The organism is Pseudoroseomonas cervicalis ATCC 49957 (assembly GCF_000164635.1).
Lineage (GTDB): Bacteria > Pseudomonadota > Alphaproteobacteria > Acetobacterales > Acetobacteraceae > Pseudoroseomonas > Pseudoroseomonas cervicalis.
The window spans coordinates 599,130-653,379 of the sequence record NZ_GG770777.1 but is presented as its reverse complement, the minus strand read 5'-3'; the positions used below and the strand labels follow the sequence as shown (position 1 = coordinate 653,379).

Genomic DNA, 54,250 nt, shown 5'->3' with positions numbered 1-54,250 from the left:
GTGGCTCCGTTCAGCCGGGCCGTCGCAGAGGCGGTCGGTAAGGCAGCGGGCGGGGAGCGGGTCCGGGTGGCCAGCACAGGCACGGTGCACGGTTTCGCCCAGTTCTGCCGCAGCAACGGCCTCGGCAGCCCGGACGTGCAGGACGCCTCGCGCCGCATCACCTCGGGCGAGTTCACGCTGTGCCTGAGGAACGGTATCAACGAGATCATGGAGATCCCCATCGGCTTCGACGGCATCGTCGTCGCTCACCGGAAGGGTCTCGCCTCGCCGAACTTCACGCTGGCCCAGCTCTGGCTCGGAGTGGCCAAGGAGGTGCCGAGGGACGGGCGCCTCGTGCCGAACCCGTACACCTCCTGGCGCCAGATCTCCCCGGACCTGCCGGACTGGCCCATCCGCGTCATCGGCCCGCCACCGACCTCGGGCACGCGCGACAGCTTCACCGAGCTCGCGATGATGGCGGGGTGCCAAGCGGCGCCGGAGGTGCAAGCCATTGCCGACGCCGCCGAGCGGAGTCGGGTATGCACGAGCGTGCGCGAGGACGGTCGCTGGACCGATGCCGGGGAGGACGATCAGGCCATCGTCGCCAAGATCGCGGACGGCGCCGACGGCACGTTAGGCATCTTTGGCTTCAGCTTCCTGGAAGCCGCCCGAGATCGTATCGAGGGCTCCATGGTCGGCGGGATCGACGACACCGCCGAGACCATCTCCTCCGGCCGCTACCCCCTCTCCCGCCCGCTCTTCCTCTACGTGAAGCGGCCGAACATCGACCGAGTGCCCGGCCTCAAGGAGTTCCTGGCCGAGTACGTGTCCGACCGGGCCCTGGGTCAGGACGGCTACCTGGCCCGCATCGGGCTGGTGCCGCCACCAGCGGACCGGCTTCGCGCGATCCAAGATGCGGTGCGCGAGCGTGCCGTCATGACCCGTCGGCCGAACGGTTGAATTTCTTCGATGACAGGAGACTGGCCTATGATCAGCAGACGCACGTCGCTTCTGGCTCTGGCAAGCCTCGCCGCCTCGCCGGTGGCCGCGCAGCAGGCACCCGCGGCGACCTCCCTGGACGGCCGGTACACGGACCGCGGCGGTGACATGGTCGCAGACACGCCGCAGGACACCAGACAGCAGGTGGACCCGTCCACGTTGATCTTCGCCTACACGCCGGTGGAGGACCCTGCTGTCTACCGCAAGGTCTGGGACGGCTTCCTGGTGCACCTGGCCAAGGAAACGGGCAAGCGGGTCCAGTTCTTCGCCGTGCAGAACAACGCCGCTCAGATCGAGGCGATGCGCGCCGGGCGCCTGCACGTCGCCGGGTTCAACACCGGATCCACTCCCCTGGCGGTCAACTGCTCCGGCTTCGTGCCCTTCGCCATGATGGCCTCCAAGTCCGGCGAGTTCGGTTACGAGATGGAGGTCATCGTGCCCTCCGACAGCCCCATCCAGAAGCTTGAGGATCTGCGCGGCCGCACCCTGACCTTCTCTCAGCAGACGTCGAACTCCGGCTACAAGGCGCCGGTCGCCCTGTTGCAGGGCCAGTTCAACCTGCGTGAGGGTACCGACTACCGCTCCAACTTCTCGGGCCGCCACGACAACTCGGTCATCGGGGTGGCGAACCGGGACTACGAGGCCGCGGCCGTTGCCAACAGCGTCATGCGCCGGATGATCGCCCGCGGCACGGTCGATGGTGCCCGCATCCGCACCATCTACAAGAGCGACAGCTTCCCGACCACGGCCTATGGCATCGCCCACAACCTGAAGCCCGAGCTGGCCGAGAAGATCCGGGCGGCCTTCTTCTCCTTCAACTGGGAAGGCTCCGCGCTGCTTGAGGAGTTTGGCAAGTCCGAGCCGCCGCAGGAGAAGTTCATCCCGATCACCTACAGCGAGCAATGGAGTGTTATCCGGCAGATCGACCAGGCCACCAACGTTTCCTACGCCTGCCGCTGAGTGTCGGAAATGAGTGAGTCGGGAATCCTGCCCTCGGCCGTCCTGGAGGTGGCGCGCCTGGTCAAGCGCTACCCCACGGGCGACCTCGCCCTTCGGAACGTGGATCTCCGGATCGGCCGCGGAGAGGTGGTGGCCCTCATCGGCCCCTCGGGGGCCGGGAAGTCCACCCTGATCCGCTGCGTCAACCGGCTCGTGCAGCCGACATCCGGCTCGGTCCGCCTGGATGGTGCCGAAGTGACGGGCCTCGGCAGCACGGCGCTGCGCCGGGAGCGCAGGCGCATGGGCATGATCTTCCAGGAATACGCGCTCATCGAGCGGCTGACCGTGATGGAGAACGCGCTCTCCGGCCGCCTTGGCTACACCGGCTTCTGGCGTTCCTGGTTTCGCCGCTTTCCCCAGGCCGACGTTGCGGAAGCCTTCGCGCTGCTCGACCGGGTCGGCCTCAAGGAGATGGCGAACAAGCGGGCGGACGCACTGTCCGGCGGCCAGCGCCAGCGCGTGGGCATCGTGCGCGCCCTGATGCAGCGCCCGGAACTCCTGCTGGTGGACGAACCCACCGCCAGCCTGGACCCCAAGACCAGCCGCCAGATCATGCGGCTTATCCTCGAGCTCTGCACCGAACGGGGTCTGGCGGCCATCATCAACATCCACGACGTGGCCCTGGCGCGGCAGTTCGCGCAGCGCATCGTCGGCCTGCGCGCGGGCGCCATTGTCTTCGACGGCCCGCCCGACAGCCTGGACGCCGCCGCCCTGACCGCGATCTACGGCGACGAGGACTGGTCGGCCACGCTGGGCCAGGGCAAGGCCACGGACGAGGAGGAGGAGCGCCGCTCCGCGGTCCCGGACGTCGAGCGTCTCGCGGGGCTTGCATGACCGTCGCCCGGCCCTTGGCGAGCCCCTACTCGGCGCAGGCCGCCGCCTGGCGCCCGCCGCCTCTCATCGGCAGCTGGGCGCTGCGCTGGGCCCTGCTGCTGGGCAGCCTGGCCTGGCTCGTGGCCGCCTTGATGACCATGGAGATCAACTGGGCCCGGGCGGCCGAGGGATGGCAGCGCGGGGCGCGCTTCCTGGCGGCCTTCGTGCCCCCTGATTTCGTCTCGAAATGGGATGACATCGCCGAGGGGCTGCTGGAGAGCGTGACGATGACCGTCGTCTCCACGGTGCTCGGCCTTGTGCTGTCGGTGCCGGTGGCCGTGGGAGCCGCGCGCAATCTGGCACCGCGCCCGGTTTACCTTCTCTGCAGGGCGGTCCTTGTGGTTAGCCGCACCTTTCAGGAGGTGCTCATCGCCATCCTGTTCGTCGCGATGTTCGGCTTCGGCCCGCTGGCGGGCACGCTGACGCTCGCCTTCGCCACCATCGGCTTCGTGGGCAAGCTCATGGCCGAAGACATCGAGGCCACGGATCCGGCACAGCTTGAGGCGGTGCGGGCGACCGGAGGCTCATGGCTGCAAGGATTGACTTGGGGCATTCTGCCACAGGTCAAGCCACGGCTCCTGGGCCTCTCGCTGTACCGCGTCGACATCAACTTCAGGGAGTCGGCCGTCCTCGGCATCGTCGGCGCAGGCGGGATCGGGGCGACCCTGAACACGTCGCTGGATCGCTACGAGTTCGACACGGCGGCCGCCATCCTTCTGCTCATCATCCTCATCGTCATGGCGTGCGAGTATGCCAGCGGTGTCATCCGCAGGGCCGCCCTCTGATGAGTGCCAACACCGAAGCCCGGACGCAGGATGTGGTGTGGCGTCGGCGGACACCGATGGGTGATCTGCTGGCTTGGGGCGCATGGCTCACCATCGTGCTGGCGACGGTCCTCTCGTTCCGGCAGATCTCGGACGCGACCATCTGGAATTTCGTCTGGGACGCGCCCCAGCAGGGCGCCGACCTGCTCTCTCGCGCCGTGCCGCCCCGCTGGAGTTACTCCAGCGTGCTGTGGAAGCCGCTCTGGGACACCGTCAACATGGCCACGCTGGGGACCCTGCTGGCCGTCATCCTCGGCATCCCCGTGGCCGTGCTTGCGGCACGCAACACTACCCCCAGTGTCCTGCTCGTCCGGCCGTTGGCCTTGTTCGTCATCGTCGCCAGTCGGTCAATCAACAGCCTGATCTGGGCGCTGGTCCTGGTGGTCATCATCGGCCCTGGGCCGCTGGCGGGCACCCTGGCCATCGCGCTGCGCTCCGTCGGCTTCATCGGCAAGCTGCTCTACGAAGCCATCGAGGAAATCGACCCGGTCCAGGTCGAGGCCGCGGAAGCCACAGGCGCCACCCGCGCCCAGGTCCTGAGCTGGGGAATCCTGCCCCAGGTGGCACCCGCCATCGCGGGCATCGGGGTCTTCCGCTGGGACATCAACATCCGTGAGGCCACCGTGCTCGGTCTGGTCGGAGCTGGTGGCATCGGCCTTCAACTGGAAGCTTCGGTGGCGACCCTCGCCTGGCCGCAAGTCAGCGTCATCCTTCTGCTCATCCTGGCGACCGTGGTGGTCAGCGAGTGGGTCAGTGCTCGAGTTCGGAAAGCCATCACCTAAGCGCGGCGCCAGACGACACAGGCAAATATTTCGATTAAGATGGAAGCATGGAACAGAACGATGCTGCTGCCGTCTTCGCCGCCCTGGGCCAGGCGTCCCGCCTGGACCTTCTCCGAACTCTTCTGGAGGCGGGGCCGACCGGCATGTCGGCGGGCGCCATCGGGGTGGCCCTCGGTATCGTCCCGTCGACCCTGTCCTTCCACCTGCGCGCCCTGGAGCAGGTCGGGCTCGTCCGCCCCACCCGGCAGGGCCGCAGCCTGATCTACGCCGCGCAGATCGAGCGCCTGCGCCATCTGGTCACCTTCCTGTCGCAGGACTGCTGCGGCGGACGCCCTGAACTTTGCGGAGACCTGATGCGGGCCTGGCCCGCCAGCCCTTCGGAGAACGGACCTATGACCCCGGCCTTCAACGTCCTCTTCCTGTGCACGCGCAACTCCGCCCGCTCGCTGATGGCCGAGGCCATCCTGAACAAGCTCGGCGGCGATCGCTTCCGGGCCTATTCGGCAGGCTCGGACCCGGCGCCGAGGCCGATGCCCGAGGTGCTGGAGAAGCTGGAAAGCCTCGGGCACGACGTCTCAAGCGTCCGGAGCAAGTCGTACCGGGAGTTCCAGAAGCCCGATGCGCCCCGGATGGACTTCGTCATTACGCTCTGCGACGAGCTGGAAGGCCAGCGCTGCCCGGATTTCGGTGGCCAGGCCATTACGGCCTCGTGGCCGCTCCCGGGGCCCGGGAAGTTCGAGGCAGGCTCCCATGAGCGCGCCCTGATGCTGAACGAACTCTACGCCAGCCTGTTCCGCCGCCTTGGCATCTTCACCAGCCTCAAGATGGAGGCTCTTGATCGCATGTCGCTCCGGCACCGGCTGGACGACCTCCGCGGGGCCCCTCTGACCGTAGCCAGGGAGCACTGACATGCGCGTCGGGATCAACGGCATGGGCCGCATCGGCCGCCTGGCCTTCCGCGCCGCCCTGGGCGGCGTCCACCGCGAGGCAGACGACCCGCGCGCAGGCAACCGGCTGGACATCGTCCACGTCAACGAGCTTAAGGGTGGAGTCGAGGCCACGGCGCACCTGCTGGAGTTCGACACCATCCACGGCCGGTGGCGCGAGCGGATTGCGGCGGAGGGCGGCGAGGCGCTGCGCCTGGGCGACCGGCGCGTCGGCTTCAGCGCCGCCGCAGCACCGGGTGACGTCCCCTGGGGCGACCTCGGCTGCGACGTCGTCCTGGAATGCACGGGCAAGTTCCTGAAGCAGGAGCAGTTCCAGGCTTACTTCGACCGCGGCGTGAAACGCGTCATCGTGGCGGCGCCGGTGAAGGACTCTGCGGCGGCGGCCCTGAACATCGTGGTGGGCGTCAACGACCACGAGTACGACCCGGCGCGGCACCGCCTGCTGACGGCGGCGTCCTGCACGACGAACTGCCTGGCGCCGGTGGTGAAGGTGGTCCACGAGGCCATCGGCATCCGCCACGGCCAGATCACCACGATCCACGACCCGACGAACACCAACGTCGTGGTGGACGCGCCGCACAAGGATCTGCGGCGGGCGCGGTCGGCCATGCTGTCCCTCCAGCCGACCACGACCGGCAGTGCCACCGCCATCGCGCTCATCTACCCGGAACTGAGGGGGCGGCTGAACGGCCACGCCGTGCGGGCGCCGGTGCTGAACGCCTCGCTCACGGACGCCGTCCTCGAGCTGCGGCGCGAGACCACGGCCGAGGAGGTGAACGCCCTGTTCCGCGACGCCGCCGCGGGGTCTCTCGCCGGGATTCTCGGCTACGAGGAGCGTCCGCTGGTCTCGGCCGACTACGCCAACGACACCCGCAGCGCCATCGTCGATGCGCCCAGCACCCTGGTGACCGACGGCACCATGCTGAAGGTCTATGCCTGGTACGACAACGAGATGGGCTATGCCTGCCGGATGGTGGACCTCGCCTGCATCGTGCGGGAGCGAGGCGCCTGATGTCCGCTGTCCGCAACTATCTCATCGTGACCGGCGCCTACTGGGGCTTCACGCTCACCGATGGCGCGTTGCGGATGCTGGTGCTGCTGCACTTCTACCAGCTCGGCTACACCCCGTTCACCCTGGCCTTCCTGTTCCTGCTCTACGAGGCGGCGGGCATCTTCGCCAACCTCGGCGGCGGGTGGCTGGCCGCAAAATTCGGCATCCCGCGCATGCTGGCGATCGGGCTGACGCTGCAGATCGGCGGCCTGCTCATGCTGTCGGCGCTCGACCCGGCCTGGAGCGCCGCCGCCTCGGTCGCCTGGGTGGTCTGCGCCCAGGGCATCTCGGGCGTGGCCAAGGACCTGACCAAGACGGCCTCGAAGTCGGCGATCAAGGCTTCGTCGCAGCAGGGCGCCGGGCAGCTCTTCCGGTGGGTCGCCTGGTTCACCGGCTCCAAGAACGCCATGAAAGGCTTCGGCTTTTTCCTCGGGGGCTTCCTGCTCCAGGCCGTCGGCTTCCGTCTGGCTCTCTGGGCGCTGGTGGCGTTGCTGGCGGTGGCACTGGGGGGCGTGCTGCTGTCGCTTCCCCGCGAGCTGGGCAAGGCCAAGTCATCCAAGAGCTTCAAGGAACTCTTCGCCAAGAACCGGGGCGTCAACTTGCTGGCGGGCGCCCGGGTGTTCATGTTCGGCTCGCGCGACGTCTGGTTCGTCGTCGGCCTGCCCGTCTTCCTGTACAGCCAGGGCTGGAATTACGTCGGCGTCTCGACCTTCCTGGCCGCCTGGACGATCGGCTACGGCGCGGTGCAGGCCCTGGCGCCGCAGGTGGTGCGCCGCAGCCCCGACGGCCTGTCGCGCGAGGTGCCGGAGGCGCGGCTCTGGGGGATGGTGCTTGCGGCTATCCCCGTCCTGCTCGGCATCGCACTGGCGATGGGCTCGATTGGCCGCCCCGACCTGCTGGTGGTCGCCGGGCTGGCCGTCTTCGGCTTCGCCTTCGCCGTCAACTCCTCCCTGCACTCCTACCTCATTCTGGCCTACGCCGGGTCCGAGAAGGCGGCAGAGGACGTCGGCTTCTACTACGCCGCCAATGCGGCCGGGCGACTGGGCGGCATCCTGCTCTCGGGCATCCTGACCCAGTACGCCGGGCTAGAAGGGTGCCTGTGGGGCTCTGCCGCCATGCTCGTCGCCTGCGTCCTCCTGACGTTCATACTGCCGACGGGAAGGCAGCCGCAGCCAGCTGCGGTGTGAAGGTTCCGAGCATTTGTCGTGACAAAGGCGGAATGGGAGAGCCGAATACGACCCTAGTTGAAGACCCTCAAGAACGGGGTCCGGGAGGGCGTGCGAATGGTGTCACACCGCCTGCTGGGCCGCAGGGCCGTCCTGGCGGCCGCAGCCATCGGCGCCGGGGGTGCGGCCCGCGCTGCCGGAAGGGCGCCGGTCCGCTTCGGCCTTACCCCTGTGTTCCTTGAATCAGACCTCGCCCTTCTGCGGGCGTTGTCCGACCACATGCAGGCGGCGCTTGGCACCCCGGTGGAGCTTGTGAAGCGGCGAACCTATCAGGAGGTCGTCGGCCTCCTGCTTGCCGGGCAACTCGACGCCGCCTGGATCTGCGGCTTTCCCTATGTCCGGCACGCCGACCGCCTGTCGGTGCTTGCCGTGCCTGTCCATCGCGGGCGCCCGCTCTACCAGTCGTACCTCATCGCCGACGCCAGCCTGCGGGTGCGGTCGCTTGCTGACCTGCGGGGAGGTACCCATGCCTTCTCCGACCCCGACAGCAACTCCGGCTGCCTGACGACCCGCTGGCTGCTCGCGGGCCAGCACCAGTCCCCGGGGGCGTTCTTCCGCGCCACCTTCTTCACCTACGGCCACCGGAACGTGGTCCGGGCCGTAAGCAGCGGCTTGGCGGAAAGCGGGTCCGTCGACGGCTATGTCTGGGAGACCATGGCCGAGACGGAGCCTATGCTCACCTCAACGACCGACGTCGTCGCCCGCTCAGAATGGCAAGGCTTCCCGCCGGTCTGCTGCCTCACCGGGGCACGGCAGAGCACAGCGGTGCGCGGCATTGAGGCGACCCTGCTGAACATGGCGGACTCGGCCACTGGCTCGGAGATACTCCGCGCACTTCGCCTCGACGGCTTCGTCCCCGGTAATCCCGGCCTCTACGAAGGCATCCGCGCGATGTCCGACGACCTCGAGAGGCGGGCATGAGCAGGCAGGGATCATGGCGCCTTGGGCGGCGGCTGGACCCGAGGCGTTGGCCGTTGCTGCTCACCGTGCCTCTGACGGTCGCCGCGTTGGTGGCTGGTGTGGCCACCTTGACCGGGCAGGCGGTGCTGGCGCGCCTGAAGGCGGACCAGGAGCGCCACCTGGCGGCCCTGGGGTCGGCTTTTCTGGATGGGCTGGCCACGGCCGTCCAGCCAGCGGCCGTCCGGGCGGACATCTGGGAGGCGTTCGACGCACTGGACCGCGCCAGCAGGCAGTATGAGGCGCTCCGGCCCACCATCTCGGTGCTGGTGCTGCCTGACGGTTCGGTCTTGGCGTCGTCGAGCCCTCGGGTGCTGCGGACCGGGGCCGCGCTGCCGGAGCCGCTCTCGCGCCTGGCGGATCAGGCGGCCGCCATTGGCTCGCCCGCCATAGAGGAGGAATTCGGGCGGGCGGTCGTAGCGCGCGTGCTTCTCGAGGGCGGTGTGCCCGTCGGGCGCCTGGTGGCGGAGGCGGATATTGGTGCGCTCCTGGCAGAGCGTAACGCAGTGGTCAGAACGCTGATCCTGGCTAACCTCGGCATCGCGGCATTCTTCGCAGCCGCAGGCGCACTTTTAGTCCGGCGTATCCTTCTACCGACCGAGCGGCTCCGCCAACGGCTCCTCGAGGCCGCCATGGGGCGTCGCCCTGAGCCACTGGATGCGCAGGCGGGATCCGGCTCTGAGCATCTGGCCTTGGTGAACGCATGGAATGGCGCCGTGGCCGCCATAGCGGAGCGGGACCTCATGGCCGCGCGACTGGCCCGGGAGGAGGGCCGCGCCCAGCTTGGGCGCCTGACGGCGGCAATGGCCCACGAGGTGAACAACCCGCTCGGTGGCCTGATGACGGCCGTGGACACCATCTCCGAGTACGGCGACCGGCGGGAGATCCGGGAGGAGGCCGTCGGCCTGCTCAGGCGGGGCTTGGACGACATCCGCAAGGTCGTCCGCGCAGGGCTGTCATCCTGGAAGACCGGGCCCGGCGAGGCACCGCTCGCGGCCCAGGACTTTGAGGACCTGCGGCTGCTCATCCGCCACGAGGTGTCGCGCCGTGGCCTGACCCTGGACTGGCGCAACGACCTGCCGGGCGGCGTGCGTGTTGACCGGACGCTGGCTCGGCAGATCGCGCTGAACCTGCTCCTCAACGCGGCCGCCGCCTCGCCCCCGAAAAGCGTCCTCAGCTTCCGGGCGCAAGGGCTCAGTCAGGGCGGCGCGGTCATCGAGGTGAGCGATGTCGGCACGGGCCTCCCCGCCGACGCCGAAAGCCTCCTCACGGACCCGGAGGGTCTACCGCCCTCCGGCGGCGGGCTCGGACTCTGGACCGCCGCCAGGCTGGCGCGCAGCCAGGGCGGCCGTATCACGCGTGAGCCGACACCGCGGGGGACGCGGCTGGTCGCGGAGCTGCCGGTCCCCTCCCATGGCAAGGAGGTTGCCCATGCCAGCTGAACGTGGCCGGATCCTCCTCGTGGAGGACGACCCGACGACGGCGGGTACCATGGCCCAGCGCCTGCGCATCGAAGGGTATGGCGTCGAGGTCGCGACGGGCGCCATAGACGCCGCGGCCTCGCTTGAGCGTAGGGTGCCCGATCTGCTGCTGTCCGATCTGCACCTGCCGGACGGCTCGGGCGAGGAGCTCTTCCTGTCGCAGCGCAGCCGCCTCGCCGGGACGCCCGTACTGGTGATGACGGCCTACGCTGGCGTGGACCAGGCCATCCGGCTGATGAAGGCGGGCGCCGACGATTTCCTGGTAAAGCCCGTTGAGATCCAGGACCTCCTCGGCCGCGTCGGTGCCCTGATGGCCCGGCGCGTGGTGCCCGCGGCAGACGCCACCCTGGGCGTCTCGGCCGCCATCCGCCGAGTCGAGGCGACGGTGCGCCGGGCGGCGCCCAGCGACTGCGCGGTCCTCCTGCTGGGCGAGACGGGAACCGGCAAGGAGGTGGCAGCCAGGCTCTTGCACGGACTGTCGCCGCGAGCGGCGGCCCCCTTCGTCGCCGTGAACTGCGCCGCCGTCCCGGCCGACCTGGCAGAAAGCGAGTTCTTCGGCCATGAGCGCGGCGCCTTCACCGGTGCCGCGACCCGGCGCCACGGCTATGCCGAGCGGGCAGGGGCGGGAACCCTGTTCCTGGATGAGGTGGCTGAACTGGCACCCGTGCTTCAGGCGAAGCTACTTCGGCTCCTCGAGGCGGGGGAGTATACGCGCGTGGGCGGCTCCGGAACGCTGCCGTTCCACGCGCGTGTCGTGGCGGCGACCAACGCCGACCTGGACCAGCGGGTGCGCGAGGGCCGCTTCCGGGAGGACCTGCTCTACCGGCTCGACGTCATCCGGGTTGAGATCCCACCGCTCCGCATGCGCCGAGAGGATATCGTGCCCCTGGCGCGCCAGTTCCTCGCCAGGGCATCCCTGGCGGCGGCCCGTGGCATCCGTGGCTTCGACAGCCGGGCGGAGCGGGCCATGGAAGACGCGGAGTGGCGGGGCAACGCCAGGGAGCTCCGCAACCGGGTCGAGCGTGCGGCGGCCCTGTCCGATGGACCCTGGGTCGGGGTGGACGACGTCTTTGGCGGCGCCGCGTCCACCGGAACCTGTCCCATGGCAGAGGCGTCCACGCTCGCCGAAGCGGTCATGGAGGCGGAGCGCCGGGCGGTCACCCTGGCGCTGGCGAAAGCTTCCGGAGAGGTGGAGATCGCGGCAAGCATCCTCGGCGTTGGCCGTTCGACGCTGTTCGAGAAGATTCGGAAGCTGGGCCTGCGGCGGCCGGAGACGACGTGACGCGAGGGCTGGAGTCCCGGTCGCCGGACCTGGACCGCGCTTAGTCCGAGTTCCTGGACTCGTTCAGCACCTCTGTGGCCGTTGGGCGATCATCAACACGTTGATTCCACTGGGTCAGGTCAACGCTCGCCTGCCTGCCCGCTCTGGCATGCCCGCTGCAATGCCTATCTCGTCTGAATGCGGGAGATGGAAATGTCGGGTTGCAAAAAGCTCACGGAAAGCGGCCGCCGCTTCTTCCTGGGACGGGGTGCGCTGGCGGTGGCTGGCGCGGCGGTGGCCTCCACGGTGCCCCAAACCTCTGCCAAGGCGACACCGGCCCTGGCACGCGTGAGCTATCCTGTCAGCAGGCTGGCCAATCTGCGCGACCTGAAGGTCAACGAGCCGATGGACATCGCCTATCCCGACGCCGACAGCACGGGGGTGCTCATCAAGCTCGGCTCGCCGGTTCCGGACGGCGTCGGCCCGGAGCGCGACATCGTCGCCTTCTCCAACCTCTGCCCGCACAAGGGCTACCCGATGTTCTACTAGGCGGACGACCGGACCCTGAACTGCCCCGGCCACTACAGCCGCTTCGACTGCGAGAAGGGCGGCCTGCAGGTCTGGGGCCACGCCACCCAGAATTTGGCCCAGTTCCGCCTGCGGGTCGATGCGAGCGGCGACATCCACGCCGAGGGCGTGGACGAGCTGCTCTACGGCCGCCACGCCAACGTGCTGGCCTGAGGAGGGCGGGAACATGGCCTACAAGCGCAACATTGACCGCCTGCCGATCCCGCCCCGGGACGCCAGGGTCAACAACGTCGTCTGCCACTACTGCATCGTAGGCTGCGGCTACAAAGCCTACTCCTGGCCCGTGAACCGCCAGGGCGGCCCGGCGCCGGGCGACAACGCCTTCGGCGAGGACATGCGCGCCCAGCTCGGCGCTGACAGCGCCGCCTGGGTGGCACCGTCCATGTACAACGTCGTCCGGCAGAATGGGCAGGACGTCCACATCGTCATCAAGCCCGACCACGACTGCGTGGTGAACTCCGGCCTCGGCTCCATCCGTGGTGCCCGGATGGCCGAGATGTCCTACTCCACTGTCACCGGGACGCAGCAGGCACGCCTGACCGACCCGCTGGTCTGGCGCTACGGCACCATGTCGCCCGCCTCCTGGGACGACAGCGTCGGGCTGGTCGCCGAGGTCACCCGTCGGGTCATCGAGGAGCAGGGCGAAGACGGCCTGCTGGTCTCCGCCTACGACCACGGCGGCGCGGGTGGCGGCTACGAGAACACCTGGGCGACCGGGAAGCTCTACTTTCAGAGCATGAAGGTGAAGAACATCCGGATCCACAACCGCCCGGCCTACAACTCCGAGGTGCACGGCTCCCGCGACATGGGCGTGGGCGAGCTGAACAACTGCTACGAGGACGCCGAGCTCGCGGACACCCTGTTCATCGCGGGCGCCAACTCCCTCGAGACCCAGACCAACTACTTCCTGAACCATTGGGTGCCGAACCTGCGCGGCTCGACGCTGGACAAGAAGCAGAGCCAGCTGCCGAACGAGCCGCACGCCGCCGCGCGCATCGTCGTGGTGGACCCGCGCCGGACGGTGACCATCGCCGCCTGCGAAGCCGAGGCAGGCAAGGAGAATGTCCTCCACCTGCGCCTCAACAGCGGCACCGACCTGGTGCTGTTCAACGCATTGTTCACCGAGATCGCCGCGAGGGGCTGGACCGACAAGGCGTTCATCGCCGCCAGCACCAGCAATTTCGACGCCGCGGTCGGCGCCAATCGCACCACAGTGGAGGAGGCAGCCCGGCTCACCGGCGTGTCGGCGGAAGACATCCGCAAGGCGGCCGCCTGGATCGCGGAGCCCAAGCAGGGCGGCGCCCGGCGCCGCACGATGTTCGCCTACGAGAAGGGGATCATCTGGGGCAACGACAACTACCGCACCAACCAGTCCCTGGTGAACATCGCGCTGGCGACAGGCAACATCGGTCGCCCGGGCGGCGGCTGCGTCCGCCTCGGCGGCCACCAGGAAGGCTATGCCCGCCCGTCCGACGCCCATGTCGGCAAGCCCGCCCAGAACGTCGACGAGCTCCTCATCGGCGGCAGGGGCGGTGTCCACCATGTCTGGGGCTGCGACCACTTCAAGACCACGTTGAACGCCTCCGAGTTCAAGCGCGTCTACCAGCGTCGCACCAACATGGTGAAGGAGGCGATGGACTCCGTCCCGGCCGGTGACCGTGCTGCGCAGCTGGAGGCCATCATCGGAGCCATCCGTGCAGGCGGCCTGTTCAGCGTGAATGTCGACATCGTGCCGACGCAAATCGGCTCCTGCGCGCATGTCGTCCTCCCGGCCGCGACCTCCGGCGAGATGAACCTTACCTCCATGAACGGCGAGCGCCGGATGCGCCTGACCGAGCGCTACATGGACCCGCCGGGCAATGCCATGCCGGACTGCCTCATCGTCGCGCGCCTGGCCCAGGCCCTGGAGCGCTCCTTCCGCACGGCCGGGAACGCCGCCGTGGCCGACCGCTTCCGGGGCTATGACTGGAAGACGGAGGAGGAGGCGTTCATGGACGGCTACCACCGGCACGAGAAGGGCGGCGAGTTCGTCACCTATGCCCGCCTGCGCGCCATGGGCACCAACGGCTTCCAGGAGCCCGCGGTCGGGCTGGAGACCACCGGCGCGGTGGCTGGCGGCACCACCACCGGCGCCTCGCCCGGCATGGTGGTGCAGGGTCCGGCGATCGAGGGCGCCCGCGGCCGCGAGCCGGTGCAGCAGGCGGCGCCCCATGCCGGGGCGACCGGCGCCCCGGCGGCGGCCAATGGCGGCAGCGAGCGGATCCTTGGCACCCAGCGCCTCTATGCAGATGGCAAGTTCAACCGGCCGGACGGCAGGGCGGTGTTCGCCGCCACCCAGTGGCGGGGGCTGCAGGCCGAGGGCAAGCAGGCCGAGAAGGACTCGCACCGCTTCCTGGTGAACAACGGCCGCGCCAACCACGTCTGGCAGTCGGCCTACCTGGACCAGCACAACGACTTCGTCCGCGACCGCTTCCCGTATCCCTACATCGGCATGAACCCGGACGACATGGGCGAGCTGGCGCTGAAGCCGGGCGACCTCGTCGAGGTCTTCAACGGCAACGGTGCCACTCAGGCGGTCGCCTGGCCGGAGGCGGGCCTCGGCCGCAACCAGACTTTCATGCTGTTCGGCTACCCGACGGGCGTGCAGGGCAACGTGGTCAGCAAGGCGACCAACGAGCTGATCATCCCGAACTACAAGCAGACCTGGGCGAACATCCGGAAGCTAAGCGACGCCCCCGAGGCCGTCCGCCACCTGTCCTGGAAGTCGCAGGAGTACCGGGCCCAGGCTTGAGATTGGGTACCCTGCGACGCGGCCGTCCGGCTGCGTCGCCTTGCTCCCCTGCCATTGGAGACCCCATGCGATTCCTTGCCTCGGCAATGCTCTGCCTGCCGCTCTTCGCGTTCCCGGCTTCCGCCCAGACCGCCCCCTCGGGCGAGCAGCTGTTCCGCAGCCAGTGCGGCGCCTGCCACGGCGTGGACAGCCGCAACCGGGTCGGCCCCGGGCTTGCCGGGGTGCTGGGCCGCCGCGCGGCGGCCGTCGAGAGCTTCCGCTACTCGAACGCCATGCGCGCCAAGGCGGCAGAAGGATTGACCTGGGACGAGGCGACGCTGCACGCCTACTTGCAGGCCCCCAAGCAGGTCGTGCCCGGCGGCAGCATGTCCTATGTTGGCATGAAGGACGAGGCGCGCCTCGACGCTTTGATGGCCTACCTCAAGGAGAATGCGGGGTCGTGACCACCGGCGCCGCGCCCCGTCCCGCGGACCTCGACTGCGATCTGCAGGCCCGCCTTGAGGACATCTAGACCGCACGCGCGCGGCTTCTCGGCGACGTTCAGCCGGTGCGGGACGTCGAGCACATGTCCTTGTCCGCTGTGTCCGGACGGGTGCTGGTGGATCCCGTGCTGGCGACGTATGACATGCCGCCTTTCGATCGGGCGGCCGTGGACAGATACGGCGTCGGCGGGGCAGGACCAGGGCCTCTCCGGCTGGTCGGCCACCTTCCGGCTGGCACGATTAGATTCCTGCTTGTCGGCGCCGGTGGGGCGGTGCGCCTGCTGACCGGCGCGGCCGTCCCCGAAGGGCTCTGGGCCGTGGCGATGCAGGAGGGCTGCCGAGTGGACCCGCATCCCGGCGCCGGTCCGCGGACAGTCATGCAAGGCGCCAACATCGGCCGACTAGCCGAGGATTTCTGGATGGGGACGGCTGGAGGCTGGGACCGCGGTCGAGTTCCTGCCCTTCGCAGGTATCCTGAGCGGCTAGGCTCTGCCAGAGCAGCTCGGAGAGAGGCATGCGGCCAGATCTGGCCAATACCGAACTGGCAGGTCCTGGAACCTGATCTGGCATGACTGGGCATCGGCCGTCAGGCACCCCACCGCCGGTTCGACCCGAAGCGGTTTGCTTTGAAGCATTGGCGGCCAAGTTTGGCCTATCGAAGTAGCAGTCGGCTTCCGGCGAACAGCAGGATGGCAGCGAGGATGGAGCGAATGGCCCGCTCGGACATCCAGCGCTGGCCGATGAAGGCGCCCAGCACGGCGCCAACGATGGCCCCGACCGAGTAGAGGCCGGTGCCCTGGGCGATCTGCTGGCCCGCGATCAGGGCGCCCGCGAGGCCGAGCACCGAGTTGAACAGGATGAACGGGGCCGAGATGCCCGCCGCGCGCTTGGCCGAGGCCCAGCCGAAGAGCACGAGCTGCGGCACCAGGAAGACGCCGCCCCCGATGCCGGTCACCCCGGACAGGAACCCGGCCGCCGCCCCCGCCAGCATCGCGGGCAGCAGGCGCACCGTGGCGGTGTCGGGTGTCGCCTTCCGTCGGAACAGCATGAGGCCCGCCGCCGCGATGAGCAGGATCCCGGTTGCCGTGAAGTAGAGAGGGCCGTCGAGGACCAGTAGGCCGCCGAGGAACGCGGTCACCAACGACGGCAGGGTGATCGGGAGCAGAAGGCCCCAACCGATGGCCGCGGCGCGACGGAGCCGCCACGTGGCGTAGCTGGCGGCCACGATGTTCAGCAGCAACGCGGTCGGCCGCATCTCGGCGGCCGGGAAGCTCGCGAAGGCCATGACGGCGAGGAACGCCGTCCCTCCCGCCTGCCCGACAGTGGCGTAGAGGAGCGACACGCAGGCAATGATGAAGGTCAGGATGACGGCGTGATCCATGAGGGATTGCTGTCCCGGCTCGGGATCTGTTGCAAGCCCGGTGTCTACCTGGGTGCTCGCCCGGCGGGCCGTGACGCTGTCCAGCGACGCCGGTGGCATCGCCAGCCCTGAGGATCGCCAGCCCTGAGGATGGACCAGCAGGTGCAGGCAGCGGCGCAACCTCGACAGCCAACCATCGCCAGAAATCATTCGTCGCGAACGAACAAAAGGACCGCAACGTTCATCGCCTAGATCTGAGCGGGTCAGGGCAGGAGGTCAGCTCGACCGGCCGCGCTGCCCATCATCAATCAGGTCTGGAGTTCCCATGTACGTTTCGAAGGTTCTTTCTCTTGGTCTGGGTGTACTTCTCCTGGCCGGTCCCGCCCTCGCTCAGGAGAGTGCGGGAGCGTCGGAGAACCCTACCCGCTTCGGCATCGCGGTGAGCCGGGGTGAGGTTGGAGCGGGTGCTCCGGGAAACAGCCGGTCCGCTGAGGGCAGTCCCCTGAATGTGCTCATGGAAACCAGCGAGCGAACCCTGCCTCCGCTGGAGGAGAGCATCGCGCTCACGAACAACGCGCCGAGCAGCGACGCCAACCAGCTGAGCTACGACGGTCATCCCTGGAGCCATCACCTGTCACAGCTGCAGACCCGGCCCGGCGGCAGCACTCAGGTCACGGCTGGCAGCCTCGGCGGCTGAGCAACCTCCCAGCGAGGCGCAGGCGGTCGCCAAGACCTCGGTCATGGATGAAAGATGGCGGCTCCGGAGGGGCAGGGTCTCCCCTCCGGCTGGAGGCGAGCCTGCAGCGCCCATCGGGGCCAGCCCGGTCCTCGGATTCAGCATCCCGCTTCGGCAAGCAGGTGCTTCGTCGAGGCGGGAGCATCCGGGGCGCCGCTGACTACATCCCCTCGGGACGTGGGCTGGTCGAGGTCATCTCGGCGACGGCCCAGAAGACCAGCAGCATCACGACGATCTCCCAGCCGATGGAGGCCGCCAACCGGGTGCCGGAGCCCGGCGCGCCCGCGGCCAGGGCCGGTGTCAGCCGGAAACGGTGCCAGGCGGCGAAGCCCAGGAGGACGCAGACCAGCGCCACCTTCGTGAGCAGGACCCAGCCGTAGGCGGTGGTCACGAGCAACTCCAGTTGCCCGACCAGCAGCCACGCCAGCGTCACCCCGGCCACGACGAGGCCGCCGACGATCCAGGAGGCTGCCCGCGCCCACCCCTCGACCATGCTGGCGGCCCGCGGACCGGCCCGCCTGGAAGCGATCAGGAGGGGCCAGAGGCTGCCCGCCCAGAAAGCCGCGGCGAGCAGGTGCACCACCAGCGCCGTGGCCAGCAGCCACCGCGGCTGGTGCTGGGTCGTGTGGCCGACCTCCGTGAAGCTCACCGCGACCGCCAGCACGCCAGCGGCCCCGAGCACCAGGGCCGCGCGGCCCATCCAGGTCGCCAGCGCCACGGCCAGGAGGCCTGCCCAGGTGACCAGCACGGACGCGCCGGGACGGGAACCCAACATCATGTCCCAGACCTCGGCGTCGAACGGGTCTCCGTCCGAGGCCAAGGCGACCTGGGCCGCCAGCCAGGCGAGGCTCGACCCCAGCCCGGCCGCCACCATGACCAGGGTGAGGCGGCGGCATGCGGCGACGTCACCGGCCTCCTGCAGGCGCCCGAAGCCCATGGCGAAGATGGCAAGGCCCACCGCACCGAGGCACGACACGTAATAGGCGAGGCGCAGCGCCACGGAGAGGGCGCGCAGGGGGTCCGGCTCGGCCCTCAGCAGCTCGAGGATCACCGGGCCGGGTTCACCGCGAAGCGCGCCGCCCCGCTCATGACGTGGCCGTCATCGCCCATCGCGCGCCACTCGAGCCGGTAGGCGCCGGGACGCAGAGACCCGGCCACCGTGGCGGTCACCTGGCTGGAGGCGGCACGGCTGCCCTCGCGGCGCACTTGTTGCTCCTTGCCACTCTCGTCGAGCAGGCGCAGCGAGGTCACCCGGCAGTCCTCGGTGAAGGCCAGGTTGAGCGTGCGCGGAGACGCGTTCAGCGTCGCGCCATCGGCCGGGTCCGACGAGTGCAGCATCGCGTGCGCCGAGGCGGCCCCGGGAGCCAGGATGCCGAGGGCTGCGGCCAGGATGCCGTGGCGGAGGAAGGTGAGGCGAGAATGCATGGGATCTCCTGTCAGCGCTCGCCGGGTCTGCCGTCCCGGTGAAGGTCCGACCTCCTCAATAGGCAGGCAGTTGACGCGGTGCAGCCGCGTTATTCCACCAATTTGTTACTGCTCGGTGCTGCCTGCGTCGGGGCCGCAGGCCGGGTGGATCTCACCTCGCGGGCTGCCGGGACAGCCAGGTCCGCAGGTGGCTGATCTCCTGCTGCTGCTTCTGGATGACCTCCTCGGCCACCTTCCGCATCTCGGGGTCGCGGCCGTGCTCGAGTTCCACGCGGGCCATGTCGATGGCGGCCTGGTGGTGCTTGGCCATCATGCTCGCGAAGTCGCGGTCCGCGTTGCCGGAGGGAGCCTCGGCGGCCATCTCCCGGTTCATCTTCTCCATGGCCGCGTGGTACCCGGCCGTGGCGCCCTGGGCCGTCGCCGGGTGGCTGCCTTGGGCCAGCGAGGGCGCAGCCCACAGGAGCGGGGCGGCAAGGATGGCCAGGGCGGCCGCATGGGCTGCGCGGCGGTCGATCGTCATCGGGTTCGGTCCTTTCCTGTGGCGGGAAGCGGTGCCCAGGGACCAAGCCGTGCGCGGCACGGCCGGTGAACATCGTTCCCGTTGTCCGACTCAACGGTCGCCACGGGCGGCGGGTCCGGCGTCCGATTACAACGTTTTATTGCCGACCACGCCGACAGCCCGGCGGGGAAGCCGCACCGTCACCAGCGTTCCGCGACCTGCGGCGCTCTCGATCGTCAGCCCGCCATTGTGGGCCTCGACAATGGCGCGCGCGGTCGAGAGGCCGAGGCCGCTCCCGCCGCCCGCCGCGCGCGTCCGGTCGCCGCGGAAGAACGGCTCGGTGACGCGGGGCAGGTCCTCCAGAGGGATGCCGGGGCCGTTGTCGCCGACCCGCACCAGCACCTCGTCGGCACGGGCCTCGACCTCCACCCAGGGATCGCGCCCATGCCGTGCGGCATTGGCCACCAGGTTCGTCACGGCGCGCTTCACGGCGACGCGCCGTCCCGGCGCGACGGCCTCCTCGTCCATGCGCCCCTCGCGGACGGGGATGCCCACCTCGGCGAACTCGTCCACGACGGTGCGGAGGAGCGCGGCGAACGCCAGAGGCTGGACGGCCTCACCGGCATGCCCCCCCCGCAGGTAGGCGAGCACGTCGGAGACCATGGTCTCCATCTCGGCGAGGTCGCGCCGGACCGGTTCGCGTACCTCGTCCGGCATCTCCTCGGCGCGCAGGCGCAGGCGGGCGATCGGCGACATCAGATCGTGCGAGAGCGCGCCGAGGGCGAGCGTCCGCTGCCGGAACGCGTCGCGTGTCCTCGTGGCCATGTCGTTCAGCGCCTCGGCCAGCTGCCTCACCTCGCGCGGGCCGGAAGCCGCCGGGAGCAGCGCCGCGCGCTCGACGTCCATGCCGGAGACGGTCCTCGCAAGGACGGCGACAGGCGCCGAGACGGAGCGCACGGCGACACCGACGACCAGCAGCAACGCCAGGCCGATGGCGGCCGCGTAGAGGTGCAGCGCGCTCCGGTCGGCCGACAGGACGTTGAGGGACGCGATCTCCACGTCGAGCCACGAACCGTCCTGGAGGCGCGCCATGGCACCGATATCGACGATCCGGTCCGATGCCGCGTCGTGGCGCCCGGGACGGACCCGCACCTCGGTGGCCAGCCCGGACAGCGCCATGGTGCGGGCCGCCACCGTGCCCCATTCGCCCCTGAGAGGGTGTTCCGGCGTGGGCACCGGGTCACGTTGCCAATGCACGCTCAGGTCCACCCGGGACAGGGCATGCGCCACCTGGTCGCGATCCGCCTCGGGCGCCGCGCCTACGGCGTCCATCAGCGCGGCGAGGCGGTGGGCCAGCAGTTCCTCGGTCCCGCGCTCCACCGCCTGCCGGAGGAGGATGTCGTGGACCCCCACCATGGCCGCGAAGAGGACCGCGAAGCCGATCGTCAGCGCCGCGAGCGTCCGCGCGGCCAGGGACTGCGGGAGAAGGCGCCTCACGCCGACCATTCCACGGGGCTGGAGAGCAGGTAGCCGATGCCACGCACGGTCTTGATCAGGCCCATCTCGCCATCCCCGTGCGGGCGAGGCCCCAGCTTGGCGCGCAAGCGGCTGATCTGCACGTCCATGGAGCGGTCCAGCCCGCCGTAGGGCCGGTTCCGGGCGAGGTCGAGGAGCTGGTCCCTGGTCAGGATGCGCTGCGGCCGCTCGACGAAGGCGAGCAGCAGGTCGTACTCGCCGCTGGTCAGTTCGACGGCCGCCCCATCCGGCCGGAGCAGTTCGCGCCGCCGGGTATCCAGAGCCCATCCGGCGAAGCGCGCCACGACGCGGCCGTGCGCACCCGGTGATCCCTCTGCTCCCCCGGCGCGGCGCAGGACTGCCCGGATGCGCGCGACCAGCTCACGGGGATCGGCTGGCTTCACGACGAAGTCGTCGGCACCCAGCTCCAGGCCGATGACCCGGTCCGAGGTCTCGGCCAGGGCGGTGAGGACGATCACCGGCACCCGTCCCTCGGTCCGCAGGTCGCGGCAGAGCTCGAACCCCGACTTGCCGGGCAGCATCACGTCGAGCAGGACGAGGTCCACCGGCGCCGTCGCGAGGAGGCGCCGCATCTCCACGCCGTCCTGGGCGCCGGTGGCCCGGAACCCGTTCCGGCGCAGCAGGGAGAGCAGGAGCTTGCGAAGATCCCCGTCATCCTCGACGACAAGGATATGCCTCCCTTCGCCGGACATCGGGGGGAGGTCCGCGGGCAATGGCCCCCGATGTCCTTCGGTGTCGAAGCGGTCCGCCAACTCGTCTTTCCCCGGCATCGCCCGTCAGATGCGCGTGGTGCGCAGGCGCAGTGCGTTGCCGATCACCGAGACCGAGCTCAGCGCCATGGCCAGGGCCGCGACGATGGGGCTGAGCAGCAGGCCCAGCACCGGGTAGAGCACACCCGCCGCCAGCGGCACCCCGGCCGCGTTGTAGACGAAGGCAAAGAACAGGTTCTGCCGGATGTTGCGCATGACCGCACGCGACAGGAGCCGCGCCCGCGCGATCCCCGCGAGGTCGCCCTTCACCAGCGTCACGCCCGCGCTCTGCATGGCGACATCAGTGCCGGTGCCCATGGCGATGCCGACGTCGGCCTCCGCCAGCGCCGGAGCGTCGTTGACGCCATCGCCCGCCATGGCGACGACCTTCCCCTGGGCGCGAAGTTCCCGGACGATGCGGTGCTTGTCCTCGGGCAGCACGTCGCCCTGAAACTCCTCGATGCCGAGCCTGCGGGCCACCGCCTCCGCCGTCGTGCGGTTGTCGCCCGTCAGCATGACGATGTGGATGCCGCTGGCACGCAGGCTCTCCAGCGCGGCGGGCGTGCTCTGCTTGACAGGGTCGGCGACAGCGATGACGCCGCCCGGCGCGCCGTCCACGGCCAGGAACAGCGCCGTGCCGCCCTCGCGCCGGAGCTCGTCGGCCTTGGCAACGAGGTCGCCCAGTTCCACGCCAAGCTCCTGCATCAGCCGCGCGTTGCCCAGCGCGACCTGGCGCCCGCCCACGGTGCCGGTCACGCCCTTTCCGGTGATGGAGGCGAAGCCGGAGGGTTCGCCGAAAGCCACGCCGCGCTCCTTGGCCGCCGCCACCACAGCGGCCGCCAGCGGGTGCTCGCTGGAGCGCTCCAGGCTGGCGGCCAGCGGCAGCACCTCGGCCTCGGTCAGGCCCGGCCCAGGAACCACGGCCACGACCTTGGGCTTGCCCTCGGTGAGCGTGCCAGTCTTGTCCACCACCAGGGTGTCGACCTTCTCCATGCGCTCGAGCGCCTCGGCGTTCTTGATGAGCACGCCCGCGGACGCTCCCTTGCCGACGCCCACCATGATGCTCATGGGCGTGGCCAGGCCGAGCGCGCAGGGGCAGGCGATGATGAGCACGGAGACGGCGGCGATCAGCCCGTAGGAGAGCGCAGGCGACGGGCCCCACACCGCCCAAGCGACGAAGGCGGTGACGGCGATGACGATGACCGCTGGGACGAACCAGCCCGCCACCGTGTCGGCCATGCGCTGGATGGGCGCCCGGCTGCGCTGTGCCTCGGCGACCATGGCGACGATGCGCGAAAGCATGGTGTCGGAGCCGACCTTGTCCGCCCGCATCACCAGCGCGCCGGTGCCGTTCACCGTGCCGCCAATGACCTTGGCGCCGGGCTGCTTCTCCACGGGCAAGGATTCGCCGGTGACCATGGACTCGTCCACGGCGCCGCTCCCCTCCAGCACCTCGCCGTCCACCGGCACGCTCTCGCCCGGGCGCACGCGCAGCCGGTCGCCCGCATGCACCTCGGCCAGCGGGATCTCCTCGTCCTCGCCGTTTTCCTTGAGGCGCCGCGCGGTCTTGGGCGCCATATTCAGAAGCGCGCGGATGGCGCCGCCGGTCTGCTCGCGGGCGCGCAGCTCGAGCACCTGGCCGAGCAGGACGAGCACGGTGATGACGGCGGCGGCTTCGAAGTAGACGGCCACCGTGCCGTCCATACCGCGGAACCCATCCGGGAAGACGCCAGGCGTGAAGGTCGCGACCAGGCTGTAGAGGTAGGCGGCGCCGGTGCCGAGCGCGATCAGGCTGAACATGTTCAGGCTGCGGTTCACAACCGATTGCCAGCCGCGCACGAAGAACGGCCAGCCCGCCCAGAGCACCACAGGCGTCCCCAGGAGGAACTGGAGCCACACCGAGACCCTGGGTGGCACCAAGTGGTGCAGGCCGAGGCCCGGAACATGCGAGCCCATCTCCAGGATGAAGATTGGCAGGGTGAGCACGAGGCCGACCCAGAACCGCCGCGTCATGTCGGCGAGTTCCGCGTTGGGCACGGCCTCGGCGGTGACCTCCAGCGGCTCCAGGGCCATCCCGCAGATGGGGCAGCTGCCCGGTCCCTGCTGGCGGATCTCGGGGTGCATCGGGCAGGTGTAGGTAGCGGCCTTCTGCGCCGCCGTCGGGGCAGCCGCCTGCTCAGGCTTCAGGTACTTGCCGGGATCTGCCTCGAACTTCCCCTTGCATCCAGCCGAGCAGAAATGGAACGCGGCACCACCGTGGTGGGCGTGGTGCGGCGTCTTGGCCGGGTCGACGGACATGCCGCAGACCGGGTCACGAGCCTTGGCCTCCATGTCGTTCGCTGGCATGCGCCCACCGTGGTGGGCGCCGTGACCGTGATGGTGGTGTTGATGCTCGTCCATCTGCGGGGTTCCTCCGCGGCTGCTGTGGCCGACACTCGGCTGTTCCCGGAGGTGGGGTTTCCCAATGTGGGAAGGTCAAGCGGGCAGCGGGCGTGTCGCGGCGCCTTGACCTTCCCACAGGGGCAAGCCCCACCTGTGATGCGGTTATCCGCAGGGAGAGCACGATGTACCGCTTCGACATTCCAGGCATGAAGTGCGGCGGCTGCGCCAAGAAGGTGGAGCGCGCCGTCAAGGAGAAGGACGCCTCGGCTGGGTTCGCCGCGGACGTCGAGAACAGGCGCGTCACCGTGACCTCCTCCGTCCCCCGGGCGGAGTTCGCCGCCGCGATCCAGGCAGCGGGCTACGCCAACGATGCGGCCGCCTAGGACGCTGGGCGAGGCCATGTGACGGGGCGCTCCGTGGCGCCCCGCCGGGTCGGTCAGTGGTTCATCATCTGACAGTGCTGCATCATCTGCTGCATCTGCGGCGACAGGGTGCCCTGCTGGGCCTGCGCCTTCATCTGCTGGCAGTGCTGCATCATCTGCTGCATGTTCATGCCGCCCATGTTGTGGCCCTGCATGCCCTGACCCTGCATCTCGGACATGTTGTGGCCGGGCATGGAGCTCATGCCGCCCTGGGCGGCCGAGGTGGCCGTGGCGGCGGACGAGCCAGGCGGGGTGCCCGCGGCCGGGGGCAGGGACATCTGGGACGAGGTGGGAGTGGCGGCCGGGGGACCGCCGGGCTGCGCGCAGGCGGCGAGACCGAGCAGCAGGGTGGCAGCCAAGGCGATCTTGCCGGTCGCCTTCGATATGATTTGGACCATGTGTCCTCCTAGGGGTGGCAGGGGTTCTGCAGGCGCCCTGGCCCATCGAGACGGGCCAGGGTGACGACGATGCGTGGCGCGCGGGGGCAGGGGGCAGCCGACGACGCCATGCACGACGTTGGTTCGGGCAGGCTCCCGGAGGGCCCGCCGCAGGAGTGGGTCACGGACGCGCTCACACGGCCTCCAGGCCGCGGAAGCGCATCCACGGCCGCCAGGCGCCGTCGCGTCCGAAGGTGACGACCTCGTAGGTGGAAGGCTCCGCTCCCGGCACCTCCATCCCCGGCACGCCGACGGGCATGGCGGGCACGGACAGCCCGGCGACTCCCGAAGGAGCCTCCCTGAGCAGCCGCCGGATGGCGGCCGCGGGAACATGGCCTTCCAGGGCGTAGCGGCCGACCTTCCCCGCGTGGCAGGACATCAGGTCTGGAGGCGTTCCGAGCGCCTGCCGGTGCGGGCCGACGGCGTCCACCAAGTTGTCCGCCACCTCGAAGCCCTCGGCCCTCAGGTGCTCGACCCAGCCGCCGCAGCAGCCGCAGGTCCGGTCCCGCCACGCCTCCACCTTGGGCGGCCCGCCGCAGGCGGCGGGCAGCACGGCCAGGCCGAGCAGGCCAGTGGCGAGGCTCCGGCGCGTGGTCCAGGTGGGCATCGTCATTCTCCTAGGCTGGCCTGGGCAGGCGGATGCTGGCGCGCAGCCCGCCGTCCGCGAGGTTCTGCAGCGTCACCGAACCGCCGTGGCGGCCGATCGCCTGGCGCGCGATGGCCAGCCCGAGACCCGAGCCGCCGGTGCCGCGGTTGCGGGATTCCTCCAGGCGGTAGAAGGGCTGGAAGACGCTCTCCAGCTTCTCCTCCGGTATCCCGGGCCCCGCGTCCTCGACGCGGACCACGAGTTCCCGGCCCATGTCGGACAGCGTCACGCGGGCGGAGGTGCCGTACTTCACCGCGTTGTCGATGACGTTGGCGAAGGCGCGCTTGAGGGCGACGGCCCGGCAGGGGAGCCGCGCCTGTGGCGGCCCCTCGTAGGTGACCGACTTGCCCATGTCCTCGGCGTCGCCGCAGAGGGTCTGGAGCATCGCCGCGACGTCGGAGGACCGGACCTCCTCCTGCTCCTCGTCGCCCCGCAGGTAGGCGAGCGTGGAGCCGATCATGGCGTCCATCTCGTCGAGGTCGGCGTCGATCTGCCGCTGCACCTCGACGTCGTCCAGGAAGCCCGCCCGCAGGCGCAGGCGCGCCAGCGGCGTGCGCAGGTCGTGGCTGACGGCCGCCAGCGCCTGGGTGCGGTCGGCGATGAGGCGGTCGATGCGCGCCTGCATGCGGTTGAACGCCTGGGCCGCCTGCCGGACCTCGCGGGGGCCCTCCTCGGGCACGGTGACCGTCTGGCCAGGCCTGCCGATGCGGTCGGCTGCGTTGGAGAGCTGCCGCAGCGGCCGCGCGATCAAGCGAACCACCAGCAGTCCGAGCACCAGGATGCCGACCGCCATTGCGGTCGTGGAGAGCAGCGTGGCGTGCTCCGGCTGCGCCTGCAGCGGGTCGGCGTGGTACCAGAGGTGGCTGCCGTCCGGCAGGCCGACTGCGCCTTCCGCCTCCATGTGACCCGTGAGCGCGAGGTCCTGGGCGGCCGTCGCGCCCGCCGCGCCGCCGGTTTGCCAGCGTACCTGGAAGCCCGGCGAGGACAGGGCCTGCGCCACCGCTTCCCGCGCGTCCGCTGGCACCATGCCAACGGCTCGGGCGGCGGCGGCGACACGCTCGGCGGTGACCTTCTGCTGCGTGCTCCCCAGCAGGATGTCGCTGCCCGTCTGGTGCAGCCACAGGCTGCCGACATGGAAGGCCATCAGGCCCACCAGCAGCACCAGGATGATGCGGCCCGCCAGGGTGCCGGGCAAAAGGCGGCTCACCGGCGCGCCACCGCGGGGACGAACATGTAGCCCGCGCCCCGGACGGTCTTGATGACGGCCGGGCTGTCGGGCAGCGGTTCCAGCTTGCGGCGCAGGCGGCTGACCATCACGTCCACCGAGCGGTCGACGCTGTCCGAGATGCGGTTGCGGGCGAGGTCCAGCAGCTGGTCCCGCGACAGGACGCGCTGCGGATGCTCGCAGAAGGCCAGCAGCAGGTCGTACTCGCCGCTGGACAGGTCGACCGCCGAGCCGTCCGGCGCCGCCAGTTCGCGGCGCCGCGTGTCGAGCACCCAGTCCGAGAACACCATGCGGTCGCCGCTGACCATCCCGGCCCGGTTCGCGCCCGCCTGGGCGCGCCGCAGGACGGCCCGGATCCGGGCCAGCAGCTCCGGGCGGCTGAACGGCTTGGGAAGGTAGTCGTCGGCGCCGAGCTCGAGGCCCACCACCCTGTCGGCCTCCTCGCCGCGGGCGGTCACCATGATGATCGGGACCTCCGACCTGGCGCGGATCGTCCGGCACAGGTCGAGGCCGGACTGGCCCGGCAACATCACGTCCAGCAGCACAAGGTCCACCGGCGACAGCGCCATGGTGTCCCACATCTCGGCACCGTTCCGCGCGCCCGTCACCCGGAAGCCATTCTGGCGCAGGAGCTTGGCGATGAGGGTGCGCATCTCCCCGTCGTCCTCGACGACGAGGATGTGGGCTTCGAGGGGAAGGGAGCTGGTGCGCCCCTCCCGCTCGGCGTCAGGGCCGACCGGCGGCACCGGCGAGGACACCCAGCTTGGCCCGTGCCTTCGGAGCGAGGCCGGGGGCGGATGCAGCCTTCGCTGCGAACTCGTTCATGTCGGCGTCTCCCACCACGATCAGGGCAACCATCCCCAGGCCAGTGTGGGGCGTGCACTGCACCGGGTAAACGCCGGGGCTGTCGAAGGTCACCGTCGCCTCCGCGTTGAACGGCACGTTCAGGCTCGGCGCACCCGCGGGCCACAGAGCCTGGATGGGGGTCACGTTGTGGCCCTTGTCGGTCGGCTCGAAGCGGACGGCGCCGCCCACCGGGATGCGCACCAGGGCGGGGTCGTAGGCGAAGGTCTCGCCAGCCACAGGTCCGCGGTTCAGCTCGCGTACCGTGGCGGCAGGCTCCGCCGCGGCGCCCTGGCCGGTGGCGAGCAGGACGGCCAAGGCGGCCAGGGCGATGCGGATCGTCATGGCGCGCCTCAGAAGAACAGCCGGATGCCGGTCAGGAAGGACCAGCCGCCGACACCCTCGCCGTCGTTGCGGGCGTAGCGGGCCGTGTCGCCGAGCTTCCGCTCGTAGGAGACGCCGATGTAGGGCGACAGCTCGCGGGTGAACTCGTAGCGCAGGCGCAGGCCAGCCTCGATGTCGTTGATGCCGCTGCCGATGTGGAGCTCGGGCACCTTCTGGAGCGCGAAGTTGGCTTCGACGTTCGGCTGGAGCACCAGGCGCTGCGTGATGTAGGCGTCGTAGGACACCTCGGCACGCGCCGACAGGTCGCCGCGCTCGCTGACGAAGCCCTGGACATCCACCTCGAACATGCCGGGCGCCAGCCCCTGCAGGCCGATGACGCCGTAGAAGCGGTCCGGCCGCGGGCGGATGTCGTAGCGGACGCCCGCCTGGAGGTCCCAGTAGTAGCTGAGCAGGCGCGAGTAGAGCAGCTGGATCTCGGCGCTCTCGACACGCCCGTTGCGTGCCGTCTCGCCCTCGGTCTTCAGCCAGAAACGGTTGACGTCGCCGCCGTACCAGGCCTGGCCATCCCAGCGGCCGACGTTGGGACCGTCCAGGCCCCAGCCGTACTCCAGCTTCTCGAACAGCACCGCGCCCGTGAACACCTCATGGCTGAATGGCGGGTTCGTGCTGTGCTGCATCGCCTGGGAGCGCGCCGGTGCGGCCTGGAAGGTTCCCACGGCCAGGACGGCCATCGAGGCGATGGTGGTCAGGATGCTCTTGCTGTTCATGGCCGTCACCGAGCCGACGCCGTCTGGCGTGCCGGAACAACCGATACCTTGCGCATCATCCCGGTCTCCATGTGGTAGAGCATGTGGCAGTGGAAGGCCCAGCCGCCGAGCGCGTCGGCCTCGATGTCCACGTCGACCGTCGAGCCCGGCTTGATGTTGACCGTGTGCAGCAAGGGATTCTCGGCCCCGTTGCCGACCTGGGGCATCATCCACATGCCGTGTAGGTGCATCGGGTGGTTCATCATGGTCTCGTTGACGAAGCGGAAGCGCGCCCGCTCGCCCAGGTGCAGCTGGATGGGCTGCGCCTGGCTGAAGCTGTTGCCGTTGATGGACCAGAAGTACCGCTCCATGTTGCCGGTCAGCCGGATCTCGATGATCCGGGTTGGCTCGCGCACCGGGTAGAGCGGCTTGGCGGCCCGAAGGTCGCGGTAGGACAGCACCCGGGCGCCCGGCGGGGCGCCGACGTCGTTCACCAGCGGATCCGGCATCGCCATGCCGCCATGGCCCATGGTGCCGTGGTCCATGCCGCCCATCGCAGCTCCACCTGCGGCGCCGTGGTTCATGCCCGCCATGCCGCCCGAGGCGCCGTGGTTCATCCCGGCCATGGACGAGTGGTCCATGCCAGGCATGCTGCCGTGGTTCATGCCCGCCATGCCGCCCGAGGCGCCGTGGTTCATCCCGGCCATGGACGAGTTGTCCATGCCTGCCATGTTTCCGTGGTTCATGCCCCCCAAGGAGCCGCCCTGCGTGCCCACGGAGCTTCCGGCGGGCATCTGCATCGCAGAGTGGTCCATGCCACCCATGCCGCCCATGTCCATGGGCGCGACGTGGCCGGGGGCGTCCACCTCCGGCATCGGCGTGCCGCGGTCCAGGCCGCTCGGCCCGTAGTTCATGCCCATGTCGGCCATGGTCAGCACCGGACGCGGGCGGTGCGGCGGCAGCGGCAGGGCGGGGAGGCCCTCGCGCGTGGCCAGGCTGAACTGCGCGAAGCCCTGGCGACCCATCGATTCCGCCAGCACCTGGTACTGGCGTCCGTCGCGTGGGCGGACCAGCACGTCGAAGGTCTCGGCGGGGGCGATGCGGAACTCGTCCACGGTGACGGGGCGCACGTTGAGGCCGTGTGCCTGCACCACGGTCATCTCGAGACCGGGGATGCGCACGTCGAAGTGCGTCATGGCGCCGCTGTTGATGAAGCGCAGGCGCACCGTCTCGCCCGGCCGGAACGGCGCGGTGAAGTTCTGCGCCGGGGTGTGGCCGTTGACCAGGTAGGTGTAGCCGCCGACATCCTCGATGTCGGTCGGATCCATCCGCATGTCGCCCCACATGATGCGGTCGGAGACGATGGCGCGCCGCGAGGCGCCGTCCGGCGCCCGGCGGAGCTCGCTGACCAGGCTGGCCAGGGTGCGCTTGTTGTAGTTGTAGTAGCCGGGGTCCCGCTTGAGGTTGGCGATGACGTGGCTCGGTGTCTCGTCCGTCCAGTCCGACAGCTGGATGACGTAGTCGCGGTCGAAGCCGTGGGGATCCGGCGTCGCGGGGTCGATGACGATGGAGCCGTAGATGCCGGACTGCTCCTGCACGCCCGAGTGGCTGTGGTACCAGTAGGTCCCGGCCTGGACGAGGGGGAAGCGGTACTGGTGCGTCGCGCCCGCGTTGATGCCCTGGAAGCCGTCGCTGATGCCGGGCACGCCGTCCTGGCCGCTCGGCAGGATCAGGCCGTGCCAGTGGATCGAGGTGTGCTCGCGCAGCTGGTTGGTGACGTTGATCACCACCTCCTCGCCCTCGCGGAAGCGCAGGACCGGACCCGGGATCTGCCCGTTGATGGCCATGGCCGGGCGGCGGCGCCCGGTGATGTTGGCCGTGACGTGGGACAGTGTCAGGTTGAACTCGCGCGGCATCGCCCGCCCGATGGCGGGCTGCGCCAGGGCGGCGGGCGCCGCCGGGAACGCCAGGGCGGCGACCCCGAGGCCCAGCGCCTGCCGCCTGCTCAGCTTGTTGTCGGTCATCGTTCGATCCTTGGCCGCGGTTGGCAAGGCAGGGCCCTGCTTGCTGGTCAGCGCGTGAAGACGACGTTGCCCACCATGCCGGACTCGTAGTGGCCCGGGATGTTGCAGGCGAACTCGAGCTCGGCGGCCCTGGTGAACTTGAAGACCATCTCGCCGGTCTGACCGGGGTTCACCAGCACGGCGTTCGGGTCGTCGTGGCCCATAGTGGCGGCGCCGTGGTTCATGCCCGCCATCCTGGAGTGATCCATGCCAGCCATGGCGTCCTTGCTGGTCGCCGACATCATGCCGCTGTCGAACATGGCCTGCATCTCGCGCTGGTGCTGCCGGTGCATGGCGGCGGTGCCGATGTTGAACTCGTGCAGCAGCTCGCCCGCGTTGCGCACCCGGAAGCGGACGGTCTCCCCGGCACGGACCTGGATGCGCTGGGGCTGGTAGCTGTTGTCCCGCATGACGATGTCCACAGTCCGCTTGGCGTCCTGGGCGCGGCCGCGGGCGCCGAACGCCTCGTAGGCCGAGTCCGCCGCGGCAGGTTGGGCCGCGACGGCGCCGAGGGCCACGACGGCAACCGCGAGTGAGGTGACGAGACGCATCTGTGGACTCCCCGAGATAAGCGTGGGCGGAGCGCTGGAAGGTCCGCCCGCCGTAGGTGGAGCCAGGATGGCCGCCCAGTGCGAGCCGTAGATTGCCCGAGTGTGACAAGATATTTCAGCGGGCTGTCGAGCGCTGCGGGAGACGGATGCTCTCGGCGTTCGCATGTGCACGCCCAGCGGGCTTGACTTCGGTTTCAAATCGACCATGCTCGATATATGGATGTTTCAGACGCCTTGGCCTGCCTGAGCGCTTTGTCCCAAGGCACCCGCCTGGAGACTTTCCGGCTGTTGGTGCGCCACGAGCCCGAGGGCCTGCCTGCCGGTGAGGTGGCTCGCCAGCTCGATGTCCCGCAGAACACGATGTCCACGCACCTGGCGGTCCTGGCGCGGGCCGGGCTGCTGCGCTCCGAGCGCCTCAGCCGGTCCATCGTCTACCGGGCCGAAGTGGGGCGCCTGCGGGAGATGATGCTGTTCCTGGTCAAGGACTGCTGCGGTGGCCGCGCCGACCTGTGCCAGCCCCTGATTGCCGACCTGCTTCCCTGCTGCCCTCCTGAGAAGGCCGCCCGATGAGCGAAGTGACCATCTACCACAACCCCGCTTGCGGGACGTCCCGCAACACGCTGGCCCTCATCCGCAACAGCGGCGAGGACCCGGAAGTCATCGAGTACCTGAAGACGCCGCCGACGAGGGAGGTGTTGGCCGACCTCATCCGGCGCATGGGCGTGCCGGTGCGCGACGCTCTGCGCCAGAAGGGCACCCCCTACGAGGAGCTTGGCCTCGGCGACCTGTCACTGACCGATGACCAGTTGCTCGACGTGATGATGGCGCACCCCATCCTCATCAACCGGCCCATCGTGGTGACGCCGCTCGGCGTGAGGCTCTGCAGGCCATCCGAGGCGGTGCTGGACATCCTGCCAAACCCGCAGCGGGGCGCCTACGCCAAGGAAGACGGCGAGAAGGTCGTCGACGATCAAGGCCGCCGCCTGATCTGAGGCGGGGCGTCCGCCCCTTCCCATTCCTCGACCCGACGAGCCACGCCGCTGACCATGCCGGACCGCGGGTGGTCCGGCGCGCCCTGACGCCCGAGAGAACCCACCGCATGCTGGCCCTTGCCATCTTCGTCCTCACCCTCGTCCTGGTCATATGGCAGCCGCGCGGGCTCGGCATCGGCTGGTCCGCCATGGGTGGCGCCGCGCTGGCGCTGCTGACCGGCGTCATCGGCTGGGCCGACGTGCCGGTGGTCTGGGACATCGTCTGGGACGCCACCTTCACCTTCGTGGCCCTCATCATCATCTCGCTGCTGCTGGACGAGGCCGGGTTCTTCCAGTGGGCCGCGCTCCACGTGGCGCGCTGGGGTGGCGGCAACGGGCGGCGGCTGTTCCCGCTCGTCGTGGTTCTCGGCGCCGTCATTGCCGCCTTCTTCGCCAATGACGGCGCTGCCCTGCTGCTGACGCCCATCGTCATGGCCATCCTGCTGCGGCTCAACTTCTCCGCGGCCGCCACGCTGGCCTTCATTGTGGCCTGCGGCTTCGTGGCCGACACCACCAGCCTGCCGCTGGTCATCTCGAACCTCGTCAACATCGTCTCGGCCAACTACTTCGGCATCGGGTTCGACCGCTACGCCGCCGTGATGGCGCCGGTGAATCTGGTGGCGCTCGCGGCGACGCTTGGTGTGCTCTGGGCCTACTACGGACGCCAAGTGCCCGCCGCCTACGCGATGGACCAACTGGAGCGGCCAGGTGCCGCCATCCGCGACCACCTCGTCTTCCGCGCCGCCTTCCCGCTGCTGGCCGTGCTGCTGCTGGCCTACTTCGTCCTGGCGCCGCTCGGCGTGCCGGTTGCCGCCGTGACCGGCGCGGCCGCCCTGGTGCTGCTGGTGCTGGCCGGGCGCTGGCACCGGGGCGGCAACGGCGCCGCGGTCTCCATCCGCAAGGTGCTGGGCGAGGCGCCCTGGCAGATCGTCGTCTTCTCGCTCGGCATGTACCTGGTGGTCTACGGCTTGCGGAATGCCGGATTGACGGACCACTTGGCAGGCGCGCTGGAGTGGCTGGCCGGGCACGGGTTGTGGGCGGCGACCATCGGCACCGGCTTCGGTGCCGCGCTCATCTCCTCGGTGATGAACAACATGCCCAGCGTGCTGGTCGGCGCTCTGGCTATCGAGCAGGCCCAGGGCATCCCGCCCGCCATCCGCGAGGCCATGGTCTACGCCAACGTCATCGGCTGCGACCTCGGGCCGAAGTTCACCCCCATCGGCAGCCTGGCGACGCTGCTCTGGCTGCACGTGCTGGCTCGCAAGGGCACCACCATCACCTGGGGGCAGTACATGAAGGTCGGCCTCGTCATCACGCCGCCGGTGCTGCTGGCCGCGCTGGCCGCCCTGGCGCTGTGGCTGCCGGTGGTGGGCCAGCCGTGACCAACCTGACCTTCCGAACCCTGCAACAGATCCAGACGACGGGGAGACCCTGATGAGCTCCGACCTCGATCTCTCGCTGCCCAACGTGGCCGAAGACCACCTGGAGATGCCGGACCTTGCCCGGCTTGGCATTCCCGGCGCCAGCCAGCACCCGCCACGCATCCTGCTGCTCTACGGCTCGCTGCGGGAGCGGTCCTACAGCAAGCTGCTGACGCTGGAGGCCGAGCGCATCCTGCGCCGCCTGGGCGCTCAGACGCGGGTTTTCGACCCCCGCGACCTGCCGGTGGTCGACAGCGTGCCCGCCGACCACCCCAAGGTCACCGAACTCCGGGAACTCTCCCTGTGGTCCGAGGGTCAGGTCTGGTGCAGTCCGGAGCGGCACGGCGCCGTCACGGGCATCCTGAAGAACCAAATCGACTGGCTGCCGCTGGAGAACCGCGGCGTCCGCCCGACCCAGGGGCGCACGCTGGCGGTGATGCAGGTGTCCGGCGGCAGCCAGAGCTTCAACAGCGTCAACACCCTGCGCCTGCTCGGGCGCTGGATGCGGATGATCACCATCCCCAACCAATCCTCCGTGCCCAAAGCGCATGAGCAGTTCGACGAGGCGGGACGCATGCTGCCGGGGCCGCTCTATGACCGCGTCGTCGACGTCATGGAGGAACTGGTGAAGTTCACCCTGCTGACTCGTGACATTTCGAGCCACCTGACCGACCGCTACAGCGAGCGCAAGGAGCGGGCGGAGAAGCAGGCCAAGGCGGACTTGGCTAAGCTCTCGGGCGCCGTCGGATAGGCGCTGGAGCTCTCGTGCGGACAGTAGGCAAGAGAGGACAACCTCTGCTCGTGAACGGATAAAGACGTTTCCACTGACACCAAGCCCACGAGAAGGCCGGGCTCAGGTAGCTGACAGGATTGTTGGTGCGGCGCGTTATTGTTAACGAGAGTTAATCTCAGCTACCCGTCCACCGGGAAAGGCCCGCCATGACAAACACGAACTCCGTCACCTATCCCGCCATGCCCACGCTTCGCCGCCGCCACGCGCTCGCGCTGCTCGGCGCGGCTGGCTTTGCCCTGCGGACTGCACCGGCGCGTGCCGCCGCGGTGGAGAAGAGCGTGAAGCTGGCGCCCGGCCTCTGCGAACTGGTTGTCAGCACCACCACAGGCCTTGTGCATGTGGCGAGCACCGGCCCGCGCGGCGCCGACGACGCCAAGATCCTTGGCCTGGATCCGCGTACCCTGGAGGTCCGCTCCACCATCGAGCTCGGCGCGAACACAGCTTTCGGCCTCGGCGTGAACGACAGCACCGGCATGCTGTTCGGCACCGGCACGCGCAAAGGCAGGGTGCTCGCCATTGACCTCCGCACCGGCAAGGTCAAGACGGAGATCGGCGAGGGCGAGAACAACCATCCGCGGCAGGTCGTCGTGGACGAGGCGCGCAACCGCGCCTTCGTCTCCAACTTCGGCTTCCGGGAGAAGCCGAGCGCCGTGTGGGTGGTGGACACGGCTGCCAACACCCTCGCCAGCGTCATCACGGAAGGGCTGGAAGGGGGTATCTCGGGCCTTACCCATGACCCTGCGGGAGACCGGGTCTTCGTGGCCGCCTTGCAGACGAACGAGGTGGTGGAAGTGAGCCTTGCCCGCCGCGCCGGGGTGCGCCGCTTCGCCTCCGGCGGGGACGGGCCAATCAACTTGGCCTTCCACGCCGCCAGCGGGCGCCTGTTCTGCACCAACCAGAAGAGCGGCCAACTGGCCGTGCTGGATGCCGCGTCCGGCCAGCCGGTCAAGGTGCTGGAGACAGGTGCGGGCGCGCTGGCCGTCACCTTCTCGACCGACGGTGCGCTGGCCTATGTCACCAACCGTGGGGCTGGCACGGTCAGCCTGGTGGACACGCGCGCGCTGACCGTGCTGGCGAGCCTGCAGACCGGCACGCACCCGAACACCGTGGCCGTGGATCGGCGCACGGGGCTCGCCTATGTCAGCAACAAAGCCCGCTCGGCGCCGCGTCCTGCCCAGGGCCAGCCTCCGGCCCCGGCGCCCGAGGACCCGAACGGTGACACGGTGAGCCTGATCCGCGCCTAAGATCATGGCCGTTCCGGCGGGCAACCGCTGAAACGGCCCGGAGTGGACACGGCTGGGAAGAGCCGTGTGAACGGTCAGGCGCCAGTGCTGGGACCGAGGGCTTCGATGATGCGGCACTCCGCCACCTTGCCGTGGCGGCACTGTCCGATGAGGGAATCCAGTTCGCGGCGCAGTGCCTGGAGGTCGGCAATCTTCCGGTCCACATCCTCCAGGTGCTCGCTGGCGATGACGTCCACCGCGTCGCAGGAGCGCTCGCGGTCCTCGGCCAAGTCGAGCAGTGTGCGGATCTGATCCAGCGAGAAGCCGAGGTCCCGCGCACGCCGGATGAAGCTCAGGCGGCCAAGGTGGGCCTCGCCGTAGGTCCGGTAGTTCCCGGCGCTGCGGGCCGGGGCCGGGAGCAGCCCCACACGCTCATACCAGCGAATGGTTTCCACCTTCGTCCCGGTCGCCCTGGCGAGAGCGCCGATGTTCAGCAAGTTCTCCAAAGACATCACCTTGACCCTGTAGCGACTACAGGGTCTATATAAGACGTCATCAGTTCCCCGCAACCAGCGGGGACCCACCTGCGAAGGAGGCAAGCGATGGCGAATGGTGACACGGCAGCAGGAACATCGGTCGACCTGCGTTACCGGGTGGAGGGCATGGATTGCTCCGGCTGCGCCCTGAAGATCGAGGGTGCGGTCGAGCAGATCGGCGGCGCCGAGGACATCCAGGTCAACTACAAGACGCAGACCCTGGAGTTCCGCCTGAATGAGGCGACCACGCCACGCTCGGCCGTCGAGGAGAAGATCCGCGGTCTGGGCTACGGTGTCGCGGCCCTGGCGTAACCAACAGGAACAGGATGACAGCCATGGCTGACGGCGGAACGGCTCAACTAGCCCCCAAGTCCAGGGCGGCCCTGCGATACCACGTGGAGGGCATGGACTGCCCGTCCTGCGCCTCGAAGATCGAAACTGCCGTTGGCCGCTTCGGCGGGGCCGAGGACATCCGGGTCAACTACCACAGCCAGGTCCTGGCCTTCCGGCTGGACGAGGCGGCGACCCCGCGTTCGTCCGTCGAGGAGGGGATCCGCAAGCTCGGCTACGGCGTCGCCCCGGTCGAGGCGCCGCGGGTGGTCGCGGGCGAGCCTGGCGCGGTCGCCGCCGACGTACCGCTCGTTCGCCCACGCCAGCCCTGGTGGAAGGGGAAGAAGGCGCGGCTTGCCGCGGCGATCGGCGCCCTCATGGTGGCCGGGTTCGCCGCTTCGCTCGCCGTCCCGTCGCTGGACCACTGGGCCTACGTACCCGCCGCCCTGATCGGGCTCGTCTTTTTCGGCAGGAAGGCCATCGCCGCGGCGCGCGCCGGTTCGCCCTTCAGCATCGAGATGCTGATGTCGATCGCCACTGTCGGCGCCATCGCCATCGGAGCAACCTCCGAGGCGGCCGTGGTGGTGTTCCTGTTCACTGTCGGCGAACTCCTGGAGGGCATCGCGGCCGGGCGCGCCCGCGCGGGGATCGAGGCGCTCGGCGCCCTGGTGCCGAGGACCGCGCTGCGCATCGAAGACGGCACGGCACGGGAGGTGCCCGCCGCCAGCCTCAAGGTCGGCGACCTCGTCCTGGTCCGCCCGGGTGACCGCGTCTCCGCCGACGGCGATGTGGCCGAGGGCGAATCCGAGGTCGACGAGAGCCCGGTGACCGGTGAGTCTATCCCCGTTCCCAAGGCGGAGGGCGCCCCTGTCTTCGCGGGCAGCATCAATGACTCCGGTGCGCTCCAGGTCCGGGTGACGAAGCCTGCCTCCGACAACACAATCGCCCGCATCATCCGCCTGGTGGAGGAGGCGCAGGACGCCAAGGCGCCGACCGCCCGCTTCATCGAGCGGTTCTCGGCCATCTACACGCCGATCGCAGTTGCCGTGGCGGCCCTGGTTGTCGTCGCGCCGCCGCTTATCGTCGGCGCGGACTGGGACACCTGGATCTACCGCGGCCTGGCGCTGCTGCTGGTCGCCTGCCCCTGCGCCCTCGTCCTCTCGACGCCCGCGGCCATCGCCTCCGGCCTCGCCGTCGGCACCCGGCGGGGCCTGCTGGTGAAAGGCGGCGGCGCCCTGGAGACCATCGGCCGGATCCGCGCCGTCGCCTTCGACAAGACCGGCACCCTGACCGAGGGACGCCCGCGCGTGACCGACCTCCTCGCCCTGTCTGGCTCGGAACGCACGATGCTTGGCCTCGCCGCCGCGGTGGAGAACGGCTCCAGCCATCCGCTCGGCCGCGCCATCCTGGAGCGGGCGGACGCGGACGGCATCCCGCTCCGCCCGGCCAAGGAGTCCCGCGCCATCCCCGGCAAGGCCGTCGAAGCCGTCGTGACCGGCAAGCGCGTGACGGTCGGCTCACCCACCCACGCTGCAGCTCAGGCGCCGCTCACGGCTGACGCAACGCGGACGGTCGCCGAGTGGGAGAATCAAGGAAAGACCGTGGTCGTCGTCTCTGTGGACGGCGCGCCCACTGGCCTGGTCGCGGTGCGCGACGAGCCCCGGCCGGACGCGGCCGCGGGCATCCGGGCGCTCGACGCCCTCGGCGTCGAGGCCGTCATGCTGACCGGCGACAACGTCCGCACGGGTCAGGCCATCGCCGGAGCGCTCGGCCTCAAGGTGAAGGCGGGGCTGCTGCCGGAGGACAAGCTGCGCGAGATCGGCGCCCTCAAGGCAAAGGCGCCCGTGGCCATGGTCGGCGACGGCATCAACGACGCGCCCGCGCTCGCCGCCGCCTCGGTCGGCATCGCCATGGGTGGCGGGACCGACGTGGCCTTGGAGACCGCCGACGCGGCGCTGCTGAACAGCCGTGTCGTGGACGTGGCCGCCCTGGTCGGGCTGTCGCGCGCGACTCTGGCCAACATCCACCAGAACGTGGCCATCGCCCTCGGCCTCAAGGCGGTCTTCCTGGTGACGACGGTGGTCGGCATCACCGGCCTCTGGCCCGCCGTGCTGGCCGACACCGGCGCCACGGTGCTGGTGACCCTCAACGCCATGCGCCTGCTCGGGTACCGCTTCAAGGGCATGGCGCATGGCTGAGGGCCTGCTTAGGGCGCGGCTCGCCTGGACCTGGGGCGCGGGGACGGCCGCGCTGGCCTTCGCGCTGGACCAGGCGACGAAGTGGTGGGTGCTGGCCCATCTCATGGATCCGCCCCGCGTCATCCCCGTCACCCCGTTCTTCAACCTGGTGCTGGCATGGAACCGGGGCGTCAGCTTCGGCCTGCTGTCGGCGGACCACCCCGCGACGCCCTGGCTCCTGTCCTCCCTCGCGCTCGCCGTCATCGCAGGCCTCGTCGTCTGGACGACGCGCGACCGGCGCCCCGGGATGGCGGCTTCGATCGGGTTCATCGTCGGTGGCGCCCTGGGAAACGTCGTCGACCGGCTGCGGCACGGCGCCGTGACGGACTTCCTGGACTTCCACGTGGCTGGCTACCACTGGCCCGCCTTCAACCTCGCCGACAGCGCGATCTTCGTCGGCGTTGCGCTCCTGCTCCTCGTCAGCGGGCGGCGCGAACCGGCGGGCGCGCCGACCTCCGTGGCGCGACCCTGAGGGCGGGACCGGCGTGAACCCGCTCCTCCAGATGTCCGGCCTCCTGACCGCTTTCCTGGCGGGGATGGTTTCCTTCCTCTCGCCCTGCGTGCTGCCGCTGGTGCCCGGCTACGTCTCTTATGTCGCCGGGCGCTCGGTCGCCGCCGAGCGCACCGCGCCGGATCGCCTCGCCACGGTCGGCCTCGGCCTCTGCTTCGTCCTGGGCTTCGCGACCGTCTTCGTGGCGATGGGCGCGGGCGCCTCGGCGCTGAGCCAAGCCCTGCTGCGCTACCGCTACGAGGCTGGGATCGTGGGCGGGGTGGTCGTTATCCTGTTCGGCCTGATGACTGCGGGTGTTCTGCGATTGATGCCGTTACAACGCGACCTCCGCTTCATGCCGACTCTCAGCGGCGGCACGCCGCTCTCCGCCTACGTGCTCGGGCTGGCCTTTGCCTTCGGCTGGACGCCCTGCATCGGTCCGGTGCTGGGCGCCATCCTGGCGCTGACCGCCACCAGCGAAATCAGCCACCTCGGCATCATGCTCCTGGCCGCCTATGCGGCCGGGCTGGGCGTGCCCTTCCTGCTGGTGGCCGCCTTCGCCGACGCCTTTCTACGCGGCCCGTTCCGCAGCCTGCGACGCGTCGGGCGCGTTCTTCAGATCGTGGCGGGTGGCATCATGGTGGCGATGGGGGTGGCAATGATTACCGGCCACCTGACTGACTTCGCCATCCTGATGCTCCAACTCTTCCCCTGGCTCGGGAGCATCGGATGAGCGGCGCCGCGGATTCTAAGAAGCGCGCCTAATACGCCGTCAGCCACACCGCGAAGCATGCAACTCCGCCCGGCTGGGTTTAGCGCTCCTCGGCCCTCGCCGGGTGCGCCCTTGCCGAAAGACATCGTGCTCGGTGTCCCAAGGTGGCCACCATCGCGGCTTCCGCGACACCGCGCAAAAACAGGGAGAACAGAATGCCGTCTCAGCCGATCGTACGGGGCTTTTACGATGATCAGACCGGAAGCGTCTCCTACGTCGTGGCGGATCCGCAAACAAAGAAATGCGCGGTTATCGATCCCTTGTTAAGCTTCGACCGCAATTCATGCAGCCTTGCGACCCAGCCAGCCGACGAGATTGCCACCCATATCCGGGAGCGCGGACTGATCCCGGAATGGGTGCTCGACACCCACCCGCATGCTGACCACCTTTCTGCCGTCGCCTACCTGGGCGAGCGCCTTGGCGTGCCAACAGGCATTGGCGAACAGACCCTCGCAGTTCAGGCGATCTGGTCGGACATCTATAACATCCCCGATCTCGAGGTCGGTGGCCGCGACTATTGGGACCACATGTTTGCAGATGGTCACTGCTTCAATCTTGGCGCCTCGGAAGTGAGGGTGATTTTTTCCCCAGGCCACACCGCGGCCTCGGTCACCTACGTCGTTGGCGACGCCGCGTTCGTGCATGACACCCTCTTCATGCCGGATGCGGGCACGGCACGAGCCGACTTCCCTGGTGGTAACGCGCGGGCCTTGTACCGCAGCATCCAGAGCATCCTCGCGTTGCCACCGACGACACGCCTCTTCACCGGCCACGATTACCGTCCGGGCGGGCGCGAACCGCGTTGGGAGTCCACCGTAGCGGAGCAGCGGGCAACCAACATTCACCTACGGGACAGCGGCGGAGAGGACGGGTTCGTTCGGCTGCGGGAGGAACGTGATCGAACGCTTCCTCTGCCAGCGATGATGCTCTTTGCATTGCAAGTGAACCTCCGCGGCGGACGTCTGCCGAAGCCGGAAGCGAATGGCACCTCATACCTGAAGCTGCCGATTGACCGCTTTCGAACGAGCGCTGCCAGGGCGATGGACGCAGAATGATCGGCCGGTTTTGGACGGCCTCTCCGAAGCGGCCAGCGATCCCAGCATTGAGCTCACGGTCATCTTGGGCCGTGCATCTGGGTGGCGGTGCTGAGGTCTTTCCAATGTACGAAAGGCGCCCGTCACCTCGTAGCACGCGACATCTTGATGGCCATGGGCGCCGCGCCGGTCCGCTATTTCAGATCCGGCACCCCCTGAACGTATCGGTACGGTCTTGGCTCGGGAGCATCGGATGAGCGACGACGACGACCTGCCCAAGGACCTCGCCCACATCACGCCCGCCTACCGCCGGGCGCTCTGGATCGTGGTCGGCCTCAATGTCGGTTATGGCCTGGTGGAGATGGTCGGCGGCTTCATCTCCGGCAGCCAGGCGCTCAAGGCGGACGCCCTCGACTTCCTCGGCGATGGCCTAATCAGCTTCCTTGGCCTGCTGGCGATCGGCTGGAGCCTCGCCTGGCGTGCCCGCTCCGCCCTCATTCAGGGCCTGTTTCTTGCCGTGCTTGGCGTGGGCGTGCTCGCCACCACCGGCTATCGGGTGCTGGTGCTGAACCAGCCCGAGGCCGAGCTCATGGGCCTCTTCGGCGCCGTCGCGCTGGTGGTGAACGTGGCCTCCGCAGCGGTCCTCATGCCGCACCGCGAGGGCGACGCCAACGTCCGGGCCGTCTGGCTGTTCAGTCGCAACGATGCCATCGGCAACCTGGCCGTGGTGGTCGCGGCGGGCCTGGTCTGGTGGACCGAAACTGCGTGGCCAGACCTCGCCGTGGCGTTCGTCATCGCCGGGCTGTTCCTGCAATCCGCCTGGGCAATCATCCGTGATGCTCGTAGCGACCTTGATAAGGCAGGCCAGGGAGAACAGCAGTCCGACCGATAGCCGCCATCAACTTATCAGCTTGCCTGCTTGGTGGTGCATGCAACAGGCATGATGATAACGGCGCTGCCCATCGTTGCTGCCCTTGGCAGGAGCAGCAGGTGGGCAGGCGCCACAGCGAGGGCGCGGCTTCCTGGGGTATGGCACGGCGGCTTGCGCCGGGGCCCGGCCAGCCGGTGCACCTTCCTGGAAGACCTTTCCGTTCCGGTCCTTGCAAAGCGGGCTGCCTGCTGCGGCTGGCGAGCCTAACCACGTCACCACACCCGCGGCGTGACATCGGTTGCCCGCTCACCACGGAGGAGCCGACAACTTGGCCATCACCCGCACCGGCCTGGAAGAGAACCAAGTCGCCATCTACTTCGCCGCCGTCGTGGCGGGCGCGATCGCGGCCGTCGCCGCGCCCGGCGCGGCGTGGGGGGCGGTCATCAACCCCGCCCTCGCGGCCCTGCTGTACGTGACCTTCCTCCAGGTGCCGCTGGCGGACCTGCGAAGGAGCCTGGCCAACGGGCGCTTCCTGCTGACGCTGCTGGCGGTGAACTTCGTTGCCGCGCCCCTGGTGGCGTTCGCCCTGGCTTCCATGCTGCCCGGCGAGCAATGGGTGCTGCGCCTGGGTGTCCTGATGGTGCTGCTGGCGCCCTGCATCGACTACGTGGTCGTGTTCACCCACCTCGGCCGCGGGGACGCCCGCCTCATCCTGGCGGCGACGCCGGTGCTGCTGGTGGCGCAGATGCTGCTGCTCCCCGTCTACCTCGGCCTGTTCATCGGCGAGCGGGCCATGGCGATGATGCAGCCCGGTCCCTTCATCGAAGCCTTCGTCTGGCTGATCGCCGTGCCCCTGGCTCTCGCCGCGGCCACTCAGGCGTGGGCGGCGCGCTTCGGCGCCGGGAAGGCGGTCGCGGACGCCATGGGATGGCTGCCCGTTCCCCTGATGGCCGTGGTGCTGTTGGTGGTCATCGCGGCCGTTGCCCCGAACGTGGCGGCCCAGGCAGGCTCCGTCGCCATGCTGGTGCCGGTCTACGTCGCTTTCGCCGCGCTGATGCCGGTCGTAGGTAGCGTCATCTCCAGGTATGCGGGCCTGGAGGCGGGCGCGGCGAGGGCGGTCACCTTCAGCGGCGGCACCCGGAACTCCCTGGTCGTCCTGCCGCTGGCCTTCGCTATCCCGGAAGCCGGTGCGCTGCTGCCTGCCGCGGTGGTGACGCAGACGCTCGTCGAACTCGTCGCCATGCTGGTCTACATCCGCTGGGTGCCGAGGCTGGTGCCCGCCAACCCCGGCCTTGCTGCGGAGTGACGGTCATCCCGCCGTTGCCGACCACGCGGGGAAAGGGTCAGCCAGCCGCTGGCGGCGGATCTTCCGCGTGGCAACAACCCTTCCCGTCCACCTGGACAGGCGGGCACGGCACCGTGCCGTAGGAGCAGAACACACAGCAGTCGCCCTGCTTGGGCCGGAGCAGCGTTCCGCAGCCGGTGCAGTCATAGAAGTACTGGCAGGCATCGGTCGGCATTGTCTCGGTTCTCGCCGTGCCGCAGTGCGGGCAGGTGATTGTCGACTCCAGGATCATCGGGTCCTCACACGTACGCATAACCGAGCACCAACAGGATGATCCCGACCGCCAAACCTGCCGGAACGACAAGCCGGAGGGCTGGGTTGGGGGAGCAGGCGGAGCCCGGCTCGCAGGCAACCGCTGCCCGCTGGCGCCAGAGCAGGACCGCTCCGCCAGCCAGGCACGCGGCTGCGGCGGCGAGCAGGATCGTGCGGTACGGCCCCAGAAGGACCGCCAGCCCGAAGAGCCAAGCGCTTCCCAGCCCGAGGGAGCCAAGAAGCATCGGCAGCGCACAGCAGGAGGCCGCACCGAAGGCTGCGGCGATGCCCGTCGTCGTCAGCACCATCGCACCGGCTTCCTGGACCGCCCCATGTGCCGGGGTAGCATTCACTTGGGTGTCGGACACGGTCGGCCTCCTTGTCTCAGCTATGCAGCCTACCTACCGTCTGTAGCGACTACAGACTCAAGTCCTTTCTGAGGAGGCGCATGGGATGGGGCAGAGCGGCGTTGCCATCGGTGAACTCTCGCGGCGGACGGGCTGCAACATCGAGACGATCCGCTATTACGAGCGGATTGGCTTGCTTCCAATACCGGCCCGCCGGGGGCGCTACCGCCTCTTCGGTGAGGAGGACATCAGGCGGCTGAGGTTCGTGCGGCGCGCGCGGGAGCTTGGCTTCACCCTGAACGAGGTGGGCGCGCTCCTCGAACTTGGTGCAGGCGCCTGCACCGAGGTCCATGGCATCGCCGCAGCACACCTCGCGGATGTCCGCTCTCGAATTGCCGACCTCCAGGCGATGGAGCGTGTACTGGATGGTGCCGTGCAGCAATGTCAATCCGGGGAGCAGGCCACATGCCCACTGATTGAGACCTTGTCGGGAACAGCGGCCACTACCTAGGCGCAGCGCAAGGAGGGCCATGGGCTAGCAGTCGATTGCTGTGAGTGGTCGTGGCGGCCATTGCGTCGGGCATAGCGGCCAAATCGGCAGCGTCGCCAAGCTGATCTGCATTTGCTGATGCGGAGGCTGGTTCCCACCATGCCGAGTACCGCCTTCGCCAGTTTGCTGGCGAAGGATGTCAGGGGGAAGGCCCTTACTCCACCTCGGGTGCCGTCTCGTCACCGTCCCCCAAAGCCAACTGCATCAGCACAGTATCCAGCCATCGCCCGTGCTTGCGGCCAACCGAGCGCAAGGTGCCGATCGGCTGAAATCCGAACGCCTTGTGCAGGCGGATGGACGCCTCGTTCGCGCTGTCGCCGATGACGGCCACCATCTGCCGGTAGCCGAGTGCGGCGCACTCCTGGATGAGGGCCTCGAGCAGGCGGCGGCCGATGCCGCGCCCTCGGGCCTCCTCGCTGATGTAGACCGAGTTCTCGAGTGTATTCCGGTAGGCAGGCCTGGGCCGATAAGCGCCCGCGTAGGCGTAGCCGAGCACGCGACAATCGGTGTCCTCGGCCACCAGGTAGGGCAGCCCGCGTTCGGTGATGGCGATGCGTCGCTGCCGCATATCTTCGGCCGTCGGTGCCTCTGTCTCGAAGGTGGCGGTGCCATGGAGCACGTGGTGCCGATAGATGGTGGCAACAGCGTCCATGTCGGCCTCTCTGGCAGGCCGGATGGTCACCTCGGCGGGCTGATTGGTGAGGGCGGTTGTGATCAGTTCAGGCACGGGAACCTCGTTTTCTTGGATGGAGGATGACTGTCAGGAACGCCGGAGCGCATTGGGCACGAGTGCCAGCACCATCAGGATGTTCAGCATCGCTGCCCCGCACAGGATAGCCAGCGTCGCCTGCGTGCCGAAGCTGTCCAGCAGCCAGGCGCCGAGAAAGGGCGAGGCTGCCTGCGCGATGAGGGTCGGCATGGCGATGCGGCCCATCAGCACGGCGTAGCCCTCCTTGCCGAACAGGGCCAAGGGCACCGTGTCGCGGGCGATGGAGCGGACGCCACTGCCCATGCCGTACATGACGATGCCTGCGGCCACGACGCCGGGCGCACCCACCAGCATGCCCAGGCCGACCGCCACCAGCACCGCGGACGCGACCAGGCTCCAGATGGGATGCGCCTTCTTGCCGAACAGCATCTCCAGCACGCGGGCGCCGACCTGCGCCGGGCCGATCAGCGTGCCCAAGGCGACGGCCGCCGCCAGCGCCAGCCCTTGCGACTGCAGCAGTGTCAGCAGGTGGACGGAGATGACGGTCATGATGACCGCCGCCAGGGTGAACCCCGCTGCCAGCACGACGAAGGCGTAGCGCTGGCCCGCCTGCACATGGCCTGGCGCCACGGCAGCCTTGGCGGCCGTGGGTGCCGCAGCGGGCTTGGCCAACTCGCGCGGCACGCCGAACAGGTAGAGCGGCAGCACCACGGCGAGGTGGATGGCGGCGTAGGTCAGGCAGGCGCCGCGCCAGCCCAGGTGGTCAACCAGGAAGGCACTGAGCGGCCAGCAGACCGTGCTGGCGAAGCCGCCGAACAGGGTGACGTGGGTGATGGCCGAGCGCGCCTGCTCGCCACAGAGACGCCCCAGCGTCGAGAATGCCGGGTCGTAGAGCCCGGCCCCCATGGCCAGCCCGAGCACCACCCAGGCGACTACGAACACCGGCAGGCTCGGCGCCAGCCCGAGCAGCAGCAGGCCCGCGGAGAGCAGGACGGCGCTGGCGGCGAGCACGGGGCGGCCGCCGTGCCGGTGAATCAGGTGGCCGATGCGCGGCGAAGCCAAGCCGGACACCAGCATGCCAATAGACAGGGCGCCCATGATCCAGGTGAGCGGCCAGCCGGTGTCCGCGGCAATCGGTCCGGCCAGGACGGCTAGCAGGTAGTAGGAGGAACCCCAGGCAAGGATTTGGCCGACGCCGATGGCCGAGACGACCGTCAGCCGGTTGCGGCCCGCCGCCGCACCGGCGGGGGCGCGTCCCGGTGCCGTGGCCTGGCTCATTCGGCGGGCTCCGCCGGTGCGGTCGCCCGCTTGGTCTCGGTCCCGCAGCACGTCGTTTCATTGACCAGCTCCTGCTCCGGCCGCGGGGAGCAGCAGGCGACCGGGGGTGCCGCGGGAGCGCAGCAAGAGGACACCGCGTCGGCGGCGCCGGGCACCACGCGGCTCGAGCTGCAGACGCCGGTCTCCGGCAGATCGAGCTCGACCCGGCGCGCCGCCTCGAGGTCGCCCGCCAGGAAGGCGGCGATGGAGCGCACCTGCTCGTGGCCGGTGGCCAGCAGGAAGGTCGGCGCCCGGCCGTAGCTGGCCATCCCGGCAAGGAAAAGCCCGCTGTCCGGCTGCTGGAGCTCGAAGGCGCCGTGCGGCCGGACGGTGCCGCAGGAGTGCAGGTTGGGATCGATCAGCGGCGCCAGCACGCGCGGGCACTCCAGCGCCGGGTCCAGGTCCAGGCGGACCTCGCCAAGGATTCCGAGGTCGGGCCGTAGGCCGGTGGCGACCACCATCTCGTCCGCCGCCACCGTCCTGCCTTCGAGACCCTTGACCTGCAGGGAACCACCGGTGCCCCGGCGAACCTCATCCACCGCGAAGGGCGCGAGCAGCTCGACGGCACCGGCCTCCACGAGGCGCCGCAGCCGTTGGCCGAGGGCGCCGCGCTCCGGCAGCTGGTCGGCGGCGCCACCGCCGTAGGCCCGCGTCAGGTCGGCGCCGCGGGCCGCCCACAGGACAGCCGTGCCCGGCGCCTGTTCGGCCAGGCGGGCGAGGTCGATGAGGGTGCCAACGGCCGAGTGGCCCGACCCGACGACGAGGACGCGCTTGCCCGCGTAGCGGCCGCGCTCAGCGCCGAGGACGTCTGGCATGCCGTGGCGGATACGGTCGGCTGCGTCCCGCTCGCCGATGGCAGGCAGGCCGGACGCACCCGCCGGGCTCGGGTTGCCCCAAGTGCCCGTCGCCACGATGACGGCGCGGGCGAGGAGGCGGCCCTCGCGGCCATCGGCCTGGAACCGGATTTCGAAGGGCTGCTGCTCCCGGCTGGCGTCCCGGACCTTGCCAACGCGGCATCGGGCAACGCCGGTGACGCGCGTGCTCAGCCGCAGGCAGCTGGCGATGTCCGGAAGCGCGGCAAGCGGCGCCAGGTAGCGTCCGACCAGCTCGCGGCCCGTCGGGAAGCCGTCGGGGTCCGGCGCCGCCCAGCCGTGCCGCTCCAGCAGGGCCTGGGCCGCCCGGTCGATGTTGTAGCGCCAGGGGGAGAACATGGGGACGTGGCCCCAGGCGAGCGGCGCCGTGCCGATCGAGTGACCGGCTTCCAGGATGACCGGCTCGAGGCCACGCTCCAGCAAATGCGCCGCGGCGGCGAGGCCGACCGGACCGCCACCTATGATGGCGACAGGTAGCGATTCGAGGGCGGCGTGGCCCTCAGAGGCCCTGTTCTGAGGGCGCGGCGTGGCGGAGCAGCAGGAGGTCATCTGTCGGTCCCCTTCGATATGCCTCGGTGGGCGATGTATGCGGTCAACCCAACGGTCAGCATCGGCAGGCGCCTGTGGCCTGGTCGCGGGCGGCGGCGGCGCGGCCGGTCTCGGTCAGGGTCGCCGTGGCGTCCATCCAGGCATCCAGGCCGACCTTGAAGGCGTCCCGGCCCTTGTCGGTCAGCGTGTAGACCTTGCGTTCGCGGCCGGAGACGACCTCGGCTTCGGAGGTCAGGTAGCCGCCCTGCTCGAACTCCCGCAGCGTTGGATAAAGGGCGCCCTCGGACGGCGAGCAGCAGCCATTGGTGGTCCGCTCGACCGCCCGGGCGATGTCGTAGCCGTGCGCCGGGCCGTCATGGAGGACCTGGAGAACGAAGAAGCGGCTCAAGGCCATCTTGATGGTCCCGGCCCAGTAGGCGCGATCCGTGAAGTCCGGAGAGGGGCGCTGGACGGCCTGGAGGGAGGGCTGCTTCGACATATCGGGAGGCTATGCCTTGGAGGACGAGGTATCAAGCCTTTAATCAGCGGTGGCGGGAGGCTGTCCAACGACTCGAAAGCGCTTAAAGTAAGACTTTATCAGTGACTTACCCTATACCAGCAAGGTGTCTCACGCAGGCACCAAGCTCCTGATAGGCTACGGGGAGCGTTGTTTTCAGCCACGAGGCGCACTAGGTTGTTGAGTGACAGGAGCGGTAGATGACGGAAGCCCAGCGCAAGACCTTCGAGATGATGGCCAAGCGGTACACTGAGGTGAACACCACTACCCGTAATGTTGCCCGGGCTGCTTTGGTTCGCGAGGGTATCCGGCTTGCTGATGGCCGTCTTGCTCCTGAGTACGGCGGCACAGCGTTGAAGAAGTCAGCAAAGAAGCCAGCCGCGGTCCGTAGTTGAGCCGGTACGCTACTTCCTTCGTTCTCGGCTATCACGGCTGCGACGAAGAGGTGGGCAGGAAAGCCCTTGCTGGCGAAGTAAGCCTGCTACGCAGCGAAAGAGATTACGACTGGCTTGGCCCAGGCGTCTATTTCTGGGAGGGCGATCCCGGGCGCGCACGCGAGTGGGCCGAGGAGAAGGTTGCTCGCGGCGCCTATAAGAAGCCGTTCGTTCTTGGGGCAGTCATTGACTTGGGCAATTGCCTGGATCTTCTGGTCCGCGAGAACCTTGACTGGCTGAAGATCGCTTATGAGAGCCTTGCAGCTTCGCACGAGAAGAGCGGGTTAGCGCTGCCTCGCAACAAGGACATTAAGGGCAGCACCACCAACGATAAGCTGCTTCGCAATCTGGACTGCGCCGTCATCCGCCGCCTCCATTCCATCCTGGAGCAGAAGGATGATCTGCCTCGCGGCACCGAAGCACTGGCTCCCTTCGATACAGTCCGCGGCCTGTTCACCGAAGGCGAGCCTGCCTACCCAGACGGCGGCTTCTATCTGAAATCCCATACCCAGATTGCGGTATGCAATGACGCCTGCATCAAGGGTTTGTTCCTGCCCCGCTGATCTCGAGTCCCAAGCCGTGGGCATCTAAGAACGCCCTTATGCCGGATCCCTCCTATCTCCCCTGGCCACGATGAGCATGTCGTCGTCCGGCAACGGGCGCTGCAACTCGCGGGCGATCTCCCACGGCGCCTCCAGCCAAGTGTCCATCTCGTCCGGCGTGGTCAGCAGCACCGGCATCGCCTTGGGATGAATGGCACCGACCGTCTCGTTCGGATCGCAGGTCAGGAAGCCGTAGAGCTCGTGCTCGCCCTCGACCGGAGCCGACTTCGGCCCGCGCGTGCCGGTCCAAGTGGTCCAAATGCCCGCGAAGGCGAACAGCGGCCGCTCCTCCGACAGCGCGAACCACACCGGCGTCTTCTTGGGCTTAGTGTCCTCCCACTCGCTGAAGGACGTCACCGGCACCAAGCAGCGCTGCGCCGGGCCAAGCCAGCGGCGCCAGTGCGGGCTGCGGGTGTTGCGGATGTTGGTCACCGGGTGGCCGCCGTACTGCACGGGGCCCGGCATGCCCCAGCGCATCATGGTCAGTTCCCGCTCACCGTTCTCACCCTGCCGCACAACCGGCGCCATGCTGTCGGGATAGATGGCGGGAAGGGGAGGGAGGTTTCCGGTGCGGTCCCTCGTGGCCCGGGTCAGCTCCAGGATGGCCCGCTGGTTGCTGGTCATGGAGTAGAGGTTGCAGATGGTCCGTCTCCCTCGAAGCTTGGCCGGACGATAGGCTTGTTCGATCCCTCAACGGCCGATGTTCGCCTCAGTGCAATCGCTTCCTGAGTGGGGTAGGGCCTGCTATCGGGGCTATGGTAGCCACGCCCAGCCAGCAACTCGGCCGCCGAGCCAAGGTCACGGTCGAGGTCTTCCAAGGCGCGTCGGCGGGCCTCAGCTTGGATGGCCGGATCAACTGAATAGGACGGCATCCGCAGTCCTCCGGCCGCCAGCCTAGCCCGGGCGCCATGAGCCCTGGCAAGCGCCGATGAACCTCCTATGCTGCCCGAACGTATCGGTGCCGAAGACAGAGAGCGGACAATGAGCCTGGCAACCTACACCTTGAAGCTGGCGGCCGTGACCGCCCCGGCCGCCGCGCTGCTGGTCTTTGGTGGCGAGCCGATGCCCACAGGCTGGCTCGAGGGCATCGTGGATCCCGGGGCCACTGTCGGAAAAGCAGCGGTCGTGATGGGCATGTGGGCGGTGGGCGCGGCGTCCACGGTAGGGGGCATCGCCGGGTTCATTTGGCTGGGCTGGGAGTTCTGGCGGGAGCGGCGGGGAGCGGCTGTCCGTTCCCGGGGCTGAGAAGCCTTCGAGCGCCATCAGGATGCTAAGGCGCTAGTTCGTTCGCTCGTATGGTTTTCGATTCGCTGCCACGGCGGACGCCACGTTCGGAGCAAGGTGTCACGGGCGGCCGGGGTGGCGCCAAGACGCAGATCCCGGACGTGGACCTAGGGTCCAAGCGTACGTCTCGCAAACGGCGCGGCCCAAGGCTATAGGCCGGGAGCAGTGACGCCTATGTAGCAGGAGCTAGGCACGGGCACCTTCCTGCATCTCCGACTCGGCGGCAGTATGGTTGCACGCTGACGACGACCACCCTTTTTGTCCGGATGGCACCTGCACCCGCGTCGCGCCCCGCTGGCGAAAATGCGATTAGGAGCCGCCCCGCAGGCGGGCTGGCGGAATACTGCGCATCATAATGGGCGGGCGCAACCAAACTCCCACTTAGGCATTCTGTGGGTGTTCCAGGACCTGGCAGCAGGGACGGGCGCTCCGGATGTTCAGATCCGTGGCGGCCGTCCCTGACGTTTTTTGGTTCAGGTGAGCGGCAATTTTCGGCTCTGCGGCGTGTCGCTCACCCCGAGGCTCTTCTACAACGAGCACGTGGACGCATTGCATTCACCTCCTGGTTGGAGTGACGGGGCAGGATCAACGTGCTGCCGCTGTCCTGACAGGCCGGTCGGTTCCAGGACCGGGCGCTGTTCCGTGTGTCCGGCGGCTGCGAGGGAGTAGGTACCTCGGCCATCCGAACTGAATAGGTGACGGTTCTCCGTGAGGATCGACGCCAGCCGGTTGATAGGCCGCGTTTCCGTGCCCATCACCCCGTCGGCGACGAGGATCTCGAGCAGTCGCTGCCGATGGAGCGGACCGTGCTGACGGAGTGCCGACTCTATCATCGTGCAAATGCGCGAAGTCTTGCCCCTGGCCTTGCCTGTTGGAGCCAGCGGTGTCGGTCCGCTTATGGCATCCAGGGCGCGCAGCGTCCTCGGTGGTGCTACCGAACTCCGCGTGCCGTTAACGAAGCCGTGTAGGCGCCAAGACCAGCGTATCGCCTCAGTGGCGTCGACTTCCTCCTGGACGGCCTGCTCCAGTTCCCCCCGGCACCGATCAGCTTGGCCTGGTTCCGTGTCGCCAAACTCAGCGTCGAGAAGCGCCTTCTCAAGCGCCCTCTTCAGCTCGAGGCATCGATCTTGTGCCGCCTCCTGCCATTGCTCTAGGTGAGCAATGAACTCCTCAAGGGGGCTGCAGAGGTCCGGGCGTTCCATGCATCAAGGAATGTCCGGGCGAACGTTTGGTTTCGAAGGATTCGCTGGCATTCGGCCTCTCCCGAACGAGTTCGCCGTCACCGAGTTGGTGGTGTTGCGGCAGGGATGCTGGAAAACCGCGCAAGTCCTGATCGAAGGCAGCCGTGGCCCATAAAAGGAATGCCCCGGCGAGGACCATGCCTGCCGGGGCAAATGCAGAGAAAACAGAGGGGAGCGAGTTTGGGAGTCTTCCGAATGGTGCCTGAGTCTCCCGTTTGGTGCGCGCCTATAGTCAGGCGTCCACTTCCTCCAGATCCAGCTTGCCGGCATTGTCCTGGATGAACTTGAAGCGCAGCTCGGGCTTGCGGCCCATCAGCGCCTCGATCAGCTCGGAGGTGCGGGCGCGCTCCTCCGGCGGCAGCACCACGCGCAGCAGGGTCCGCTTGCGCGGGTCCATCGTGGTCTCCTTCAGCGAGGCCGGCGGCATCTCGCCCAGGCCCTTGAAGCGGCTGACCTCGACCTTCTGGCCGGGCTTGAAGGCCTTCTTCAGCAGCTTCTCGCGCTCGGCATCGTCCATCGCGTAGAGCGTCTTGCCCGGCGTCGCCAAACGGTAGAGCGGCGGCTGCGCCAGATAGACCCGGCCCTGGCGCACCAGCTCCGGCAGCTCCTTGTAGAAGAAGGTCATCAGCAGGGCCGCGATGTGCGCGCCATCGACATCGGCATCCGTCATGATGACGACGCGGCCATAGCGCAGCCGGGCGAGGTCGAACTTGTCGCCGGCGCCGCAGCCCAGCGCCTCGATCAGGTCCTTCAGCTCCTGGTTCTGCCGCAGCTTGTCGGCGCTGGCCGAGGCGACGTTCAGGATCTTGCCACGCAGCGGCAGCACCGCCTGGGTCTCGCGGTCGCGCGCCTGCTTGGCGGAGCCGCCGGCGGAATCGCCCTCGACCAGGAACAGCTCGGTGCCGTCCGCCGCCTCGCGCGCGCAATCGGCCAGCTTGCCGGGCAGGCGCAGCCGGCGCGTCGCCGATTTGCGCGGCGTGTCCTTCTGCTCGCGCCGGCGCAGCCGCTCCTCGGCGCGCTCGATCGCCCAGGTCAGCAAATTGCCGGCCATGGCCGGGTCGCCGGCCAGCCAATGGTCGAAATGGTCGCGCAGGCCCTGCTCGACCAGCTTCGCCGCCTCCGGGCTGGTCAGCTTGTCCTTGGTCTGACCCTGGAATTGCGGCTCGCGGATGAAGACCGAGAGCATGCCCGCCAGCCCGCCGAACACATCCTCGGCGGTGATGGCGGCGGCGCGCTTCTCCTTCTTCAGCTCGCCATAGGCGCGCAGGCCCTTGACCAGCGCGGCGCGCAGCCCGGCCTCATGCGTGCCGCCCTGCGGCGTCGGGATGGTGTTGGCATAGGTGTGCAGGAAACCCTCGCCCTGCTCCAGCCAGGTCACCGCCCATTCGCAGCGGCCGGCGCCCTGCGGGAAGGTGCTCTCCCCGGCCCAGGGGGCGGGGATGACGGGGGCGCGGTTCTCCACCGCCGCCGCCAGGAAGTCCGACAGCCCGCCCGGGAAATGCAGCGTCGCCTGGGAGGGGGTGTCGTCCTTGACCAGCGCCGGGTCGCAGGACCAGCGGATCTCCACGCCACGGAACAGATAGGCCTTGGAACGGCAGAGGCGGAACAGGCGCGCGGCCAGGAAGGGCTGCGTGCCGAAGATCTCGGGGTCCGGCTTGAAGCGGATGGTGGTGCCGCGACGGTTGTGCACGGCGCCCGCGTTCTTCAGCTTCGACAGCGGCTTGCCGCGCGAATAGGCCTGGGTGAACAAAGTGCGGTCGCGCGCGACCTCGACCTCCAGCCGCTCCGACAGCGCGTTGACGACCGAGGAGCCGACGCCGTGCAGGCCGCCCGAGGTGTCATAGGCCTTGCCGGAGAACTTGCCGCCCGAATGCAGCGTGGTGAGGATCACCTCCAGCGCCGAGAGCTTCGGGAATTTCGGGTGCGGGTCGGTCGGGATGCCGCGGCCATTGTCGCGGACGGTCAGCCAGTTGTCCTTCTCCAGCGTGACCTCGATGCGGTCGGCATGGCCGGCCACCGCCTCGTCCATCGCGTTGTCGATGACCTCGGCCGCCAGATGGTGCAGGGCGTTCTCGTCGGTGCCGCCGATATACATGCCGGGGCGCCGCCGGACGGGCTCCAGCCCCTCCAGAACCTCGATATCCTTGGCCGAATAGGAAGCGCCGGCCTGCGCCTTGGCACCACGGCCGCCAAACAGATCGTTCATGTCTTGTTCACACCCTCGCCGGGCACCGTAGCGAAGGGGTGGGGGGCGAGGCAAGCCCAGGGTGCGAAGCGGGGGCAGGGAAAGCCAAGATCTTCTTTTTCTG

56 protein-coding genes and 1 pseudogene (1 of these 57 running past the window's edge) are annotated in these 54,250 nt (G+C 69.1%); 33 read left to right on the top strand and 24 right to left on the bottom strand.

Annotated features, from left to right (window positions below; all coding sequences use genetic code 11):
• The 15 genes and pseudogenes from HMPREF0731_RS02805 to HMPREF0731_RS26450 all read left to right on the top strand — a co-directional run.
• A protein-coding gene (locus HMPREF0731_RS02805) for a substrate-binding domain-containing protein (RefSeq protein ID WP_007002492.1) crosses the window boundary here: on the top strand, positions 1 to 939 show its 3' portion. 186 nt of this gene lie to the left of the window's left edge; the window shows 939 of its 1,125 coding nt (coding positions 187-1,125); its start codon lies beyond the left edge, outside the window; the stop codon is at positions 937 to 939.
• A gap of 27 nt (positions 940 to 966) precedes the next feature.
• A complete protein-coding gene (gene phnD / locus HMPREF0731_RS02800) occupies positions 967 to 1,938 on the top strand; it encodes a phosphate/phosphite/phosphonate ABC transporter substrate-binding protein (protein ID WP_007002491.1) in 972 nt (323 codons plus the stop codon).
• 9 nt (positions 1,939 to 1,947) lie between these two features.
• The gene (phnC, locus tag HMPREF0731_RS02795; protein WP_007002490.1) at positions 1,948 to 2,811 is read left to right on the top strand and encodes a phosphonate ABC transporter ATP-binding protein; all 864 of its coding nucleotides are present in this window, start codon (positions 1,948 to 1,950) and stop codon (positions 2,809 to 2,811) included.
• On the top strand, positions 2,808 to 3,635 hold the full coding sequence (gene phnE, locus HMPREF0731_RS02790) for a phosphonate ABC transporter, permease protein PhnE (protein ID WP_007002489.1): 828 nt from the start codon (positions 2,808 to 2,810) through the stop codon (positions 3,633 to 3,635). The genes phnC and phnE (HMPREF0731_RS02790) overlap by 4 nt, the downstream gene beginning before the upstream one ends.
• Entirely contained in the window at positions 3,635 to 4,456 is an 822-nt protein-coding gene (gene phnE / locus HMPREF0731_RS02785; protein ID WP_007002488.1) for a phosphonate ABC transporter, permease protein PhnE, read from the top strand. Before phnE (HMPREF0731_RS02790) ends, phnE (HMPREF0731_RS02785) begins: the two co-directional genes overlap by 1 nt.
• A gap of 47 nt (positions 4,457 to 4,503) precedes the next feature.
• Positions 4,504 to 5,364 carry a metalloregulator ArsR/SmtB family transcription factor gene (locus HMPREF0731_RS26025; RefSeq protein ID WP_007002487.1) on the top strand — a complete coding sequence of 287 codons (861 nt, stop codon included), beginning with the start codon at positions 4,504 to 4,506 and terminating at the stop codon, positions 5,362 to 5,364.
• 1 nt (position 5,365) lies between these two features.
• On the top strand, positions 5,366 to 6,415 hold the full coding sequence (locus HMPREF0731_RS02775) for an ArsJ-associated glyceraldehyde-3-phosphate dehydrogenase (RefSeq protein ID WP_007002486.1): 1,050 nt from the start codon (positions 5,366 to 5,368) through the stop codon (positions 6,413 to 6,415).
• On the top strand, positions 6,415 to 7,641 hold the full coding sequence (arsJ, locus tag HMPREF0731_RS02770) for an organoarsenical effux MFS transporter ArsJ (protein ID WP_007002485.1): 1,227 nt from the start codon (positions 6,415 to 6,417) through the stop codon (positions 7,639 to 7,641). The genes HMPREF0731_RS02775 and arsJ overlap by 1 nt, the downstream gene beginning before the upstream one ends.
• 57 nt (positions 7,642 to 7,698) lie before the next feature.
• Positions 7,699 to 8,601: a substrate-binding domain-containing protein gene (locus HMPREF0731_RS02765; protein ID WP_245538233.1), complete on the top strand. Its 903-nt coding sequence runs from the start codon at positions 7,699 to 7,701 to the stop codon at positions 8,599 to 8,601.
• Positions 8,602 to 8,654: 53 nt separating this feature from the next.
• Entirely contained in the window at positions 8,655 to 10,079 is a 1,425-nt protein-coding gene (locus HMPREF0731_RS02760; RefSeq protein ID WP_007002483.1) for an ATP-binding protein, read from the top strand.
• On the top strand, positions 10,069 to 11,400 hold the full coding sequence (locus HMPREF0731_RS02755; RefSeq protein ID WP_007002482.1) for a sigma-54-dependent transcriptional regulator: 1,332 nt from the start codon (positions 10,069 to 10,071) through the stop codon (positions 11,398 to 11,400). The genes HMPREF0731_RS02760 and HMPREF0731_RS02755 overlap by 11 nt, the downstream gene beginning before the upstream one ends.
• Before the next feature lie 327 nt (positions 11,401 to 11,727).
• Complete coding sequence (locus HMPREF0731_RS25895) at positions 11,728 to 11,928, top strand: Rieske (2Fe-2S) protein (protein WP_211207880.1); 201 nt, start codon at positions 11,728 to 11,730, stop codon at positions 11,926 to 11,928.
• Between the two features lie 205 nt (positions 11,929 to 12,133).
• A complete protein-coding gene (locus HMPREF0731_RS02745; RefSeq protein ID WP_007002480.1) occupies positions 12,134 to 14,758 on the top strand; it encodes an arsenate reductase (azurin) large subunit in 2,625 nt (874 codons plus the stop codon).
• Between the two features lie 65 nt (positions 14,759 to 14,823).
• Positions 14,824 to 15,201, top strand: a complete 378-nt coding sequence (locus tag HMPREF0731_RS02740) for a c-type cytochrome (RefSeq protein ID WP_040611876.1) — start codon at positions 14,824 to 14,826, stop codon at positions 15,199 to 15,201.
• Between the two features lie 83 nt (positions 15,202 to 15,284).
• Positions 15,285 to 15,812: pseudogene (locus HMPREF0731_RS26450) on the top strand (hypothetical protein); the annotation flags it as partial.
• A gap of 80 nt (positions 15,813 to 15,892) precedes the next feature.
• Here HMPREF0731_RS26450 and HMPREF0731_RS02735 read toward each other — a convergent pair.
• Positions 15,893 to 16,621, bottom strand: a complete 729-nt coding sequence (locus tag HMPREF0731_RS02735; RefSeq protein WP_211207879.1) for a sulfite exporter TauE/SafE family protein — start codon at positions 16,619 to 16,621, stop codon at positions 15,893 to 15,895.
• Between the two features lie 493 nt (positions 16,622 to 17,114).
• Between HMPREF0731_RS02735 and HMPREF0731_RS02730 the strand changes: the two genes are divergently transcribed.
• Positions 17,115 to 17,297, top strand: a complete 183-nt coding sequence (locus tag HMPREF0731_RS02730) for a hypothetical protein (RefSeq protein WP_007002476.1) — start codon at positions 17,115 to 17,117, stop codon at positions 17,295 to 17,297.
• Between the two features lie 199 nt (positions 17,298 to 17,496).
• Here HMPREF0731_RS02730 and HMPREF0731_RS02725 read toward each other — a convergent pair whose 3' ends face one another.
• The 6 genes from HMPREF0731_RS02725 to HMPREF0731_RS02700 form a co-directional block, all read right to left on the bottom strand.
• Entirely contained in the window at positions 17,497 to 18,387 is an 891-nt protein-coding gene (locus HMPREF0731_RS02725; protein ID WP_007002475.1) for a copper resistance D family protein, read from the bottom strand.
• Positions 18,384 to 18,761: a copper resistance CopC family protein gene (locus tag HMPREF0731_RS02720; RefSeq protein ID WP_007002474.1), complete on the bottom strand. Its 378-nt coding sequence runs from the start codon at positions 18,759 to 18,761 to the stop codon at positions 18,384 to 18,386. Before HMPREF0731_RS02720 ends, HMPREF0731_RS02725 begins: the two co-directional genes overlap by 4 nt.
• 151 nt (positions 18,762 to 18,912) lie before the next feature.
• A complete protein-coding gene (copM, locus tag HMPREF0731_RS02715; RefSeq protein WP_007002473.1) occupies positions 18,913 to 19,281 on the bottom strand; it encodes a CopM family metallochaperone in 369 nt (122 codons plus the stop codon).
• 126 nt (positions 19,282 to 19,407) lie between these two features.
• Positions 19,408 to 20,766, bottom strand: a complete 1,359-nt coding sequence (locus HMPREF0731_RS02710) for a sensor histidine kinase (RefSeq protein ID WP_007002472.1) — start codon at positions 20,764 to 20,766, stop codon at positions 19,408 to 19,410.
• The gene (locus tag HMPREF0731_RS02705; protein ID WP_040611875.1) at positions 20,754 to 21,488 is read right to left on the bottom strand and encodes a response regulator; all 735 of its coding nucleotides are present in this window, start codon (positions 21,486 to 21,488) and stop codon (positions 20,754 to 20,756) included. The genes HMPREF0731_RS02710 and HMPREF0731_RS02705 overlap by 13 nt, the downstream gene beginning before the upstream one ends.
• Before the next feature lie 84 nt (positions 21,489 to 21,572).
• Positions 21,573 to 23,945: a heavy metal translocating P-type ATPase gene (locus HMPREF0731_RS02700; protein ID WP_083854421.1), complete on the bottom strand. Its 2,373-nt coding sequence runs from the start codon at positions 23,943 to 23,945 to the stop codon at positions 21,573 to 21,575.
• 164 nt (positions 23,946 to 24,109) lie between these two features.
• On the opposite strand from HMPREF0731_RS02700, the gene HMPREF0731_RS02695 reads away from it, so the two are divergent.
• Entirely contained in the window at positions 24,110 to 24,310 is a 201-nt protein-coding gene (locus HMPREF0731_RS02695) for a heavy-metal-associated domain-containing protein (RefSeq protein ID WP_007002469.1), read from the top strand.
• A 53-nt stretch (positions 24,311 to 24,363) separates the two neighbouring features.
• Here the strand turns inward: HMPREF0731_RS02695 and HMPREF0731_RS02690 are convergent, their stop codons facing one another.
• From HMPREF0731_RS02690 to HMPREF0731_RS02655, 8 genes are all read right to left on the bottom strand, one after another.
• Positions 24,364 to 24,708, bottom strand: coding sequence for a hypothetical protein (locus HMPREF0731_RS02690; protein WP_245538232.1), 345 nt, complete (start codon positions 24,706 to 24,708; stop codon positions 24,364 to 24,366).
• Positions 24,709 to 24,919: 211 nt separating this feature from the next.
• On the bottom strand, positions 24,920 to 25,393 hold the full coding sequence (locus tag HMPREF0731_RS02685) for a DUF411 domain-containing protein (protein ID WP_245538231.1): 474 nt from the start codon (positions 25,391 to 25,393) through the stop codon (positions 24,920 to 24,922).
• A 10-nt stretch (positions 25,394 to 25,403) separates the two neighbouring features.
• Positions 25,404 to 26,627, bottom strand: coding sequence for an ATP-binding protein (locus HMPREF0731_RS02680; protein ID WP_245538230.1), 1,224 nt, complete (start codon positions 26,625 to 26,627; stop codon positions 25,404 to 25,406).
• 8 nt (positions 26,628 to 26,635) lie between these two features.
• Positions 26,636 to 27,403 carry a response regulator gene (locus HMPREF0731_RS02675; protein ID WP_040612217.1) on the bottom strand — a complete coding sequence of 256 codons (768 nt, stop codon included), beginning with the start codon at positions 27,401 to 27,403 and terminating at the stop codon, positions 26,636 to 26,638.
• On the bottom strand, positions 27,384 to 27,845 hold the full coding sequence (locus tag HMPREF0731_RS02670; protein WP_007002464.1) for a plastocyanin/azurin family copper-binding protein: 462 nt from the start codon (positions 27,843 to 27,845) through the stop codon (positions 27,384 to 27,386). Before HMPREF0731_RS02670 ends, HMPREF0731_RS02675 begins: the two co-directional genes overlap by 20 nt.
• 8 nt (positions 27,846 to 27,853) lie before the next feature.
• Positions 27,854 to 28,612, bottom strand: a complete 759-nt coding sequence (locus tag HMPREF0731_RS02665; protein WP_007002463.1) for a copper resistance protein B — start codon at positions 28,610 to 28,612, stop codon at positions 27,854 to 27,856.
• Positions 28,613 to 28,617: 5 nt separating this feature from the next.
• Positions 28,618 to 30,615: a copper resistance system multicopper oxidase gene (locus tag HMPREF0731_RS02660; protein WP_007002462.1), complete on the bottom strand. Its 1,998-nt coding sequence runs from the start codon at positions 30,613 to 30,615 to the stop codon at positions 28,618 to 28,620.
• A gap of 47 nt (positions 30,616 to 30,662) precedes the next feature.
• Positions 30,663 to 31,205, bottom strand: coding sequence for a cupredoxin domain-containing protein (locus HMPREF0731_RS02655; protein ID WP_007002461.1), 543 nt, complete (start codon positions 31,203 to 31,205; stop codon positions 30,663 to 30,665).
• A 216-nt stretch (positions 31,206 to 31,421) separates the two neighbouring features.
• Between HMPREF0731_RS02655 and HMPREF0731_RS02650 the strand changes: the two genes are divergently transcribed.
• From HMPREF0731_RS02650 to HMPREF0731_RS02630, 5 genes are all read left to right on the top strand, one after another.
• The gene (locus HMPREF0731_RS02650) at positions 31,422 to 31,775 is read left to right on the top strand and encodes an ArsR/SmtB family transcription factor (RefSeq protein WP_007002460.1); all 354 of its coding nucleotides are present in this window, start codon (positions 31,422 to 31,424) and stop codon (positions 31,773 to 31,775) included.
• The gene (arsC, locus tag HMPREF0731_RS02645; RefSeq protein ID WP_007002459.1) at positions 31,772 to 32,197 is read left to right on the top strand and encodes an arsenate reductase (glutaredoxin); all 426 of its coding nucleotides are present in this window, start codon (positions 31,772 to 31,774) and stop codon (positions 32,195 to 32,197) included. Before HMPREF0731_RS02650 ends, arsC begins: the two co-directional genes overlap by 4 nt.
• Positions 32,198 to 32,304: 107 nt before the next feature.
• Positions 32,305 to 33,618, top strand: a complete 1,314-nt coding sequence (locus tag HMPREF0731_RS02640) for an arsenic transporter (RefSeq protein WP_007002458.1) — start codon at positions 32,305 to 32,307, stop codon at positions 33,616 to 33,618.
• Positions 33,619 to 33,670: 52 nt separating this feature from the next.
• On the top strand, positions 33,671 to 34,408 hold the full coding sequence (arsH, locus tag HMPREF0731_RS02635; protein ID WP_007002457.1) for an arsenical resistance protein ArsH: 738 nt from the start codon (positions 33,671 to 33,673) through the stop codon (positions 34,406 to 34,408).
• A 188-nt stretch (positions 34,409 to 34,596) separates the two neighbouring features.
• Positions 34,597 to 35,694, top strand: coding sequence for a YncE family protein (locus HMPREF0731_RS02630; protein WP_007002456.1), 1,098 nt, complete (start codon positions 34,597 to 34,599; stop codon positions 35,692 to 35,694).
• A 74-nt stretch (positions 35,695 to 35,768) separates the two neighbouring features.
• Here HMPREF0731_RS02630 and HMPREF0731_RS02625 read toward each other — a convergent pair whose 3' ends face one another.
• Positions 35,769 to 36,185, bottom strand: a complete 417-nt coding sequence (locus tag HMPREF0731_RS02625; protein ID WP_007002455.1) for a MerR family transcriptional regulator — start codon at positions 36,183 to 36,185, stop codon at positions 35,769 to 35,771.
• A gap of 90 nt (positions 36,186 to 36,275) precedes the next feature.
• On the opposite strand from HMPREF0731_RS02625, the gene HMPREF0731_RS02620 reads away from it, so the two are divergent.
• The 7 genes from HMPREF0731_RS02620 to HMPREF0731_RS02590 all read left to right on the top strand — a co-directional run bounded on the left by HMPREF0731_RS02620 (position 36,276) and on the right by HMPREF0731_RS02590 (position 43,249).
• Entirely contained in the window at positions 36,276 to 36,521 is a 246-nt protein-coding gene (locus tag HMPREF0731_RS02620; protein ID WP_007002454.1) for a heavy-metal-associated domain-containing protein, read from the top strand.
• Between the two features lie 23 nt (positions 36,522 to 36,544).
• Positions 36,545 to 38,737: a heavy metal translocating P-type ATPase gene (locus tag HMPREF0731_RS02615; RefSeq protein ID WP_281015338.1), complete on the top strand. Its 2,193-nt coding sequence runs from the start codon at positions 36,545 to 36,547 to the stop codon at positions 38,735 to 38,737.
• A complete protein-coding gene (lspA, locus tag HMPREF0731_RS02610) occupies positions 38,730 to 39,248 on the top strand; it encodes a signal peptidase II (protein ID WP_007002452.1) in 519 nt (172 codons plus the stop codon). The genes HMPREF0731_RS02615 and lspA overlap by 8 nt, the downstream gene beginning before the upstream one ends.
• Positions 39,249 to 39,261: 13 nt before the next feature.
• Positions 39,262 to 39,999 carry a cytochrome c biogenesis CcdA family protein gene (locus tag HMPREF0731_RS02605; RefSeq protein WP_007002451.1) on the top strand — a complete coding sequence of 246 codons (738 nt, stop codon included), beginning with the start codon at positions 39,262 to 39,264 and terminating at the stop codon, positions 39,997 to 39,999.
• Positions 40,000 to 40,142: 143 nt separating this feature from the next.
• Entirely contained in the window at positions 40,143 to 41,093 is a 951-nt protein-coding gene (locus HMPREF0731_RS02600) for an MBL fold metallo-hydrolase (RefSeq protein WP_306302903.1), read from the top strand.
• A gap of 232 nt (positions 41,094 to 41,325) precedes the next feature.
• Entirely contained in the window at positions 41,326 to 41,964 is a 639-nt protein-coding gene (locus HMPREF0731_RS02595; RefSeq protein ID WP_007002449.1) for a cation diffusion facilitator family transporter, read from the top strand.
• Positions 41,965 to 42,271: 307 nt separating this feature from the next.
• Positions 42,272 to 43,249, top strand: a complete 978-nt coding sequence (locus HMPREF0731_RS02590) for an arsenic resistance protein (RefSeq protein WP_007002448.1) — start codon at positions 42,272 to 42,274, stop codon at positions 43,247 to 43,249.
• Positions 43,250 to 43,286: 37 nt separating this feature from the next.
• Here the strand turns inward: HMPREF0731_RS02590 and HMPREF0731_RS26320 are convergent, their stop codons facing one another.
• Positions 43,287 to 43,520 carry a GDCCVxC domain-containing (seleno)protein gene (locus tag HMPREF0731_RS26320; protein ID WP_081798710.1) on the bottom strand — a complete coding sequence of 78 codons (234 nt, stop codon included), beginning with the start codon at positions 43,518 to 43,520 and terminating at the stop codon, positions 43,287 to 43,289.
• A gap of 7 nt (positions 43,521 to 43,527) precedes the next feature.
• Complete coding sequence (locus tag HMPREF0731_RS02585; protein WP_245538228.1) at positions 43,528 to 43,908, bottom strand: mercuric transporter MerT family protein; 381 nt, start codon at positions 43,906 to 43,908, stop codon at positions 43,528 to 43,530.
• Between the two features lie 85 nt (positions 43,909 to 43,993).
• On the opposite strand from HMPREF0731_RS02585, the gene HMPREF0731_RS02580 reads away from it, so the two are divergent.
• Positions 43,994 to 44,398, top strand: coding sequence for a MerR family transcriptional regulator (locus HMPREF0731_RS02580; RefSeq protein ID WP_007002445.1), 405 nt, complete (start codon positions 43,994 to 43,996; stop codon positions 44,396 to 44,398).
• Between the two features lie 193 nt (positions 44,399 to 44,591).
• On the opposite strand, the gene HMPREF0731_RS02575 is transcribed toward HMPREF0731_RS02580, so the two are convergent.
• The 4 genes from HMPREF0731_RS02575 to HMPREF0731_RS02560 are packed head-to-tail and all read right to left on the bottom strand — an operon-like array spanning position 44,592 to position 48,362.
• Positions 44,592 to 45,164 carry a GNAT family N-acetyltransferase gene (locus tag HMPREF0731_RS02575; RefSeq protein ID WP_007002444.1) on the bottom strand — a complete coding sequence of 191 codons (573 nt, stop codon included), beginning with the start codon at positions 45,162 to 45,164 and terminating at the stop codon, positions 44,592 to 44,594.
• Positions 45,165 to 45,197: 33 nt separating this feature from the next.
• Positions 45,198 to 46,424: an MFS transporter gene (locus tag HMPREF0731_RS02570; protein WP_083854420.1), complete on the bottom strand. Its 1,227-nt coding sequence runs from the start codon at positions 46,422 to 46,424 to the stop codon at positions 45,198 to 45,200.
• Positions 46,421 to 47,884 carry an FAD-dependent oxidoreductase gene (locus HMPREF0731_RS02565; protein ID WP_007002442.1) on the bottom strand — a complete coding sequence of 488 codons (1,464 nt, stop codon included), beginning with the start codon at positions 47,882 to 47,884 and terminating at the stop codon, positions 46,421 to 46,423. Before HMPREF0731_RS02565 ends, HMPREF0731_RS02570 begins: the two co-directional genes overlap by 4 nt.
• Before the next feature lie 55 nt (positions 47,885 to 47,939).
• Positions 47,940 to 48,362, bottom strand: coding sequence for a PadR family transcriptional regulator (locus tag HMPREF0731_RS02560; RefSeq protein ID WP_007002441.1), 423 nt, complete (start codon positions 48,360 to 48,362; stop codon positions 47,940 to 47,942).
• A gap of 218 nt (positions 48,363 to 48,580) precedes the next feature.
• Between HMPREF0731_RS02560 and HMPREF0731_RS24010 the strand changes: the two genes are divergently transcribed.
• Together HMPREF0731_RS24010 and HMPREF0731_RS23525 are read left to right on the top strand one after the other, a co-directional pair.
• Positions 48,581 to 48,775, top strand: coding sequence for a hypothetical protein (locus HMPREF0731_RS24010; protein WP_157135893.1), 195 nt, complete (start codon positions 48,581 to 48,583; stop codon positions 48,773 to 48,775).
• The gene (locus tag HMPREF0731_RS23525) at positions 48,772 to 49,377 is read left to right on the top strand and encodes a hypothetical protein (RefSeq protein ID WP_083854419.1); all 606 of its coding nucleotides are present in this window, start codon (positions 48,772 to 48,774) and stop codon (positions 49,375 to 49,377) included. The genes HMPREF0731_RS24010 and HMPREF0731_RS23525 overlap by 4 nt, the downstream gene beginning before the upstream one ends.
• A 36-nt stretch (positions 49,378 to 49,413) precedes the next feature.
• Here the strand turns inward: HMPREF0731_RS23525 and HMPREF0731_RS02550 are convergent, their stop codons facing one another.
• Complete coding sequence (locus HMPREF0731_RS02550; protein ID WP_040611873.1) at positions 49,414 to 50,058, bottom strand: SOS response-associated peptidase; 645 nt, start codon at positions 50,056 to 50,058, stop codon at positions 49,414 to 49,416.
• Between the two features lie 297 nt (positions 50,059 to 50,355).
• On the opposite strand from HMPREF0731_RS02550, the gene HMPREF0731_RS02545 reads away from it, so the two are divergent.
• Positions 50,356 to 50,661 (top strand): hypothetical protein, encoded by a 306-nt coding sequence (locus HMPREF0731_RS02545; RefSeq protein WP_040611872.1) that lies wholly within the window; start codon positions 50,356 to 50,358, stop codon positions 50,659 to 50,661.
• A gap of 1,512 nt (positions 50,662 to 52,173) precedes the next feature.
• On the opposite strand, the gene parE is transcribed toward HMPREF0731_RS02545, so the two are convergent.
• Complete coding sequence (gene parE, locus HMPREF0731_RS02540) at positions 52,174 to 54,147, bottom strand: DNA topoisomerase IV subunit B (protein ID WP_040611871.1); 1,974 nt, start codon at positions 54,145 to 54,147, stop codon at positions 52,174 to 52,176.
• Between the last annotated feature and the right edge of the window lie 103 nt (positions 54,148 to 54,250).

Excerpts from the sequence above, each read along its gene's own strand:
- arsH (WP_007002457.1), top strand. The coding sequence starts at position 33,671 with ATGAGCTCCGACCTCGATCTCTCGCTGCCCAACGTGGCCGAAGACCAC.
- copM (WP_007002473.1), bottom strand. The coding sequence starts at position 19,281 with ATGACGATCGACCGCCGCGCAGCCCATGCGGCCGCCCTGGCCATCCTT.
- HMPREF0731_RS02740 (WP_040611876.1), top strand. The coding sequence starts at position 14,824 with ATGCGATTCCTTGCCTCGGCAATGCTCTGCCTGCCGCTCTTCGCGTTC.
- HMPREF0731_RS02580 (WP_007002445.1), top strand. The coding sequence starts at position 43,994 with ATGGGGCAGAGCGGCGTTGCCATCGGTGAACTCTCGCGGCGGACGGGC.
- HMPREF0731_RS02710 (WP_007002472.1), bottom strand. The coding sequence starts at position 20,766 with ATGGTCGGCGTGAGGCGCCTTCTCCCGCAGTCCCTGGCCGCGCGGACG.
- HMPREF0731_RS02660 (WP_007002462.1), bottom strand. The coding sequence starts at position 30,615 with ATGACCGACAACAAGCTGAGCAGGCGGCAGGCGCTGGGCCTCGGGGTC.
- HMPREF0731_RS02670 (WP_007002464.1), bottom strand. The coding sequence starts at position 27,845 with ATGACGATCCGCATCGCCCTGGCCGCCTTGGCCGTCCTGCTCGCCACC.
- phnC (WP_007002490.1), top strand. The coding sequence starts at position 1,948 with ATGAGTGAGTCGGGAATCCTGCCCTCGGCCGTCCTGGAGGTGGCGCGC.
- HMPREF0731_RS02615 (WP_281015338.1), top strand. The coding sequence starts at position 36,545 with ATGGCTGACGGCGGAACGGCTCAACTAGCCCCCAAGTCCAGGGCGGCC.
- HMPREF0731_RS02665 (WP_007002463.1), bottom strand. The coding sequence starts at position 28,612 with ATGAACAGCAAGAGCATCCTGACCACCATCGCCTCGATGGCCGTCCTG.
- phnD (WP_007002491.1), top strand. The coding sequence starts at position 967 with ATGATCAGCAGACGCACGTCGCTTCTGGCTCTGGCAAGCCTCGCCGCC.
- HMPREF0731_RS02640 (WP_007002458.1), top strand. The coding sequence starts at position 32,305 with ATGCTGGCCCTTGCCATCTTCGTCCTCACCCTCGTCCTGGTCATATGG.
- HMPREF0731_RS02625 (WP_007002455.1), bottom strand. The coding sequence starts at position 36,185 with ATGTCTTTGGAGAACTTGCTGAACATCGGCGCTCTCGCCAGGGCGACC.
- HMPREF0731_RS02735 (WP_211207879.1), bottom strand. The coding sequence starts at position 16,621 with ATGGATCACGCCGTCATCCTGACCTTCATCATTGCCTGCGTGTCGCTC.
- HMPREF0731_RS02685 (WP_245538231.1), bottom strand. The coding sequence starts at position 25,393 with ATGCCCACCTGGACCACGCGCCGGAGCCTCGCCACTGGCCTGCTCGGC.
- HMPREF0731_RS02650 (WP_007002460.1), top strand. The coding sequence starts at position 31,422 with ATGGATGTTTCAGACGCCTTGGCCTGCCTGAGCGCTTTGTCCCAAGGC.
- HMPREF0731_RS02720 (WP_007002474.1), bottom strand. The coding sequence starts at position 18,761 with ATGCATTCTCGCCTCACCTTCCTCCGCCACGGCATCCTGGCCGCAGCC.
- HMPREF0731_RS02545 (WP_040611872.1), top strand. The coding sequence starts at position 50,356 with ATGCTGCCCGAACGTATCGGTGCCGAAGACAGAGAGCGGACAATGAGC.
- phnE (WP_007002489.1), top strand. The coding sequence starts at position 2,808 with ATGACCGTCGCCCGGCCCTTGGCGAGCCCCTACTCGGCGCAGGCCGCC.
- HMPREF0731_RS02630 (WP_007002456.1), top strand. The coding sequence starts at position 34,597 with ATGACAAACACGAACTCCGTCACCTATCCCGCCATGCCCACGCTTCGC.
- HMPREF0731_RS02775 (WP_007002486.1), top strand. The coding sequence starts at position 5,366 with ATGCGCGTCGGGATCAACGGCATGGGCCGCATCGGCCGCCTGGCCTTC.
- lspA (WP_007002452.1), top strand. The coding sequence starts at position 38,730 with ATGGCTGAGGGCCTGCTTAGGGCGCGGCTCGCCTGGACCTGGGGCGCG.
- HMPREF0731_RS02620 (WP_007002454.1), top strand. The coding sequence starts at position 36,276 with ATGGCGAATGGTGACACGGCAGCAGGAACATCGGTCGACCTGCGTTAC.
- arsJ (WP_007002485.1), top strand. The coding sequence starts at position 6,415 with ATGTCCGCTGTCCGCAACTATCTCATCGTGACCGGCGCCTACTGGGGC.
- HMPREF0731_RS02655 (WP_007002461.1), bottom strand. The coding sequence starts at position 31,205 with ATGCGTCTCGTCACCTCACTCGCGGTTGCCGTCGTGGCCCTCGGCGCC.
- parE (WP_040611871.1), bottom strand. The coding sequence starts at position 54,147 with ATGAACGATCTGTTTGGCGGCCGTGGTGCCAAGGCGCAGGCCGGCGCT.
- phnE (WP_007002488.1), top strand. The coding sequence starts at position 3,635 with ATGAGTGCCAACACCGAAGCCCGGACGCAGGATGTGGTGTGGCGTCGG.
- HMPREF0731_RS26320 (WP_081798710.1), bottom strand. The coding sequence starts at position 43,520 with ATGATCCTGGAGTCGACAATCACCTGCCCGCACTGCGGCACGGCGAGA.
- HMPREF0731_RS02565 (WP_007002442.1), bottom strand. The coding sequence starts at position 47,884 with ATGACCTCCTGCTGCTCCGCCACGCCGCGCCCTCAGAACAGGGCCTCT.
- HMPREF0731_RS02705 (WP_040611875.1), bottom strand. The coding sequence starts at position 21,488 with ATGTCCGGCGAAGGGAGGCATATCCTTGTCGTCGAGGATGACGGGGAT.
- HMPREF0731_RS02745 (WP_007002480.1), top strand. The coding sequence starts at position 12,134 with ATGGCCTACAAGCGCAACATTGACCGCCTGCCGATCCCGCCCCGGGAC.
- HMPREF0731_RS02695 (WP_007002469.1), top strand. The coding sequence starts at position 24,110 with ATGTACCGCTTCGACATTCCAGGCATGAAGTGCGGCGGCTGCGCCAAG.
- HMPREF0731_RS24010 (WP_157135893.1), top strand. The coding sequence starts at position 48,581 with ATGACGGAAGCCCAGCGCAAGACCTTCGAGATGATGGCCAAGCGGTAC.
- HMPREF0731_RS02560 (WP_007002441.1), bottom strand. The coding sequence starts at position 48,362 with ATGTCGAAGCAGCCCTCCCTCCAGGCCGTCCAGCGCCCCTCTCCGGAC.
- HMPREF0731_RS02730 (WP_007002476.1), top strand. The coding sequence starts at position 17,115 with ATGGAAACCAGCGAGCGAACCCTGCCTCCGCTGGAGGAGAGCATCGCG.
- arsC (WP_007002459.1), top strand. The coding sequence starts at position 31,772 with ATGAGCGAAGTGACCATCTACCACAACCCCGCTTGCGGGACGTCCCGC.
- HMPREF0731_RS02570 (WP_083854420.1), bottom strand. The coding sequence starts at position 46,424 with ATGAGCCAGGCCACGGCACCGGGACGCGCCCCCGCCGGTGCGGCGGCG.
- HMPREF0731_RS02700 (WP_083854421.1), bottom strand. The coding sequence starts at position 23,945 with ATGGACGAGCATCAACACCACCATCACGGTCACGGCGCCCACCACGGT.
- HMPREF0731_RS02595 (WP_007002449.1), top strand. The coding sequence starts at position 41,326 with ATGAGCGACGACGACGACCTGCCCAAGGACCTCGCCCACATCACGCCC.
- HMPREF0731_RS02755 (WP_007002482.1), top strand. The coding sequence starts at position 10,069 with ATGCCAGCTGAACGTGGCCGGATCCTCCTCGTGGAGGACGACCCGACG.
- HMPREF0731_RS26025 (WP_007002487.1), top strand. The coding sequence starts at position 4,504 with ATGGAACAGAACGATGCTGCTGCCGTCTTCGCCGCCCTGGGCCAGGCG.